This is a genomic window from Prosthecobacter sp. SYSU 5D2 (genome assembly GCF_039655865.1).
Lineage (GTDB): Bacteria > Verrucomicrobiota > Verrucomicrobiia > Verrucomicrobiales > Verrucomicrobiaceae > Prosthecobacter.
Window position 1 is genome coordinate 57,672 of sequence record NZ_JBBYXL010000012.1, and the last position, 57,671, is coordinate 115,342.

The following is a 57,671-nucleotide window of genomic DNA, read 5'->3' on the forward strand; positions in this document are numbered from 1 at the left end:
ATGGATCAAATTATCACACTCCCGTCAGACGCCAACTGTGAAAAAGCCGGAGTTCAGTTTCCCAAAGGCTCCGATGGAGGCGGAAGACCGCCGAGAGGCGGCGAAAGTCCGGAAGGTATCTGGAGTTGGGGGGCCGGGTCGTATTGCCAGGTCCAGTCGCCCTGAGGAAGACCGCCGAGAGGCGGCGAAAGTCTGGAAGGTGTCGGGAGGTGGGGGACCGGGTCGTATTGCCAGGTCCAGTCGCCCTGATAGTGTGGTTTGCTCAAAATGGATTCCGGATTATCGCCAGGCCCAAGGTTTACCTGCCCGTCGTTATCTACACCATCCATGCCCACACACCAGATGCGATAGCGACCAGAGTCTCCCTGACGGTAACGAAGGGGAAGCTGATCCACCGGATCCAGTGGGACGGATGCCAAAAATTGCGGAACCAGCTCATCTAGGTGTTCCGGGTAACGCCCATTTGCAATCAAGAAACGCTCAAGAGCGCATGCGACAATCGCCTGCTGTCGCATCGCCTCCACATGAAGGGTACGTTCTGCGGCCGTTATAAAAAGAGGAAGGAACAGACGAGCAAGAAAGCGCTCAAAAGGCGGGTCATACAGCCCGCCTCTGCCAAGCGCTTCGAAGAGTGTATCTTTTTGTCGAACGACATCCCAGGTCCCTCCTCTTTTCATTGGGAGCATGAAGTGATCCATGTGTAGTTCTACAAAAGCCGCGCGACTTTCAGTAAAAAAGCTGTCTGGCACTGCGCGTCCAATCCAGGAGCGTATGTCCCCATTTTTTACATTCATTCCGGCTAAAGCATAGAGCCCATTCCCATCCGGATCAGTCGCCAGCGCGTCCAAATTATTGACTCCAGTAATCAACTCCCCCCGCAAACCGAGCTGGAAAGATTGCTCAGGCCGAAATGTGGAAAGCACAGCATGCAGATCAGCCAAGCCGGATTCTTGGAGCCTCCGCTGCTTCAATAGACACCAAACAATTTCCAATCCATTCCGATTGTTCAATAGTGATAGCAAATGTCCTGTCATCAAAGGCTCGCGGACCAAGGCCTTGGACAGCAATGAAATCGTCCGATAATCGTCAAGAGCTGCACTGGCTTTCCCTGATTCTGCAGCGGCTATGGCATGCAAATTCAAAGCCTGACATGTCATCTTGATTGCATTATAATGAGGCACGTGGAGCGCCGCCAGATGCTTGGGCAGTATTTGATCCCTCATGGCCGGCACCCACTCGGCATCCTGATAGGAGCTGGATGCCTCCGAAAGCACTTTGAGCAATGGATTTCTTGTCTCGATAGCAAACTTGAAGGCCTCCGTTTCTTTCCCCATCGGAGGCAGATCGGTGATAAAGCTGGCTGTTTTCAACTCTGCCATGATTTCCGACCAGTCGGGTGATCTCCCCAAAGTAATTCCTTGGTACATTCTGGGAGTGATCTTTTCCAGGCCACTCATTAGGTCGAGCAAGGCCTGCCGTTTGGCTCCTGAGGCTCCCTTTTTATCATCACCCTCCTCGATGATATTGATGCCACGCAATTCGGGCAAGGCGGCGAAGTTCTCGGACTCGGGTAACCTTGGCGGCATCAAATCCATCAGCGAGAGGGTCTCCCCTTCCCGTTTTAGCATCGCAACACTTTCAGACCAGCGCTTCTCCGCACGCCAGTCCAGATATAGATAAAGAGCGGCCACCGGTGTAACGGTAATCATGACCGTCCAGGCCGCATAACGGCATGAACGGACGCAGGCCCGGCGGAATCGAGTCGAGTTCATTCATGACTATCTCGCATCAAAGCCAGGGCTTTGTCGAGAATGCTTTCAGCGTTATCCCGGCCCATCCGTCTCGCCTGCCGCCTGTTCCCAGGCCTCCAGTTCGCGCAGGCGGGAGGCGGCGGTGTCGCGGACTTTTTTCACGGCATACTTGCCTAGCGGGAGGCGCAGCGGGGACTGGCCGTCGTGGACCATTTTAACGATGAGGGCGGCGGCGCGTTCGGGGTCGCCGGGTTGCTTGCCATCCACTTTTTCCAGGTAGGTGGCAAACTTGCCAGCGCTGCCTGCATAGGCCTCGGAGGCCGGGGCACGGTCCATGCCTTTCCCGATGAAGCGGGTGCGAAACGGGCCCGGCTGGACCAGGGTCACCTTGATGCCGTGGGCGGCGGTTTCCAACCGCAAGCTTTCGCTTAGGGTTTCCAGGGCGCCCTTGGCAGCACCATAGATGCCGAAGCCGGGATAATTGGCGATGGCAGCGGCAGCGCTGATGTTGATGATGTGACCACGCTTTTGGTTACGCAGATACGGCAGGGCCGCCCGGATGACATTGAGGGGACCAAAGAAATTGGTTTCAAAATTGCAGCGGATCTGGTCTTCCTCGCAGTCTTCGATGGCACCCAGCAGACCGTATCCGGCATTGTTGACGATGACATCCAGGCTGCCCCAATGTGCGTGGGCCTCGGCCAGGGTGGCGGTGACTTTTGCGGCATCGGTGACATCCAGCGGCAGAATGAGGCAGCGGCCTGCACCGATGTGCTCCAGCATCTCAAGATCCGCCACCTTGCGGGCGGTAGCAATGACCTGATCTCCGGCGAGGAGAGCGGCCTCGGCGATGGCCTGGCCGAAGCCTGATGAACAACCGGTAATGAACCAGACGCGGGGAGCTGTGGACATAAGTGGTATCATTTACGCCAGGCTGGCGCGGATGGACTGGGCCTGTTCCTGGATCTCCCACTTTTGGTCATCACCCAGCCGGGAGAGGTTGCGCACCTGCAGGGACATGCGCTGATTCATCTTGAGACGCGGCTCATGGCGGATCAGGAAATCCCAATACAGGGTGGTGAAGGGGCAGGCATTCTCCCCTGTGGACTGGCCGGGATCATATCGACATCCGGCACAATAATTGGACATGCGCTGGATGTATTTGCCGGAGGCGATGTAGGGCTTGCTGGCCATGAGGCCGCCGTCTCCGTGCTGGGACATGCCGAGCGTGTTCGGCAGCTCCACCCACTCCACCGCATCCACATACACAGCCAGGTACCATTCATGCACCTCCTGAGGCCTCACACCTAACAACAAGGAAAACAAACCCGTCACCATCAGCCGCTGGATGTGATGCGCATAGCCATAGCGCAGCGTCTGTCCAAGGGCATCGCGCAGGCAGTTCATGTCCGTCTCGCCGGTCCAGTAAAACTTCGGCAGAGGCTGCTGCGCCTGGAGTTCGTTCATCTCCACATAGCCGGGCATGTACCGCCAGTAGATGGCCCGCACATACTCCCGCCAGCCGAGGATTTGGCGGATAAAACCCTCCACCGCAGCCAGGGGTGCGTGGCCGTTGTGAAACGCTTTTTCAGCGGCGGCAATAACCTCACGCGGATCCAGCAGCTTCAGGTTCATCGCCGCACTGAGGCGGCTGTGAAAAAGCCACGGCTCCTGCGTCCACATCGCATCCTGATACTCGCCAAATTCCGCCAGCCGGTGGGCGATAAAATCCTCCAGCGCCTGCTGCGCACCTTCAGCCGTGACCGGCCAGTCAAAGTCCGCCAGACTGCCGGGGTGATCTGGAAACGTGGCCTCCACGATCTGGATAACCTCTTGCGTGATGGCATCCTGCGGAAATGCGTGCGGAGTCGCATGCTCAGGCGGGCCGCCTTTGGGAAAACTTTTGCGGTTTTCACTGTCGAAATTCCAGTCTCCGCCAACTGGTTTGCCCCCTTCCATCAGGATGCCGTGGTTTACGCGCATCTCCCGGTAAAAGTATTCCATGCGGAGCTGCTTGCGGCCCTTGGCATGCTTTTCAAAATCGGCGTGGGTGGCCAGGAAATGCCTGTCTTCGCGCTCATCCAGCTCCAGCTTCAACCGCCTGGCCGCATCGCGAAAATCCTCCCGCACCTGCCATTCTCCGGCTTCCACCATGATGAGTTTTTCCGGCTTCAGCCTCTTCACGGCAGCCTCCAGTTCCACGATGAAATCCCCCTGGTTTTGCGGATCCTCCAGCCGCCGGTAGTCCACCGGCAGGCCCGCCTTTTTCAGATCCTCTGCAAAGTGCCGCATGGCCGCCAGGAAGGTGACGATGCGTGCTTTGTGCACCCAGACCTTGGTAGATTCACGCGCCACTTCCGCCATCCACACACAGTCCTGCTGCGGATCAAACCCATCCAGGGCGGCCGATTTAGAGTCGAGCTGATCTCCCAGAATGATGACAAGGTTGCGCATGGCAATCCTCTACGCCTGCCGCCGCTGACCGGGGCGAATCTTGACCGGAAATTGTATTCCCCTGCCCCGAGACATTCGCTAAGCTCCGTTCCGATTATGAAATCCGATGCCAGCATTCTCCCGAAGCTGTGGACCCTGCCCGAATCCATCCGTAGCCGCCTGGGCCGTGAACCGGGACCTCAACGGGCGATGCTAGAGGACGGCCACCTGCTCATCATCCTGCACCAGTTGCCGGGGCCGGACGACCATCAGCGCAAGCCCGCCCTCTTCTGGCGCAGCCCGGAAGGCGAGTGGAAGACCAATCTCCAAGGCAACGGCCTGACCGGACTCAGTGATCACCTGCGCCTCTTTGACACCACGCTAACGGCGTTGGAAGAAGAGGAAAACCGGGCACGCCTGGCCACCGAGTACCATGATGTTTTGGAAAAATTAGGCCCGGTTTTAAGAACCAGCCGTGGCCTGCACCGGGCCCTGCAACAGGCCCGTGAGCTGGTGAAAACCGAGCGCGAACTCATCAACATGCGCGACCAGGCGGCGGGGATCGAACGTAATGCAGAGTTGCTCCTGCAGGACGCCCAGTTTGGCCTGAATTTCACCGTGGCCCGCCAGGCGGAAGCCCAGGCCGTGAGCGCCCGCCAGATGGCCGCCACAGCCCACCGGCTGAACCTTCTGGCAGCGATGTTCCTACCCCTGACGGCGCTGGCCAGCGTCTTCGGTATGAACCTGCACCACGGCATGGCTGATACGACCATCAATTTCTGGCTGGTTTGTTCCAGCGGCCTGCTGCTGGGGATGGTGGTGATGGGGATACTGGGAAAACGCAGCGGCTAAAGCCGCACCCTTCACTACTTCTCCACCGGCTTACCCGCCTCGATCCAGCCGGCCATGCCGCTTTTCAGGTGGTAGATTTCGGTGAATCCGGCCTGCTCCAGCTTGGGCAGGGAGCGGGTGCTGCGGCCACCGGCCTGGCAATGGACGAGGACAGGTTTCGTCTTGTCAATGGACTCCAGCTTTTTGGCAAAGTCATTCTCCAGGACATCTGCGTTGGTCGCGCCTTTGATGTGACCTTCTTTAAATTCATCCTCGCTGCGAACATCCAGGACGGTGACCTTGCCATCAGCGATGAGTTTGGCGGCCTTTTCGGCATCCACGTCTTTGACTTTATCTGCGGCAAAAGCCAGGACGGGCAGGGTGCAGAGGGCGATGAGGAAAGAGAGACGTTTCATGATGAACAGACTATTGGAGGTTGGTTTAAAATTCAATGGCTTAAGCTGAGCAGCGGACTTCCACGCTCATGCGGCTGAGTCTTTGATAAAGGCGACGCCTGGAAAGCAGCGGCCACCAGCGGTAGAGATAAATTTCAATGGGCCGCCACATGGCCACCCAGCCGGCGATGGTGAGGCCTTCGGTGAAAAAGGAGCTGGCATGACGCCAGGAAGAAAGGGGCAGGACCTCCTGCGCGGATGACCCGCCACCGCGCACATGCGGATCTACCAGCCAGATGCCAAGCTGACAGAGAAGCAAAAATCCGATACCCACGGCCAGAGAGACCCGGCCCTCTCTCATGAGCTGCCTGAACTCCCGCCAGTGTATCTCGGCGCGATAAGCGAAGTAATGCCTGACGGAATCCTGAACCGAGAGGGGCGAAGCATCCTGCCCGGCCAGAGCCTGCGGCAGATGGACGACGAGCAGCAGATCTTCATGCCGGGGGTGCTCCTGTGCCCAGCTGACAATGAACTCTTCCGCATCGTGATCGAGATCACGCTCATGAAACGGCGAGGGGTCCATGGAATTGAACAACTGCGCCAGCTCCAGGAGCTTGACCTCGATCAACGCGGCAGCCATACGGATCAGGCCTTGGCTGCTTCGTAACCTTTGGCCACGGCATCCCAGTTCACCACATTCCACCAGGCGGTGATGTAGTCAGGGCGCTTGTTCTGATATTTGAGGTAGTAGGCATGCTCCCAGACATCCAGGCCGAGGATGGGCTTGCCCATTTCGGCATCGGGCACCACACCTTTCATGAGCGGATTGTCCTGGTTGGGGGTGGAGGTCACGGCCAGCTTGCCGTCCGCCTTGACAATGAGCCACGCCCAGCCGGAGCCGAAGCGCTTGGTGCCGGCTTCGCCAAAGAGCTTCTTGAAGTCATCCACGCTGCCGAACGTGCTCTGGATGGCATCTCCCAGCTTGCCTTCGGGGCCTTTGGCACCGCTGCCAGCAGGGGCCATCCACTGCCAGAACCAGGTGTGGTTCACGTGACCACCGCCGTTGTTGCGCACGGCCATGCGGGCTTCTTCCGGCACCTTGGAAAGGTCGGAAATCAGCTTCACCACATCGTCACCCTTCAGCTTGGTGCCTTCCAGGGCCTTGGTCAGGTTGGTGATGTAGGCCACATGGTGCTTGCCAAAATGGATGTCCATGGTGGCGGAGTCAATGTGCGGCTCCAGCGCAGCGGAGGGATACGGCAGCGGGGCTTGCTCCAGAGAGATGACGCTGGCGGCCTGGGCTCCGGTGGTGATGAGCGAGCCCGCAAAAGCAGCCCCGGTGGTGGTGATAAAATGGCGGCGGTTCATGGTAATGGGATGGATCTCAGGTTCTCTGAAACGGTGACAAATGCCACCATTGTACGGATTACGTTGCGCGACGGTCAAAGTCACTGCTGAATTAACATCGTAATGTCCCTCTTTATCCCGCCTGATTATTTTCGAGAATTGCAATCCAAAGAGATTTTTGGTGACCCCGCCCGCCCCCTGGAGGTGGAGCTGGGCTGCGGAGACGGCACGTTTTTGGTGGGCATGGCGGGGGAGAATCCTGACCGGGACTTCCTGGGCATCGAACGGATGCTGGGCCGTGTTTCGAAGACCAGCCGCAAGATTGACCGTGCCGGCCTGACCAACGCGAAAGTGATGCGGCTGGAAAGCGCCTACACCGTGGCCTGGCTGCTACCCACCTCTTCAGTGACGCGCCTCCACCTGCTCTGCCCGGACCCCTGGCCGAAGAAAAAACACGCCGCCCGCCGCCTGGTGAACCAGAAAGATTTCCTGGACGGTCTGGCGCGCATCCTGATGCCCGGAGGAGAGTTTCTGCTCAAGACCGATGACCGCGTGTATTACGAAGACGCGCTGGCCAGTTTTGCGACCCGCTCCGAGTTTGTCCAGCAGGAGTGGCCTGAGGCGGCCTTCTTCTATCCCGTGACAGACTTTGAAAGCCACTGGCTGGAACATGGGCGCACTATTCACCGCGCGCGCTGGCAGTTGATCAAGGCCTAAAAAAAGCCCCTCTCCGCATCATGCAGAGAAGGGCTTTTCAAAAGTCACGGGGAATTAATCTTCCACGCCCTTCCAGCTGCCAAAGGAGGCACCGGACTCGATCCATTTTTTGATCAGAGCCTGGTTTTCGGCGCTCACGCGATCGCCTTTGCCTTCAGGGGGCATGGCATACTCGTCCGTGTCTGGCAGGGCCATGGTCTTCAGCAGCCAGCTTGCGTCGGGCTTTCCGGCCACGACGTTCTCCTCGGGATACTCCTTGCCGCCCTTCATGATGTGGGCAGCACCGTCCAGACGGAGGCCGCCTTTGGGTTTCTTCATGCGGCCATCCACTTCCTTTTCCTTTTCATGGCAGCTAAAGCACTGCTCCTTGAGGACGGGCAGGATCTGCTTTTCAAAGTCCACGGCACCTTCCTGGGCGGAGGCGGTGGATACGGCAAAGACGGCTGCGATGGCAGCGAGGGTTAGCTTGGTATTCATGGGGTGGTAATGACAATGTTGTTCTCTGAGCCTTTATTGGTCAAGCACAAGGAAGCTCAATCGAGACAATCAATCCATGCGGTGCCCGGTTCTGGGCGCTGACGCTGCCACCGCAGCCTTCCACACAGGTTTTCACAATGGAAAGCCCCAGACCCGTGCCGCCGGTCTCGCGGGCCCGCGCCACATCCACCCGGTAAAAGGGCTCAAAAAGACGCGGCAGACTCTCCGCAGGTACGCCGGGGCCACTGTCCGCCAGCGTCACGATGACCACCCCCTTGGACTGCGTCGCCCGGATTTCAATCGCTGAACCTGGGGCGTGAAGTTGGGCATTTCGCAGGATGTTGCCCACGGCCCTGCGGAGGAGGTCCGTCACCGCCTTCACCTGCATCCCGGAAGGCACTTGCATCTGGCATTGGCCCTCCGGCACGCCTTCCAGATGCACCGCACCCTCCAGGATAGGTAAAAGGTTCACGGCTTCCGGTTTCTTGCCGTTCTGGCCCAGGGCGGCTTTGGAAAAGGAGAGCAGCTCATCCACCAGCGCGGATATCTGGCGCAGTTCATCACGCACATCCGCCAGGCGAAAGGCCTCCCCCCCGTCCAGGCGCGGCTCCAGGATGCCCAGGCTCATTTCCATGCGGGAAATGGGGCCGCAAAGCTCATGGGCCACATCTCCCAGAAATCGCTTTTGCCCGCGCACCAGGCCATCCAGTTGCACAGCCATCTGGTTCACCGCATTCCCCAGCCGTCCCAGCTCATCCCCCCGGTCATCCGGCACGCGCACCTCAAACCGGCCCTTGGAGATCTGCTCCGTGGCCTCCATGTTCGCCCGGATGCTGCCGGTGATGTTTTTCACAAAGGGCAGCCACAGCAGAGCGGAGATGGCCATCGCGCCGAAGATGCTCCACAGCCACGGGCCTGTATCAAAAAACAACCCGCCGCCGGTTATTGAATCCGTGGCAATGATCAGCGTCATGGGCCCCTCCCGCCGGCTCTGGCTGGTGGGCGGTGGCAGGCGCACCCCGGCATAATAAAGCGGCGGCTCCCCGGCCCGCAGCAAAAACGTGCCAAAACGGGAAGGACCTCTGCGGCCTTCCCGCTCCGCTGACGGGCGGGCTGGGCGATCATCGTCCGCCAGCAGATCTTCACCCAAAATATAAGCCTCAACCTCTTCCCACGGGGGCGGCGAAGGCCGTTCCCCATCGCGGAGCGGAGGCGGCACCCCCGCCGGTGGCGGAGGCCTTCGCTGCCCTTCTGGGTTCATGCCACGGAGCTGCTTTTGCAGTTCTTCAGGCAGCACCATTGCATCCCCCGCCACGATGCGGTCGGGCGGGGACACCAGCGCCACCTGGGCATCATACTCGGCTGCCAGGGACCGGATGACATCCGTCCATTCCTCCTCCGGGGTCGCGCTTAAGGTGTTGTTCAGATCCTGGCCGATCACCTGCAGCCGGTCACCGGCGATGCCCCCCAGAGCACCCTGCAATCCTTCACGAAACTGCCAGTTCAGCACCAGGATAAAAACCACCCCCAGAACCGCCACGTTCACCAGCAACCATAGAAGGATGCGGGTGTAGAGGTTCAGCGAACGGAGCTTGAGGGCAGACAGGTGCAAAGCGGTGAGAAGTGGGATTTAGGAAGGGGTCTTGGCCAAAGGGTGGACAAATACATAACCCGCACTGCGCACCGTGCGGATGAACCGCGGTTCATGGGCATCGTCGCCCAGTTTTCTTCTCAGTGCGGCGATGTGGACATCAATGCTGCGGTCATAAACATCATACTGCCGGTCACGCAGGGATTCGATCAGCTCCTCCCGGCTGCGGATCCGCCCCCGTGACTTCATCAGGGCCGCCAGGATGTCAAATTCCACCGGCGTCAGGCTCAGCGGACGGTCGTTTAAAGAGGCCTCCCTCACATCCAGGTTCAGCTTCACAGTGCCCGCAACGAGTTCGCTGACCAGCTGTTCCTGCGGCACTTTGACCGCTTGATTCAAGGTCGCCCGCCGCGTCACGGCCCGCAGCCGGGCCAGGAGTTCCCGGGCAGAAAACGTTTTTGGCAGATAGTCATCCGCACCGGTCTCAAGACCCACAATGCGGTCAGTCTCATCTCCACGTGCTGTCAGCATCAGAATGGGTACCTGGGATTTTACCCTGACCCGTCGGAGCACTTCGAACCCATCACAGCCTGGAAGCATCAGGTCCAGGATCACCGCATGCCACGGCTCCGCCATCGCCCGCTCCGCGCCCTCCGGCCCCCGGTGCTCCATCGCCACCGTATAGCCCAGCGGCTCCAGATAGTCGCGGATCAGCCCGCAGAGCTTGCGGTCATCATCAATCACCAGGATGCGGGTCAGGGCATCTGAAGGGGCTGGCGGTTCTGCTGGCATCTCCCCAATTGTAAAGGCGCAATCCGTTAAGCGAGAAGGGATTTACAAAGCCTTAACAATTTTATTCCAGCCTTTTCCGCACGAAAGGATGGCTCCGAGCCGCTTCCGTATCGTGACCCTCGCTTGCCATCGGCCCAATCCGGCTCTAAGAAAGCGGTCCGTTTAACTGAAAGTCCTTATATACAACCATGATCAAACTTACCGGCATTGCAGATGAAGCAGGCGCGTCCCTGGACGTGCAGATCCAGGCCCATCAGGAACTCGGCTGGGACAGCATTGAGTGCCGCGGCGTGGAATTTGACGGCGTGAAAGGCAACCTTCATGAAATCCCGGACGCCGTGTTCGAAAAAGTCGTCGCTCACCTCGCCGAAAAGAACATGAAGATCAGCGGCTTCGGCTCGCTCATCGGCAACTGGGCCAAAAAGATCACCGACGATTTCAGCGTCACCGAAGCTGAGATCAACCGTGCCATCCCGCGTATGCAGACCCTGGGCGCCAAGCTCATCCGAGTCATGTCCTATGCCGTCTGCAAGGATGATTCCGGCAAGGACCTGGAAGAGCAGTTCGCCCCGGAGCGCATCAAGCGCATGAAGGATATCAACCAGCGTTTTGCCGATGCCGGCCTGACTGTCGTCCACGAAAACTGCATGAACTGGGGAGGCATGAGCCCCACCTATGTGCAGCGCATGGCCGAGGCCGTGCCCGGAATGAAATGGGTCTTCGACACCGGCAACCCGGTCTTCATTGACGACCGTGACCGCCCCGGCCACAAGCAGGACGCCTGGGAAATGTACCAGGCCATCAAGCCCTTCATGGCTCATGTGCACGTCAAAGACGGCATCTGGGACAAGGTCAAGAATGACGCCGTTTACACCTTCCCCGGCGAAGGTGAAGGCCAGACCGAGCGCATCATGAAGGACCTGGTGGAGACCGGTTACGAAGGCTACATCAGCATCGAGCCCCATGTTGCCGTCGTCTTCCACGGTGCCGGAGCTGCCGATGACCTCTCCCCTGAGCAGAAGGCCAAGGAGCAGTATGACAGCTACGTGAAGTATGGCCGCATGCTGGAGTCCATGCTGACCAAGCTGGGTGCCAAGCTCGGCTGAATCATCTGACATTTAGCGCCCTCTTTCCCCCGTGGAGAGAGGGCGTTTTTGTTTAAAACTAAGCAGTCGCGGCAAACCCCAAAACAAATCGAGCTGTTTTCATTTCCATGCGCGTAAAGTCGCCATGCAAAAAATTGCCATCATCGGTGCCGGGTTGGCGGGCATCGCCAGCGCCAGAAACCTGAGCCAGCAAGGAAACCAGGTCACGGTTTTCGAAAAGTCCCGGGGATTTGGCGGACGCTGCGCGACCAAGCGATGGATGGGCTGCCGGGTGGATCATGGTGCACAATATTTTACGATGCGTGATGCGGCATTCCGTCAAACAGTCACCGAAGGCTGTGGCGATGCTCTGCGAACCATCCCTGCACCGGTGCATCATCTGGAAAACGGACAGACTTCAACGACAGAGCGCTTTTACCATTTGCAGGGCAACAGCCATCTCTGCCGCGATCTGGCAACCGGGCTGGACATCCGCTTTGAACAGACCGTGGAAGCGGTCCTGCCAGCCGAAAGGGGCTGGCAGGTCCAAGGAGAACTTTTCAACCAAGTGGTCAGCACCGCCCCCCTGCCGCAGACGATGCGGATATTTGGGCAGCCAGCCGTTCCAGACAGCTACATTCCCTGCCTGGCCATGGTGGCCCTGTATCGGGGGGATCACCTTGGAATGACGGGTGAATATTATGACATCACCGGCAGGCCCGCAGATGACCTCGCCTGGTCAGCCTGCGAAAACCACAAGGAAGGCCGCATCATTGAAGGCTGTACCGTAATGGTGGCCCATGCCTCCGAAGCTTTCAGCCGCGAGCACCTGGAGCAACCTCCTGAAACGTGGTCAGAATGGTTAAAGGGCCAATTGGAGGCCCTGTGGGAGCTGCCCAAAAATCAGTTCGAAGCCCATGTCACCCACCGCTGGCGGTATGCCCGTGTGGCCGAAGCTGTAAAAATACCGTCGTTGCCGCGTGGACTCCATTTCTGTGGCGATGCGCTTGAGGCATCGCGGGTGGAAGCCGCCTGGTTGCAAGGGGCCAGGCTGGCGCAGAATTTTCCTCCAGCACCCTGATGCTTCATCGTCCATCACGCGGATGCACAGAATTCCCCTCGATCCACTGGGGTGGAATGAGGATCTGCCTGGGCACTTCGGGAATGCCGCTTTCGTTTTGCAAAAGCTGCGTGGCCACCAGGTCCACCCCGGCGGCCGCCACATGGTCACGCCGCTGATAAAGGCCCGCATAACCCTTCATGGCCGGCGTCCAGTCATGCACCACCAGGCCGATGTCCTCGGGGATGCGAAGGTTCATCTGTTGCAGCCAGTCGGGCACATGCTGGTCAAAGGTGATGAGGGCATCCGGCCGGTGCTTTTTCATCCACCCGGCGAAGTCGGCCCGGCAGCGGCTGAAGTCATTGTGAGGAAAAAGCAGCACTGGCACCCGTTGGTCATCCGGCATCGTCTGCTGCACATGCAGCATGGCCCCGCTGTAAGAGCCCTCCGCGCGATGGTCCACCCACTGCGTGACCGCCAAGCCGATGCGCTGATAACCACGAGCCAGCAGTTCCTTCACCGCAATCTGGATGCCGAGGTTCATGTTCCCTGCTGCGCGATGTAGCGACGGGCTGGTCAGTCCAAACCCAAACGTGGCGGCGGCGAACGATGTGTAGTCAAGCTGCGCACAAAGCATCTGAGAAGCCTGCGGGGAAACGATGATACCCTCAATGCCACGCGCCTGTAGGATGCTGACCAGGCGCGTGGGATCCAGCCTGTCCTTGCCTAACCAAAATTCCTCCGCGTGGTAACCATGCTGGCTGGCCCGGCGGCGGATATCCTCGATGGGCACGTATTGATACGCCGTATTGTGCAGCGCATCTCTTGGAGCCACCTCGCGGATCACCGCAATCACCGCCCGCACGCGGGACTTCTTGCGCCCGCGCACCATGGTCATCATGCGGGCCAGATGCGGATCCGGCTGATAGCCCAGCTTTTCAATGGCCTGCTGCACCCGCTCGCGTGTCTCCACAGACACGCGCGGCGACTGGTGCATCACCCGCGATACGGTCATGGCGGAGACGCCCGCCGCCTGGGCGATTTGCTGGAGGGTGACCGACATGCGCCACGCGATAACCGAGATGGCCTACTTCTGCAAAAGCTTCATCGCTTCCGCATACCTTTCACCGAAGGTCCGCAACGAAGGTGTATCGAAGTGGACCTTGTCCCCTTTGTCCGTCAGACCCGTGGATTCCACCACCGCCGTCTTCGGCACCCGTGCGGGAATGGAGGCGATCTGCTCATTCACCAGCGGCCAGTAAACGGGCGTCTTAGCCTTGCTTTCCAGCGCCAGAAATTCGCCCAGCTTGCCTGCCACAAAAGGCACCTCACTGGCAGCGAGATCCGCACGCAGATCCACAATCATTTTGGAAAGCCGGTCTGCATAGCTTTTGGATTTCGCCTCATTGCCAGAGTCCCCTTCGCCCTGGTGCCAAAGGATGCCTTTCAGCGTGCCATCCTTCATGGCCAGCCGCGCGCGTTCCAACGCCTGGAGGTAAAGATCGCCACCTTTTTCCCAGCGCTCCAGCGGCGTGCCGCCGACGGCACAAGGGATGAGGCCGATGGTGGCCTCCGGGCTGGCATCGACCATCTCCCGGGCGAAGCTCATGCCGATCCCGGCACCCACTGAGGCAGGCTTGTCATGATGAAGCGGCTCCACCCCATAGGCCCACTTGTTGTTAGGCGAGAACTTCAGCACCCGCGTCCTGGATATCCGCTTCTCCATGTCCAGCACACCGCGACCGGCCATGTTAGACTGGCCGATGAGCAGATACAGATGCAGCTTTTCCTTGGGCGGAAGTTTTTTTGCCAGATCGGCCTCCGTTCTTTTGTCCGAATGGTTGCCATAACCCAGGGCTCGGTTCACCAGCAGCCTCTGCGCTGAATCTTTAGAAACAAACTTGCCCGCACGGATGTCCTCCTCACGGATGATGGCCACGAGCACCTCCTTTTCACCGGCATTGTAGCGGCCATGATCATAGGTGATGTAGATGCGGCCATCAGGTGCCTGGATGGCATCCGGATAGGAGACACTGCTGCGCTCATCCACCATCAGCTTGTGGCTCCATGTGCGGCCTTCATCCTCGGAAAGCCAGGCCATGAGACGGGTGCGCGGATAAGCGCCGTTCTCGTTCTTTTTGGCATCGTGATAGATGAGCATGAAAGCGCCGGAGGCCAGCTTCATCATGCAGGCACGGGTGGAGGGGCCTTCAAACTGCGGTATTGCCACGGCTTCTGACCAAGTTTTGCCATCGTCTGTGGAAGTGCTTTCGTACAGCCCTTTCGTGGTGCGGATGACCGTCCAGATGCTGCCGTCCTTGCGCTGGGCCAGGGTGGCCTCGCTAAAATTACGCAGGTCTTCCGGGATGCTGGTGCCGCCGTGCATGGCCCAGGATTCGCCTTCATCCGTGCTGAGCAGCGTGCAGGTTTCCGGACGGCCTTCCGCATTGCCCATCAGGAAAAACGGGGCCAGCCAGCCGCCGCTGGCAAGGATGATGGGCTTGCCAAAAAGGATGCCGTCTTTGGCCACAAGAAAGGGCTTCGACCATGTGGGCGTGGCTTTGTCCGGATCATCACAACGAATGGCGCAGGTGCCACGAATTGTGGGAGCGGTTTCCGTTTTGGCCGTAAGCTGGTTATAAAACACCCACAGGCGTCCCTTCGGATCCACCCAGGGGATTGGATCGCCAATCTTGGTGCCCTTGGGTCCTTCAATGACCACCGCCGGTTTGGACCAGCGTTTGCCATCATCCCCGCTGGTGGCCACCAGCGCGTAATTGCCGATGGCTCCTTCCCCTTCATCGCCGCTGTACCACGTCACCCAGAGGCGGCCCTTGGGCGCACGTTCAATGCCCGGTATCCCCTGCCACACACGGGCCGCGTCGTCGTATTCCTTGCCCGGATTCAGGATGACATTCGCCTGCGGAAAAGCAGGCACCTGGGCGGAGACGGTGCAGATGCCGGAAATGAAAAGGGCAGCGGTCAGAAGGTAGCGACGAAACATGGAAACAGGAAACGGCCTGCACCTCAAATTTCAAACAGGTATCTTCAGAGAATCCCTAGCCGCTCTTTGACAATTCCGGCCCTGCCGCCACTCTAAAACCCACGATGTCTGACGCTCCCCTTCTCCGCACGCCCCTCTATGACAGCCACATCGCCCTGGGTGGCAAAGTGATCCCCTTCGCCGGATGGGAGATGCCGGTGCAATACACGGGCATCGTCCAGGAGCATCACGCCGTGCGCAAAGCCGTCGGCGTATTTGACATCTCCCACATGGGCCAGTTCATCGTCAGCGGCAGCGATGCCCTGGCTTTTTTAAACCGGGCGCTGACCAATGATGTGACAAAACTGGAGATCGGCCAGGGTCAATATTCATTGCTGCTCAACGAGCAGGGTGGCGTCATAGATGACCTTATTCTTTACCGTACCACGGCCAAGGAATTTTTCCTCGTCGTCAATGCCAGCAAGATTGCCGAAGACTGGGCGCAGTTGCAAAGCCTGCTCAATAGCGATGAGGATGTCCAGATGGCCAACCTCAGCGACTCCACCGCCGGTCTCGCGATCCAGGGTCCAAAAAGCCGCGCCGTGTTTGAAAAAGTCTTCGGCCAGGAAGCCCCCTTCCCTCCGCACAACAGCATCTTCGTCGCAGCGGGCGAGGCCGGTTTCATGTGGCTCTGCGGCACAGGTTACACCGGGGAAGAGGGTTTTGAATTCTTCATGCCCGCCGCTACCGCCCCAGAATGGTTTGACCGCCTCGTCGCTGCCGCCCGTGAGGAAGGCGGCCTGCCCTGCGGCCTCGGTGCACGCGACACCCTGCGCCTGGAAATGGGCTATCCCCTGAACGGCAACGACCTCTTCCCTGACAAGACCCCGCTACAGGCCGGACTCGGTTTTTTCGTCGCCATGGACAAGAAAGACTTCGTCGGCAAAGCCGCGCTGGCAGCCCAAAAAGCCACCGGCCTGCCCAGCCGACTCGCCGCCTTCAAGATGACCGGCACCGCCCCCCCGCCGCGCCCCCATTATCCGGTCCTGTTTAACGGCACCGTCGTCGGCGAAGTCGCCAGCGGCACCCAGTCCCCCAGCCTCAGCTCGGGCATCGGCATGGCCTACCTCCCTTTGGAAGCCGCCAAAGTCGGCACGTCCATTGAAATCGAAATCCGTGGCCGCATGTTCCCTGCCGAAGTGGTGAAGAAGCCCTTTTGGATGAAGGTGGGTGGACTATGAAGATTCCTGCCCATTTTGTTCGATTGAGGCGGTTGGCCATTTTAGCATGCCTGACCGTCCTGGCCGGATGCGGTTTTGTTCACGATGAAAAAGTTACTGGCCCCTACCGATTGATCGCCGTTGATCTCGATGCCGACATGAGTCTTTGCTATTCACTTGGCGGCAGCGCTGTTGGTCGAGTAAACCAAACCGTTTTTGCTGTGGGTTGGAATGACACGCATCTAGTCGCCAAACAACATCCCGATAATAATCGCACCATCACTCATTATTTCTTCATCGATCGGGCAAAGGATGGTCCTTATGTTGACCCTTCGGAATGTGTGACAGGTCCTCTGACTGAGGTGGAATTTCGTCGAAAGCGGCAAGAATTGAGTCTGCCTGATTTTTCACAAACCCTTTCGTCATTGGAATAAAACGCCCCTCCTCGAACCCATTGACGCCCGTGCATCCATGCAGCATCTTTCCCCATGCAACCGACGGTTAATCTGCCTGAGTCCTTGCCGACCGAAGGCCGGAGGCGTTCTCCGTTACCAGCTCCGGTAAGAGACCTCCGAGGCATTATGATTCCAGCACTCACCAACGCCGAAATCCAAGCGATCCTTGACGAAGAAGAGGTCCTCAAAATAGGTTGATCGGCCGAATCTTAATGTTTGGGTGAAAAAGGTGCAGCACAGCCTGACTTTTTTGCATTTGAAGCCGTAAAAAGTTTCCTTTGTCACGTCTAGGCTTAGCTTACAGGCTTCACATCTCGTCCATTTCATGTTAGACCCCATCTACGTCATCGGCCACCGCAACCCGGATACGGACGCCATTTGCGCGGCCATCGGTTATGCCGCCTACCTGCGCGAGGTGCGTGAGGACGAAGTCATCCCCGCCTGCTGCGGAGAGATCAATGCGCGGACGAGCTGGGTGCTGAAACTGGCAGGTGCGACCGCGCCGAAGCTGCTTCTCGACGTGCGCCCCACAGCCGCCATCGTCTGCCGCCGGGATGTGCTTACAGCCTCGGCCGATGAGACCTTTCTCTCCGTTTATCGGAAAATGCTGGAGCACAATTTCCGCTCCATCCCGGTGGTGAATGCCGAGCACAAGCTCATCGGCATGCCGACAATCCAGGAGATGGCGCAGCTTTTCCTGCCCAGCGAGTCCAACCACAAAGCGGCCAATCGCCAGGTGCGTACCAGTGTCAAAAACATGGTCATCGCCCTCGGCGGCCAGTTGGTCGGCAATACCGCCCAGGCTGAAGAGGTCGAAGACCTCATCCTGGTCGTAGCTGCCTCCAGCCTGGACACCTCGCGTGACCGCGCCAGCCATTTCCCTCCCCGGCAGCTCGTGCTGGTCAGCGGTGACCGGCCGGAGATCCACACCCTCGCGCTGGAGCTCGGCGTGCGCTGCCTGGTGGTGACCGGGGGTTTCATCCTTCAGGAAAGCTTTTTGGAAGAGGCCAAAGCGAAGGGCATCTGCGTCATCATGGCCCCGCAGGATACGGCCAGTGCCTCGCAGCTTATCCGCTTTTCCCGGCCCATCGGGGAGGCCGCCCATGAATACGAGTCCTTCACCTCCCGCACCCCGCTGCGGGAAATCATTCATGTGGTGCAAAATTCGCATCAACCGCTGTTTCCCGTCATTGATGAGGAGACCGGAAAACTCGAAGGCGTGTTCTCCAAATCCGACCTCGTGGAAGTGCCGCGCACCAAGCTGGTGCTGGTGGACCACAACGAATTCAGCCAGGCCGTAGCCGGTGCGGACGAAGCAGAGATCATTGAGGTCATTGACCATCATCGCCTCAGCGGAAACTTGCGCACCAAGGAACCCGTGCGTTTCATCAATGAACCCGTCGGCAGCACCAGCACCATCGTTGGCATCATGTACAAGATGCGCGGCCTGACGCCGGATAAGTCCACTGCCATCTGCCTGTGCGCAGGCCTCATCTCAGACACGCTGAATCTCACCAGTCCCACGACCACCAACACAGATCGTGAGATCCTCGCCTGGCTGGCCGGTGTGGGCGGCATTGATGCAGCACAGTTTGTGAAGGACTTCTTCGCCGCCGGCTCCCTGCTTCGCGAGGCCACCCCGGCGCGTGCCATCGAGGGCGACCGCAAGGTCTTCGAGGAAAACGGCTGGCGCATCAGCATCAGCCAGATCGAAGAAATGGGCCTGGATGAATTCTGGAGAAAACAGGCCGAGCTCCATGGCGCCCTCGTCGCTCTTTGCGAAGCGCACAGCCTCCACTTCGCCTGCCTCATGGTCACCGATATCACCGCGCATCACAGCGTGCTGCTGGTGGCCGGTGACAAGCGCGTGGAGACGGCCATTGATGTGGATTACGTCGAGCGCAGTCCGCAGATCTATGACCTGCCAGGCGTTGTCAGCCGCAAGAAGCAGCTCTTCCCCTACCTGAGCAACCTCGTGGGCAAGCTGACCCCTCCCTGAGGCAGGATTGCTTGAAAAGGAAGACAGAGGAGCCACAAAAAGACCTGCTACCGGCTTATTAGTACCGCTCGGTACTAATGATGCAATGCGGCATGACTTTTGCCCGTAACGGCAGGATGCCCGAAGCTCCCACGAAGGTCCGCCACTCTATCCTCGCCGTCACCACCCTGGCGGCGTTTTTGATGTATCTGGACCGGATGTGCATGTCAGAGATCGTCAAGACGGCGACCTTCCGCTCCGAGTTTGACCTCACTGATGAGCAGCTCTCCTGGGTGCTCAGCGCGTTCTTTTGGGCCTATGCATTGGGCCAGGTGCCCGCCGGCTGGTTGAGCGACCGCTTTGGCATCCGGCCGCTGATGACCATCTTCATCGTCCTGTGGTCCGCCTTCACCGCACTGACGGGTTTTGCCACAGGTCTTTGGTCCCTGCTGCTCACCCGCATGGGCTGCGGCCTGGCGGAGGCCGGGGCGTATCCCGCCAGCAGCAGCCTGCTGCGCAAATGGGCCACTTGGGGAAACCGGGGCGTGGCCAGCAGCATCGTCTCGCTCGGCGGCAGGCTGGGTGGAGCCGCGGCTCCGGTGCTAACCATGCTGGTCATCAGCCTCATGGGCGGCTGGCGCTGGGCGGGCTGGATCTATGGAGCCGTGGGGATTCTTTTCGCCTGGGCCTTCTGGCATATTTACCGTGAAAGCCCGGAGCAGCACCCGGATTGCAACGATGAGGAGCGCGCCCTGCTGGCACATGGGCGTCCGATAGACGCCGATGCAGGCAAGAAATACCGCTTCCCCTGGATGGCCATGCTGAAAAGCGGCAACCTGTGGTTCATGTGCGGCATGCAGTTCTGGACCAATGTCGGCTGGGCCTTCCTGGCCACCTGGATGCCACGCTATCTCAAGGAGACGCTCAAACTCAGCGACGAAGCCAGCGGCACCCTTTCCACCGTCTCTCTCGGCATTGGACTTGGCGGCATGATGTTTGGCGGTGTTTTTGCCGATGCTTGTGTGCGTTACATGGGGCTCAAACGCGGCCGCCTCATCCCGCTGGCGGGCACACGCTTCCTGGCCGCCGTCATGTTTGTCCTGGCCATCCAGACCACCAATCCTTGGCTGCTCGTTCCCGCCCTGGGCCTCGTCGCCTTCTTCACCGATGCCGGACTGCCCGCCGTCTGGGCCACCATGCAGGATGTCGGCGGGCGTTACACGGCCCCGGTTTTTGGCTGGGCCAACATGTGGGGAAATATTGGTGCCGCACTGTCCCCGGTCTTCATCGCGCTCATCAACAAACATCTGGATGCAAACCAGGACTGGCATGAGGCGTTGTACTTCTGCGCAGCGGCCTTTGTCATTTCCGGCCTCCTCGCCACCCGCATCCGGGCTGACCAACCCATCACCGGATGATGCCACCAACCGCCATGAAACCGCTTCTCTTCCTCGCCCTCTGCCTCCCCGCCCTTCTCACTGCGGCGGCTGCGCCCAAGCCTAACGTCATCTTTGTTTATGTGGACAACCTGGGCAATGGCGACGTCCGCTGTTTCAATCCCAAAACCCTGCACCGCACACCCCACCTGGACCGCATGGCTGCGGAGGGCACCCGCTTCACCAGCCATTACTCGGCCAGCGGCGTCTGCACCCCCAGCCGTGCTTCTTTGATGACCGGCTGCTATCCTCGCCGGGTGAACATGCACGTCAGCGCCACCGGCGGCATGGTCCTTCAACCCGTGGCCACCAAGGGCCTGCACCCTGATGAAACCACCGTGGCCGAAGTGATGAAATCCGCCGGCTACGCCACCCACATCATCGGCAAATGGCACCTGGGCGACCAGCCTGAATTTCTGCCAACCCGCCAGGGTTTTGACTCCTACTTTGGCATCCCCTACAGCGATGACATGACCAAGGACAAGCGCCCTGAAGAATGGCCGGAGCTGCCTCTGATGCGCGATGAAAAAGTCATCGAAGCCCCTGTGGACCGCGATCCCCTCACCAAGCGATATACCGAGGCCGCCATCGAGTACATTGAGGCCCATCAGGACAAACCCTTCTTTCTTTATCTGCCCCACGCCATGCCCGGCAGCACCAAGGATCCCTATGCCAGCCCCGCCTTCAAGGACAAGTCCGCCAACGGTCACTGGGGCGACAGCGTCGAGGAACTGGACTGGTCCATGGGGGAGATCCTGGCCGCGCTGAAAAGGCTGGGCCTGGATGAAAAGACACTGGTCATCTGGACCTCCGATAACGGCGCACCCAACCGCAATCCGCCCCAGGGCAGCAACCTGCCCTACACCGGCTGGGGCTACAACACCAGTGAGGGCGCCATGCGCATGCCCTTCATCGCCCGCTGGCCCGGCAAGATCCCTGCGGGCAAGGAATGCCAGGAGCTGACCTCCATGCTGGACATCTTGCCGACCCTGGCCGCACTCACCGTTGCCCCTTTGCCCGAGCGCAAAATTGACGGTCATAATATTCTACCCCTTTTGTTAGGCCAAGAGGGTGCCGTTTCTCCATCGGACAAAACCGGCTTCTTCTATTACCACGGTGCTCAGCTCCAGGCCGTACGCAGCGGCCCCTGGAAGCTGTATCTTCCCCTGGAAGCCAAGCGCATCAATGCCAAAAGCACACCGCCTGCCTCGCTCCAGCTTTTTAATGTCCGCGATGACGTCGCCGAAACCCAGGAAGTCTCCGCTGCGAATCCAGACATCGTCGCCCGCCTGCTGAAACTGGCCGATGCTGCCCGCGAAGAACTCGGCGACAACGACCGCCCCGGCAAGGGCCAGCGTGAAGCCGGCCATGTGGAGAAAGCGAAGGCACTGGTACTGAAGGCTGAATAGCTTCCATATGGGTCTGCGTAAATTGATATGCCTTGCCTTCAGGCACTTCATTTCACCTAATCAGGCTTCAATATGAAGACATTCATTCTCCCTTTTCTGCTGGTCTTTTGTAGCCTCCAGGCATTCAGCCAGACCGTTGATGAAATCGGCTATGACTTCCAGGCAAAGGCGGCCAAAGCCTGTGAAAAGATCCACACCACGCTCCAGAGTGAAGGCACGGCCATTGCAGCCAGGCTTGTTTCCGCTGGAGATACCCAGGGAGCAGCTACCGTCTCAGCCCAGATAAAAAACAAGGCCAATGGCGGCCAGGTGGCCTCTCCTCATGCGGCACTGGCCACCTTGTTCAGCCAGTATGACGCAGCGCTTCTGTCCGTCATCAAGCCTCTTCAAGACGCCAGCCTTCAACGCCTGGACACCCTGCTGAAATCATCCGCCGGCAAAGATCTTCAAACCGTGACGCAGGCTGCCAAGGTCCGGGAAGAAATCATGGCAGGCCCCAGGCTGCGGAGCCAGTTCGGCGATGAAAATCCGGTCAATCCCATGCTCCTCGAAACTCTCTTTGTGGACAAGTCCTGGTACAGCACGGCAGGCACCGAATACCATTTTGAAAAAGGCAACAAAGGCTACCGCAAGCTTGGTGGAGCCGTAACGCCGCTCACCTGGAGAGTCGCGAGTGATAACATCGTCGAAGTCAAAGGCCAGATGGCTCCGTCCGCACCGCCCGTGATGTTTTATTTCCGCTTCACCAATGACAAAGAGGCCACCTTCGGGCGTGGCAGCATCAGTTCCATCGGTGATCCTCTGACCTCCAAAAAACCGAGGTGATTTCGCCAGACCTCCGTTGGAGCTCAACGGATCTACTTGGCCCTCAACCACGCCCGCCAGTGCGGCAGCAGCCACAGGACGATCAGCAGGATCCACACCGTCCCCACGCAGCAGGCCAGCCCGAGGCTGGAGATGCCGCGGTTGCCGGCGAAAAACAGACTGGAGAAGCCAATGACCGTCGTCATGCCTGAAAAGAACACCGCCTTGCCCGTCGTGGCCTGGACATGACGGATGTCATTGCCCGTGCGCTTCAGCGCCAGAAGGATGTGAATGCCATAGTCAATGCCCGTGCCCAGCAGCAGCGGGATGGCCGCCAGACTGGCCAGGTTCCACCCCAGACCTAGCACGCTCATGCTTGCCGCCAGCGCACCGAGCCCGCCGCCCAACAGCAGCACGGAAAGAAGCAGATCCTTCACATTGCGAAAGGTGATGAGCAGGGTCAGGCAGATGATGCCGATGATGGGCAAAAGCTGCTGCTTGAGATCATGCTGCACCAGCGTGGACAGCGCCCCGCCCAGCGTCTCCCATCCGGCCACCCAGGCCCCCGTATCCGGGGTCAGCATCGCCTGCAGCGCGGCCAGTTTTTCCTTGTCCGGCAGTCCCGGTTTCCCCGCCACGCTCACGGAAGCCAGCGCCACGCCCTGCCCTGCTTCCATGTCCGCATTCATGGCCCGCGCTCCTGTGGCCAGCAGCCGACCCAAGACAGGAGCCGCCGCCGCTGTGGCCTCATCCTGCGGCCACGGGCCTTCCAGCGCCGGTTTCCACACATCACAAACGCCGCGTAGAAGAGCCACGGCAGCCTCGGCAAATCCGGCTGCATCCACCTCTTTTTCCAGGCGCGTCCTTTCCGCCAATAGCCATTCGATAAACTCCCGGTTGGCCACCTGCGCGGCTGGATCGCCGATTAATAAAGTCGGCATCGCCTGGCGGATCAGCAGACCGTCTTTGACCGCCACGTCCAGTTTCGCGGACAGACTTTCCACACGCGCCCGCAGCTCTTCCGTCGGACCTGTGATGAGGATGGGCAGGCTGGCTTCATTGAGCTGGCCCAGCCGGTCCTGCACCCACTGAAGCGCATCCATCGCCTCGCTGTTGGTCGGCCTTAGTGATTCCGCACCGGTCTGAAATTTCGGCAGGCCTGCCGTCGCAAAAACCGCCGCCATGCCGCCGAACAGGACCACCGTGGCCAGGATGGCCAGTCCATGCGTGGCGGGCTTGCCTGTTGTCACCACCTGGGTGTTCGGCGGCTGTTTGCCCGCTGAAAAACGCGGTGCAAAACACAGCATCACCCCCAGCCCCACCATGACGCCCAGTGCCACCAGCAGCCCCAGTTCCGCCAGTCCAGGAAGGCCGCTGAACAGCAGGGATAGAAACACCGTCGAGGTCGTGCAAGCTCCCGCGATGATGCCCGGTGCCGCCAGCCGGCGCAGCCCTCTGGCATCCAGGTCGGGATGCTGGCGCGCCTCCTGGATGATGAGCACCGCATAGTCCACGATGATGCCCAGCACGATGGCCGCAAACCCCAGGCTCATGATGGACAGGCTGCCCACCAGCAGACCGCCCGCCCCCAGCGCCAGCACCATGCTCAGCATTAGCAGCATCTGGATCCACAGCAGCGGTTTTAACCGGCGGAACATCACCCAGAACAGCAGCGTGATCAGCACCTCCGTGATGCCAATCGTGCTGGACATGTCCTTCTCAATGCCCGCCCCGATCTCCGCCTGGAAAGCCGGCTCGCCGGTGAAACGCATCGTCAGCTTTTGATCCCCGCGCCACTCCGCGATCTCCGCCTTGACCTTCGTCAGCCAGGCCTCCGCCGACTTGTAATTGCCCACGCCCGTGGCCGGTGTCACCAGCAGCAGGCGGAACCGGCCGTCCTCAGACACCAGGCCAAACATGGAGCCTTCCAGCGCGCTCATCGCCGAGGCATCCAGACTGTCCAGGAGGCCCAGCGGATCATACGACGCCCGCTGCACCTTCTCCGCATCCAGGGAACTGCCCACCGCTTGCAAAGACTGGCTGATCTTGACCTTCGCCCCCTCCCCTTCCAGCCGCGCTAGCACCGCTTTCAGCTCCGCCGGGTCCGTGTTCTGCAAAGCCCAGGCCATCAGCGCCGCACCCGACTGCGCCTGCTGCTCCATCGGCTGCGCCCAGCGGACTTCCTTCACCAGATCCGTGCGCTTTTGCAGCCGCTCCGCCAGCGTCGTCATCGCCTCCTCCGCCGTAAATTCATCCTCCGCCTCCAGCGCAATCAGCAAATCACTGCCTCCGGCAAACCCGTCACGCAGCAGCTTCAGCGCCTTCACCTCCGGCACCTCGCCAGGCAGCGTGGCCAAGATGTCCGTCTCCAGTTTCAGCCGGATCAGCCCCGCGATAAAAAGAGGCAGGATGAGAAGGCCGATGAGCCAGGGTTTGGAAAAAAGCGCGCGCATGGAAAGGGCCTCTATCAAAGGACGGCGGGAAGCATCTGGCAAGGCCCAAGGCGTGAAGCCATCACGGCCTCACGCCTTGTTCCCCCTTCACATCCACGGCTTCCACCCCACCGCCTCAAACCACGGCTGCGCAAAAAGCGCCCCCGGCTTGGCAGCCCAATCACGCAGACCAGATGCTTCGTCCGCATAACCCTGCGTCTCAAGCTGAGCCACCAGCTCCCCGGCCATGAGCGGTGCAGAGGCACCCACTTCATAGCTGGCGGAAGGCGTCACATGATGAAACCCGGCCGCACGCAACCACGTACCCAGCTTCCGCCCGGCATGAAGATCGCAGCCACGGCCGGTCTGCATCTCACGGCAGGCATCCAGCGCAGCGGCCACGCCGTCATCCCACGGCTCCAGCACATGGCCGCCCCAGTCCGTGCTCCGCAGGGCGATAAATGCCCCTGGCTTCATCACCCGCCGCAGCTCACGCAGGGCTTGCAAAGGATGGCTGAGATGCTCGAACAACGCATGGGCAAACACGCCGTCGAACTCCGCTGCACCGAAGGGCAGTTCATAGACCTGGGCTTGCAAAAACGCGGCATTCAAACCGCGCTCCGCCGCTTTTTCATTCGCCTGCACCAAAGGCGCGGCGTCCAGGTCAATGCCGATGGCACCGCCAGGGCGCACGCGCTCCGCCAGCCCCAGGGTGATGGAACCGGTGCCGCAGCCGCAGTCCAGCAGCCGCATGGCGGGGCGCATCAGCGGCAGGGCAAAGGCGGCATGAGTGCCCGCACTGCGCCGGGCGGCAAGGTCCGCCGCCGGAGTCGCGGCGGGGAGGTAATGATCACTGACATAAAAGGCATTCATTGGGGAGAACGGGAGGAACGGGTGATGAGGATCACGGAAAAAAGGATGAGAGCGCCCGCGATGATCACGCTCTGGGGGATGGCTTCATTGAGCACCCACCAGCCGAGCAGCACGGCCACAAACGGGTTCACATAAGCATGGGTGGAAACACGCGCCGGGGTGCTCACCTGGAGCAACCAGATGTAGGCCGTGTAGCCCACCAGCGACCCGATGAGCGTGAGGTAAACAAAGGCCCAAGCGGAGGTGGCGGTGATGGCGGAGAAATGAAAGTCCTGCGCCTCTCCAAGACACAGGCCTAACAAAAATTGCAACAAACCTCCACAGAACATCTGCATGGCCACGCTCAGCAGCGCCGACGCCGGTTTGCGTGCGTGGCGGATGTAGATGGAGCCGCAGGCCCAGGAGATGTTCCCCAGCACCAGCACCGTCGCCGCAAAAGGGTCAATCATCCGCTGTCCCAGAGCCCCACGCCCCATGACGATGACCGCAACGCCGGTCATGCCAATGATCAGCCCCAGAAGGATCCGCCGCGTGGGCCGTAGCCCGTCAGGCCGCAGCCAGTCCACCAGCATGATCCACAGCGGAACGGAAGCCACCACCAGCGCCACCACGCCACTGGGGACCGTCATCTGCGCCCACACCACCCCGCCATTGCCGCCCATCAGCAGCAGCGCTCCGGCGATGACCGAGCTTTTCCAGTGGCCAAAGTCCGGCCGGGCCTCTCCGCGCAGCCTCATCACCAGATACAGCACGGCCCCCGCGATCATAAAACGCGTGCCCGCCATCAGCAGGGGCGGGATGGAATCAATGGCCAGCCGCATCCCCAGATACGTGGATCCCCAGATCAGATACACCGCCGCAAACGCCGCGATCACCAGACCAAACGGCGGGCGCAAGGGACCGGACTCGCTAAGCGGGCCGGAAGATTCGACTGTGATGCTGCTGCTCATGAAAAGTGATTTCAGGAATCACAGCGGCAAGAAAAAACCCACCGCCTGTGTCCGGGGTGGGTTGGGAGATGGTTTCGTAAAAATCAGTTCAACGAGGATCTCAACCCACTTCGCGTGGCCAGGCCACAATGACAGCCCAACGCTTCGCTGGGGATCCAGCGACCGCATTCAGGCAGGCATGAGTGAGAGAGTTCATCGTATGACCCGGCTGATTAAACCTTCCGTTAGACCCTGTCAAATCCTTCCCTCCTCATCCCATCCGTCTTGGTTCAAAAAAGATGAAGCCACTTCGCCTGGCCTTTCCTTGTTGGTGGACAGAATGATGCCGGGTCAGGTTTCTGAGGGTGCCTTGGAATGGGAGGCGGATGGGTGCCATGGGTTTTGGGGAACGGGGAGGTTTATGCTGCTGAGGTTAGAAGACCGAAGAGATGATTTTTGGCAGAATGATGTCGGGCGGTTAGCGAGAGCACAGAGAAAGGGGGAGGAGGGGTGGGGGCCGCCACTGTAGCAAACGCCCTTGTACCCAAGGGATACCGCTGGAACCCATGATTTTACGTGCTTCATGTCACCTGACCTCATTTCCTCGTTTCCCAGGAGACCATAAAAAATCCATTCGGATAACAATTCGAAAGTTTTTATTGTCGTTGATGGGGAAGCGCATAATTATGCTTAATTTAAAGCAGGCATTTAGAAATGTTGACCGCAATGAGATTCCTCATGTGTTAGCCTCATATTAGAGCGCCCAAATAATAATCTATTAATACTGTGCCAAACCCGAATCATAAGGTCAAATTAGTTGACATTTACCAACCTAAAGAATGAAAACGTCCAATTTACGCTGGCTCCATGTTTCTGACCTTCACGTAGGCATGGATGATTATGCGCAACGTAGCATGTTTGAATACATTAAATCACATGTAAAAAAACGTAAAGAGGAAGGATTTATTCCAGACTTTCTATTCGTTACTGGAGACTTGGCTAATAAAGGACTGTCGTCAGAGTATGAAACCTTTTGGTTAGAATTTATTGCGCCACTTCAAGAAGTCATTGGCAACGGCATTGAGCATCGAACTTTTGTTGTTCCCGGCAATCATGACGTGAATAGAAAAGTTAACCCTCATTTTGATCGAGCAGAAATGGCCGACCCAAAAAGCCACTGTTTCGATGCGAATGACGAAGGCCTAGATCTAAGAACGATTTTACTACCCCGATTCAAAGCATTCATCGACAGCGACTCAACAGTCGCGGAGGGTATGTTTGGAAAGCCTGAGGGTTCATTTACGAACCTCAGCGAGATCAACAATTTGAAGGTTGGCATCGCAGGAATTAACACGGCGTGGCTTTGTAAAGATGATCAGGACGAGCGGAAGCTCACACCTGGCAAAACCCTTCTTGAACACTCGCTCATTCAGCTCGGTGATATTGATTTAACAATAGTTCTTGGTCATCACCCGTTGGAATGGCTCGCTCCTGGCGAGCAAAAGGCAATCAAAAGCATTTTAGCTAGGCACCACGCATTATACCTGCACGGTCATCTCCATAACGTATGGGCAGAACCCAGTTATGGTAGTGGACATAAATTTTTAACCGTTCAAGCTGGTGCTGCATTTCAAGCAAGAGAGGGGGAGAAATGGCGTAATGGCATTGTTTGGGGAGAAGTGGACTTCACAACAGGCATACTTAATCTTCAAGCTCGGCACTGGTCTTATGATAATCAAGATTGGCCGCTTGTTAGCGACGCATTTCCGGATTATAATAGAACTGGCGACTGGTGGGCTTATCCTCTACCCGGAACTGAAACAAAAGGGCTCTCGAAACATGTCACAATTTCCGAGCCTTTACTCCCTAGCGGATGGATCACAGTTAAGCCCGATGATCTCCAGCAATATTACGTTACCCTACAAGAAGAGGTCGCAATTCAATTTTTCAATGGAGCTGTTCCTGGTTGGAGCGCTGCATTGTCTACATCAATACCACGTAGGAAAATTGTAGAAAAGCTAATCGCATCATTCCAAAATGCAGAGACATTCGGACGCTCTATCGTTACTCTCTTGCTCGCTTCAGGTTGTGAAGGAAAGACGACTGCATTATTGCAAACTGCTGGTGAATTTGTAAAGTGCAAAAGCAATTGGCGTATATTACGTCGAGTTGACGATGCGGAACCACTAAAACCCACCGAAATTCTGCCAATTTTATCGGGCGATTTTTATTGGCTGGTGGTTATAGACGAAGCTGATCGCACTGCAGAAACAATTATTTCTCTACTAAGGCAGATTCCAACCTATCTTCATGGCCGAGTGCATTTTCTTTTAGCCTGCCGCGATTCAGATTGGATTGCATCAAAAGCTAATGATTTGCCGTGGGCGAGTAACTGTTCGTTTTCCCAGCATAGATTAGAAGGTCTAAGTGCCGAAGAAGCGACTTTAATTGTTAGTGCCTGGACTTCATATGGCGAAAAAGGGCTTGGCGATTTAACCAAGACTCCAGTTGAGGATCGAGCAACTGTCCTCGAGAAGCAAGTGTATCAAGAGGCCAAAACATCTGAAGGTGCGTTCTTTGGGGCGCTACTTGCCGTTCGTCATGGCAGCGACCTCCCGAACCACGCACGGCTTATGTTAGAAAGATTGGAACAAAGAAAAATTCCCAGTGGAGGGACTGTAAGAGATGCTTTAACTATTATTGCAGCAATGCATTCGGAAGGACTTGAATTTTTATCCCGCCCGGTGCTCGCGCATGTGTTGTCCTGCCCTCTCGCGAAATTGCATCGTGATGTTCTTTTGCCATTGGGCCAAGAGGCGGCTGCAACTACAACTTCATCTTATATATTCACCAGACACAAAAAAATTGCAGATGCCATTGTCTCAATACTTGAAAAGGATTTTGGCGAAGACATGGCCGATCTTTTTGTTTCTCTTGGTAAATCAGCAATCGAATCTTATAAAGGTGGTCAGACAGTTCCCGAACTTGCTAAATGGAGATTTGAACTGGCTGAACATTTTTGTCTGTCTGGAAGGACTCACGCTGGTTTAGAAATTGCCATAGGTGTTTATTCCTCAGAACAGGATAACTATAAAACGTTAGTCAACACGGCAAATTTATTTCGAAAGGCCGAAATGCCTGACAAAGCCTTAGACCTCTTTCGAAAGTTTCCGCCTTTCGCTCACAAAGGAAGAGCATTTTATTTTGAGTGGTCCAGGTCCGAAGCCGAAATGGACAACTTGGCTGATGCCGCGATTCTTGCAGCTTTTTCTGTTAGTGATGATTGCGTTGATATAAGGGTTCAAAGCGACCATGCTCTTAAAGCATTGAATGGCTTATGCGTAAGTTTTTCTTCTTTGTTCTTAGCTTATCGCGATGCGGTCTTTCTGAGAGCTAAAATAGGAGTAGCAATTATTGGCCATCACCTTTCTTTGAGTGACCAAGATATTGAAAAGTTTGATAAACACATGAAAGGGACTGGCACCTTGAATATCTCCATTGATTCAGTCGATCATGCATTCCTTGCTCTTATAGATGGAATAAATGCGGCCAATTTTTCGGGTATTTCCCAAAAAATTGCCACCGAGATACCCAACATAAAAAATTTATGTTTCGAAGGTTTAGAGAGACTTGTTGAAGCTTCTAATAAGTAGTAGCAGTTAGGCTATTACACAAACTATATACTGTGGCATTTCTGATTGAAGCTTGAGCCCAGACGATCAATAAAATGTCCGGAAAAAGGGGGGAATGTTGTCTGGCTACGACTTTTGACAGTTTCATGATCGCTGTTCGCTCATTCCGTCGCATGATGGGGGGCCGCGCCTTGAGAGGCGCGGCAAGAGAAAATCAGTGCCTGGTTGTCAGGAATGGATCAAAAGATTTGCGGGTAGGAGGATTTTTTTTGGATTTTTAAACCAGCGACGCAGTCGCGGGACGAGCTCATGCTCGTGGGGTTCCAAGGGTGTGCTCTCCCGCTTCGCGGGATCGCTGTGCCCCTGGCTACCGGCTAGGATGCCTCAGGCATCCGGGGAGGCCTATGGAGAATGCAGGAACGCAGCGTTGGGGGGGGGGGGGACGTATGTGGTTTATCGTGGACCAGGGTTGCGTTCGTCATCCAGGGTTACGCTCGTGAGACTCGCGTTAACCCTTCGCTATGGTGTTTAACCCCGTTGGGGTTAGGCGGTAGGTGGCTGGTTTGGTTTTCGAGGACCAGGGTTTCGCTCGTGAGACTCGCATTAACCCTTCGCTATGGTGTTTAACCCCGTTGGGGTTAGGCGGTAGGTGGCTGGTTTGGTTTTCGAGGACCAGGGTTTCGCTCGTGAGACTCGCATTAACCCTTCGCTATGGTGTTTAACCCCGTTGGGGTTAGGAATTTGCGCTTTGGAACAGGACAAGGATGAAGATTGTTTAAACCTACCTCCCCTTCCTCTCCCGCTTCGCTTCCTGCTTCACAAACAGCGGCTCCAGATTCTCGCGGATCCAGGCGAACGCCGCCTCCAGCCCTTCTTTCTGATAAATCACCCCGATGTCCGCCTCCACCTTGGTGGGATTGCCGACGCAGTTGAGGAACTGGTTGCAGGTGAAGCGGGTCTTCATCTCGGCATCCACCCGGCCGTGCTTCTTCAGGATGAGGCTGCGCACATACAGCTCCAGCACCGCATCCCCCACCCAGGCATCCTGGCGCAGTTGATCGAGAAGTTCGGATTGGGTAAGATTCGCCATAAATGGGACGCCCGATTCTGCCGAATTTCACGTTCCAGGCAACAGCGGACCGTGGGCGGCGTTGGGATAGTTTGAGCAGGTTGGCAGAAGCGCTTGTCTTTGATGCGCCGCCCTTCGTATGTTTGGCTGTTATTGTTCTTCTCATGAAAATGCGTTTCCCCTTTCCCATCCTCGCCGCTTTGGCATTCACGGCCCCCGTTTTTGCCCAGGACCAGGTGCCGGATGCCGTCCCGGCGGCATCCCCGCCTCCTGAAGAGGCCCCGCTCATTGATGAATGGGAAGGCATCGTCAACATTGACGTCTCCGTCCTCGTCCCCGACTACCGCGAGCCCTGGAACTCCGGCCAGCCCTCCGGCGGCTCCGGCACCGGCTTCCTCATTGGCAAAAACCGCTTTCTGACCAACGCCCACGTCGTCAGCAACGCCACCAAGCTCGTCATCCGCACCACCAACGACCCCGAGCCCCACCCCGCCCGCGTCGTCCACGTCGCCCATGACTGCGACCTCGCCATCATCGAGGCCGAGGACGGCTCCCACTTTGACCACTTGAAGCCCCTCACTTTCGGCGGCATCCCCAAGCTCAACACCGAGGTCATCGCCGTCGGTTACCCCATCGGCGGAGACCGCATCTCCGTGACGCGCGGCGTCGTCTCCCGCATTGACTTCCGCCCCTTCAGCCACACCCAGGTGGATTCCCACCTCGCCATCCAGGTGGATGCCGCCATCAATCCCGGCAACTCCGGCGGCCCCGTCATCCAGAGCGGCAAGGTCGTCGGCGTCGCCTTCCAGGGCTTCAGCGGCCGCGTCGCCCAGAACGTCGGTTACATCATTCCTGTGCCCGTTGTGGAGCGTTTTCTCAAAGACGTCGAAGACGGTAAATACGACCACTATGTGGACCTGGCCGTCAGCGACTTCCCCATTGAAAACAGCGCCCAGCGAAAAGCCCTCGGTCTCAATGGCGGCGGCATCGGTGTCATGATTGCCGATGTGGAGCCCGCCGGCAGCGCAGGGGACATCCTCAAGCGCGGCGATGTCCTCCTCGCCATGGATGACAATCCGGTTTTTAACAACGGCCTCATCCGCTTCGAGGGCGAGCTCATGGACATGAACGAAGTCGTGGAGCGCAAGTTCGCCGGGGACAAGCTCAAGCTTTCCTACCAGCGCGACGGCAAGAAGACCGAAACGGAAGTGACCCTCAAGCGCTTCGACCCCTATGTGAAACTGGGTGAGCAATACGACCAGCGCCCCCGCTACGTCGTTTATGCCGGCCTCGTCTTCCAGCCCATGGACAAAAACCTCATGGACTCCCACCAGATCTCCGACCGAGCGGCTAACTACATGTTCGACAATTTTCTCACCGAAAAACTTTACGTCGAGCGGCCCGAGCCTGTCCTCCTCACCACCATCCTGGCCGATGAAGTGAACACCTACATCACCCCCTATGCCCAGAGCGTGGTGGATGAGATCAACGGCGTGAAAATCAAGAGCCTCAAGGATGTCAAAAAGGCCCTTGCGCAAAAAGGCGACAAACCCGGCTTCGTCATCATCAAGCTCCTGGAGAAAGGCCGCCCATTGGTCCTCAAGCGTGACTTTGCTGATGCCGCCCACCCGCGCATCATGAAGACCTATAACATCCCGGAAGACGCCTACCTGGGTGCAGAGTGATTCCCTTCTGCCCGCCACATCCATCCCCTTCCCCTTCGCGTTTTTTCTCATGAAGCCTTTCCTTTTCCTTTCCGCCCTGCTGGCCCTCACCAGCCTTCAAGCCCAGCAGTTCCCGCCGAACGTGCCCGGCTCCGGCAAACCTGGCCCCATCGGCACCATCATTCCCCCGTCGGAGCGCCCTGCCGCCCCCATGGCCCGTCCGGCCACGCTGCAGCCCGTCATCCAGACCAGCTCCCTGCTGAAGGTCAATGTCACCTACCAGAGCCATAACCTCCGCATCCCCTGGCAGAAAGAAGGCGCAGGCGGCCGACGCGGTCTCGGCGTCGTCCTGGAGGGCAACCGCATCCTCGTCACCGGCCAGATGGTCAGCGACGCCACCTACATCGAGCTCGAACTTCCTGAAAGCGGCCAGAAGATCCCCGCAACCGTCGTCGCCGTGGATTATGAGGCGAATCTTGCCCTCCTCGCCCCGGCTGCAGGGGATCGCTCTGCGGCCTTCTTCTCCGGCCTCCGCCCCATGGAGGTGGATACCTCCGCCCGCATCGGAGATACTCTTGTCGTCTGGCAGACCGGCCGCGTCGGCGAGCTCATCGTCACCCCCATGCGGATCAGCAAGGTCATGAACCAGGGCTACGTCGTGGAGAACGCCAGCTTCATTGTTTATGAAGCCCAGGGCATCATCCGCAGCGAGGCCAACAGCTTCACCCTCCCCGTCGCCAAAGGCGGAAAACTCGCCGCCCTGCTGCTGCGTTACGATTCCAAAAACCAGCTCGCCACCCTCCTCCCCGCGCCCATCATTGAGCACTTCCTCAAAGATGTCGCCGATGGCAAATACGACGGTTTTCCTTCCCTCGGCATTGAGTTCCAAATCACCCTCGACGAGCAGTTTCGGGACTACCTCGGCATGCAGCCCAACCAGCCCGGCGTTTACATCAGCAGCGTCACCAAAGGTGCCTCTGCGGACAAAGCCGGCGTCAAAAAAGGCGACATCATGCTCTCTATTAACGGTGCCAGCATAGACTCCCGTGGCGATTACCAGGATCCCCAATACGGCCCCCTCAGCATCAGCCACATCGTCCGCGGCAAAGCCTTCGTCGGTGACGAAGTGGAGATGAAAGTCCTCCGTGACGGCAAAGAGCTCACCCTCAAGGGCAAGCTCACCCGCAAAGACCCCGAGGACTACCTTGTCCTCCCCTACCAGTTTGACAAAGGCCCCAAATACATTCTCAACGGCGGCCTCCTCTTCCAGGAGCTCACCCGTCCCTATTTGAATTCCTTTGGCAACGAGCAGCAGGGCGGCCCCATCCTCCGCCTCGCCCGCATCGCTGGCAGCCCCGAAGAGTATGAAAAGAAAGGCCGCAAAAAAGTCGTCTTTCTCAGCGCCGTCCTCCCCACCGCCAGCACCCAGGGTTATGAACGCCTCAGCGGCCAGATCGTGGATGAAATCAATGGCACTCCCATCAGCCAGATCGAGGACATCGCCGAAGCCTTCAAAAAGCCCAAAGACGGCATCCACACCGTCAAGCTCGACCAATACCCCTTCGTCATCTACCTCGACGCAGAAAAGGTTGAAAAAGACAACCTCCAGCTCATGAACGGCATGTTCCGCATCGGCACCCTCTCCCGGCTGGAGTAGTCGTTCAGTTGGGCCCCAACTGATTCCCCTTCCCGCCTCCCCGCTCCCATGAAATACACCTACGCCGAGCTTGCCAGCATGATTGACCACTCCCTGCTCCAGCCCGGTCTCACCGATGCTGAAGCCGAGGCTGGCTGCATCCTCGCCGCCGAGTACGGCGTCGCCTCCGTCTGCGTCAAACCGTATTTCGTCCCCCGCGCCGTGGACCTCCTCACCGGCACCAGCGTCATCGTCGGCTGTGTCATCGGCTTCCCCGCCGGCAACAGCAGCACCGAGGTCAAGCGCTACGAAACCCAGCTCGCCTGCCAGGATGGTGCTCAGGAAATCGACATGGTCATCAACATCGGCAAAGCCCTCGCTGGCGACTGGGACTACGTCCAGCGCGAGATCCAGGTCATCGCCGACGAAACCCACAAGCACGGAGCCAAACTCAAGGTCATCTTCGAAAACGACTACCTCCCCGAAGACTCCTTCAAGATCAAACTCTGCGAAATCGCCGCCCTCGCCGGAGCCGACTGGGTCAAGACCTCCACCGGCTACGGCTTCAGCAAGCAGCCCGATGGCAGCTACAATTACCAAGGCGCCACCGAGCACGACCTCCGCCTCATGCGCCAGCACACTCCCGCCCACGTCCAGGTCAAGGCCGCCGGCGGCGTCCGCGACCTCGACGGCCTCATCCTCGTCCGTGACCTCGGCTGCACCCGCCTCGGTGCCAGCGCCACCAAGGCCATTCTCGATGAATACCGCCGCCGTGAAGCCTCCGGCGAAAAAGAATCTCCTTCCGCCAGCATTGGGTCGGGAGGGTATTGAATGCAGCCTTTATTTTGCAGGCTGTTCATGAGTGGCTACCCCTCAAGGACTCGAACCTTGAACAACAGAGTCAGAATCTGTTATGTTACCATTACACCAAGGGGTAGTGAATATGGGACACGCAGTCTGGCATGAATTTTAAAGTGCGCAAGCACTGGTTCATCATCTGGATGAATCTCTTGGCAGAGCCCGCACTCTGACCCAAGATGATCCAATGCTCAGCCGCCTCCTCATTGCCATCCTCTGCCTCGCCTCAGCCGCCTGGTTGCTGGACTACGCACAGCGGACGGGCCGGTTTCAAAAAGTGGACGAAGGGTTTCTCAGTTTCATGGTCTCCCAGGCCCAGGGCTGCTTTGAAAAAACCACCCCGCATGCCCAAGTGGCCCTGGTAGAGATGCGCACGGAGGACCGCGCCGAATATGCCACCTGGCCCCCGCCGCCCCTGGACTGGCAGATGATCATCAAGGAGCTGCAAAATTATCAGCCCGAGATCCTCGTCATCGCCAGCCCCCTCAACTGGGGACTGCCCACGCCCGACTTCGCCCCGGCGGTGGCGGAGGCCTTGCTCAAATTTCCCAGTGTAATCCTGGGCGTGGAAGCTCCCCTGGCAGCCGGGGACGCACCCGATGCCCTCTTCCCCGATGGCCTGGAGGCCCTCCTGCCCCGTTTTCAAGAGGTCACTGGCGATACCGCCTCCGTCCCCCGGCTGTCTTTTCCCATTGTGGCCCCGGATGCCGTCATCCGCCCTGCCGGTGAAGGGGGCCTCCTTTGCATGCGCCAGGTGGATGGCGAATGGCGCCTGCCCTACGCCGTCCGCGACCGCGACTCCCTGCTTCCGACCCTGCTGGCCCAAACACTCGCCCGCCACACGCGCACCCCGTATAGCGGCAGCCACACTCTGCATCTGAACGCCGGATCTGGAGCCTACCTTCAGGACGGCTGGTTTGTCCCCCTCCGCCGCACGGGCGAATACATCGTCCGCCCGGGTCACGCGGCCCCTGCTGTCAACGCCCTGGACATGATGACTGGAGTCCTTGTGGACGGCCTCTCCGAAACCGATAAGGCCCATCTGGAAAACGCCTCCATTATTGTCATCGGCACCACCTCCGCAGACACTCCTGGAGCCACGCCTTCCCTGCCAAGGCTGTATGCAAACGCGCTTAATCATCTTCTGGCACTGCCCCGACTTCAAAAATTGAGCCTCATGGAGCAATGGGCCGTCAGCGGCATCGCCATGATCGCCGCTTTGTGGATCATCCTCCTTGTCCCCCGCCAGCATGCCGTCCTCGCCGGGCTCAGTCTCATGCTGGTCGCCCTCGTCTTCAACTTCCTCGTCTTCAAATCCCACCTCATCTGGTGCCCCCCCACCGCCCCCTTCAGCCTCATTCTCCTCGGCATGTTGCTGGCCCAATGGCCCAAAAAAGCCAAGTCCTCCCTTCCTGCACCCGCCGCCCCGTACGCCGCCGAAGTGTTGTCCGCCCCTGAAAAGACACCCTCCCCCGAGGCACCTCCGGCATGTGGCGAACTCCCGCCCGCAGAAGCGCCAGCACCTGCCAAAGCCCTAACAGAACCCGACGCTACAGCGGCAAAGTCTCCACCCGAAGCGCCGCCAGCTGCTGAAGCAAATCCCCCTACACCCGCCGAAGCGCCGCCACCATCCGCTGAAGGGAAACCGGCTCAAGTCATAAGCCCGCCAGCCACCCCAGACAACCCCGCCCCCAAACCCCGCGCCAAACGCAAGCGTCCGGGCTGAGCAAAATGCCGTAAAGGGTCTCAGGGCTTGCAGTTTCCTCGATTAGCCTTACCTTACGTGCTCCCTTTGCCTCTTTTTCAACGAACACATGCGATTCCGTAACCTAACCCGCCGCCGTGAGATCGGGGCAAATTGCTACCTACTCGAGTCGGACAAAAATCGCATCGTTCTGGATGCCGGCATGCACCCCAAAGAGGTCGGATACGATGCCCTGCCAGACTTCGGCCCCCTGCCCCAGGACTCCGCCGACGCCCTCTTCATCACTCACGCTCATCATGACCACATCGGTGCCCTGCCAGTGCTCATGCGCAAGCAGCCGAACACCCCTGTGTTCATGACCGAGCCCACTGGCGAGATCACCAGTGCCATGCTGCACAATTCGGTCAATGTGATGAGCTCCCAGCGCGAGGAAAAAAGCATCACCGAGTATCCCCTTTTTACCCATCGTGAGCTTGATGAAAACCGTGCCCAGTATGTTTACCGGGACCTGAACAAACCTTTTGAAATTCCCAATGGCGACCTCACCGCCACCTTTCACGATGCCGGCCACATCATGGGCTCCGCAGGCATTATGATCCGCCAAAATGGCAGCAGCCTCTTCTATACCGGCGACGTCAATTTCGAAAATCAGACCATCACTCGCGCCGCCGATTTCCCCACCGAAGGCATTGATGTGCTCGTCGTCGAGACCACCCGCGGCACCTATGAGCGCCCGGAAGACTATACCCGCAAGGGCGAAAAAGAGCGCCTCGCGGCCCTCATTCGCGAAACTTTTGACGCCAACGGCTCCGTGCTCATCCCTGTCTTCGCCCTTGGCAAGACCCAGGAAGTCATGCTGATGCTCCATGAGCTGCATGAAGAAGGTCTCATCCCCGAGATGCCCCTGCGCATCGGCGGCCTCGGCACGAAAGTGACCGTTCTATACGATCACTACGCCGACCGCACCCGCCGTAACTACCCCGGTTTCCGCCTTTTGGAAGATGTTCGGATGCTTGTCGCCCCACGCCGCAAACGCGGTCCCGGTCGTCCGCAGATTGATTACCAGCCGCGCACCATCTATGCCCTCTCCAGCGGCATGATGACCGAGGGCACCACGTCCAACGCCTTCGCCGCCAAGTTCATTGACAACCCGCGCAATGCCGTCGCCTTCGTCGGTTATACCGATCCCCTCACCCCGGGCTTCCGCCTGCGCAACGCCAAGGCCGGTGAAAAGATCAAGCTCTCCCCCGATCTCCCCGCCGTGGAACTGCGCGCCCGTATCGAAAGCTTCGACCTCAGCGCCCATTCCACCCGTGAGCAGATCGCCGAATACGTCGAGAAAGTGAAGCCCAAAAAGCTCATCATGGTCCATGGCGAAGAACCCTCCCAAGCCTGGTTCAGCGCCCGCTTCGCCGAGACGCTCAGCAACGATACTGAGATCATCCGCCCTGACACCCACGCTCCGATTGATCTCTGGTAGTAGCTCAGTTGGGCTCCAACTGATCCCCCGCTCCCGGCCGCAGCTTCCGCTAACCGGTGGTCCGCAGTCCTGAAGCAAGAGCATTGACTGAGATCAGCAGATCCGGCAGCATGGCTTCAGCGCCTTCCGTTTCCCCAGCGGCCAGGCAGGCACGCCATTCGCGGAGAAGATTTACCTGCTGATGGTGCAGCACCCGCAGCGGCTCCTCCCGGATGTCCAGGGTATAGGCCAGGCGCGGACGGCGGTCCGCAAAGGTGCCCTGGAAGATGTCCTCCAGCAGTTCCCGTGTGCGGGAGTATTCCGCCAGGATGCTGCCCAGGAAGGCCTCGCGCACCATGTCATCCGGAACCAGGCCCGCATACAGGCGCATGAGGTCCGGGTTGGCACTGACCAGGGAGCTTTCGATGTTGGTCAGCACGTATCGCAGGAAGGGCGAGCCTCGAAGCTGGGTGCGCAGTTCCTCAAAGGCGGCATTGTCCTCGGCACGAAGCTTCTCCAGAGCCGAACCCGCCCCAAACCAGCCTGGCAGGTAAAAGCGGGACTGCGTCCAGGAAAAGACCCAGGGAATAGCGCGGAGATCATCCAGCGTGGCCTGGCCGGTGCGGCGGCTGGGGCGGGAGCCGATGCGGGCATGCTCCAGGGCATCAATCGGGGTGGCTGCACGATAGAATCGCATGAAATCCGGTGCGTGCAGCAGACCGCGATAAGCATCGCGGCTCCAGTCCGCCAGCCGGTCCATGGTGGAGTGGATGGCCAGAGGCTCACTTTTGACATGCCGATGGCGGGCCGTCGCAGCTGCCGTGGAGGCCATCAGCAGCTCAATATTATAAACGGCAGAACCCAAATGCGCATACTTCTGGGCGATGGTCTCCCCCTGCTCCGTCATGCGCAGCCAGCCGCCTAATGAGCCTTGTGGCAGGGCCTCCATGAACCAATGAGTGGGTCCCGCCCCACGGCCTACGGTGCCACCCCGGCCATGGAAAAACACCGGATTCACGCCATGCCGGGCACAGGTGGCAGCGAGGGCAGTCTGCGCACGGTGCAGCGCCCACTGGCTGGCCAGGATGCCGCAATCTTTGTTAGAATCCGAATAGCCCACCATGATCTGCATCGTGGTCTTCTCCTTTTTCAGGCTGCGTTTGGTGACGGGATGGGAGAGGAACTCCTCCACAATGCCAGGCCCTGCCTCAAGGTCGTCCATGGTTTCAAACAGGGGCGTGACGGGCAGCGGACAGCGCAGGCCATCATCCGTCCATTCGGTCAGGCCGGCCTCACGGGCGAGGATGTAAACGGTGAGAAGGTCCTCGACATTTTTGGTCATGGAAACAATGAGGGCGCCCAGGCCCTCCGGTCCGTCTTTGGCCAGGTGGGAGGCGACGACACGGTAGCAGGCAAGAACAGTATCCGCTTCCGGTCCGGCCTTCATGCCGGGGGCCAGGAAGGGACGCGGGGAAAGCAGCTCTTTTTCCAGGAAGGCGCGTTTCTCAGTGAGCGGCCACTCGCTCAATGGCCGGTCATCCATGAGGCCGGCGGTGCGCATAAGCTGGCCGAGCGCTTTCTGATGGAATTCAGAATTCTGGCGGATGTCCAGGATGGCGGAATGGAAGCCGAAGGCCTGCAACTGGCGGCGAAAGGGAACGATGAACTCATGAACGAGCGTACTGGCACCCACGGCCTCCAGGGACTGCGCATAGGCAGTGAGGTCCGTATCCAACTGCGAAGCCAGGGTATAGGCGGCGGGGGAAGCAGGCTTCTCCATGGCCAGCACGACCTTGGCCCGCATGAGGTAGATGGCGGCGCGCCAGGGCTCCTCCTTGTTGCGCTCCAGGATGTAGGCATGATCCACACTCGGCTCGGCCTGGATGTCCGCAGTGAGACGTGCGACCAGTTTTTCCAGAACCTCCGGTGTTTTTTGGAAGAGGGAGCTGAGAGGAGACTGGAAGCCCAGGGCCTCCAGGGAGCGGCGCTGGATGCGGAGGGCATTGGCACGAAGGGAGCACAGCGAGCGCTCGGTGACCTCTGCGGTGACGAAGGGGTGGCCGTCGCGGTCGCCGCCGATCCAGGTGCCAAAGCGCAGCAGCGGCGGCAGGGCATCCACCTCTGCCGGATCATATCCCGCAGTCACCCAGGCCTCGCGCAGATGGACGTGGGCGCGGGAGAGGGCCTCCGGGAAGACCTCACGCAGGTAATGCATGGCGTTTTGAAGCTCCGCATCAATGGTAGGGCGGGTGACGTGGATCTCCCCGGTGCGCCAGAGGTTTTCCAGGCGGTTTTCCAGGTGGCTATGCAGCCGGGCCTGCTCACGCGGCGTGTAGGCCGGGTTCTCGTGGCGGTTCATCAGGCTGTAGATTTCCAGGTGCAGCTCGCGCACGGTTTCCCGCTTGGCCTCAGTAGGGTGAGCGGTCAGAACGGGCTCCACCAACACCTGACGGAGAACTTCCAGCAGCTCTTCCTGGCCGAGACCGAGAGCCTGCATCTCCCGAAGATTGTCCGGCCAGAGACCTTTTTCCGCCTCGGGGCCGCGATCTTTTTCACGCAGGCGGCGCACCTGGGCGGCAGCGCGCTCCTCCACGATATTGAGCATCTGGAAGGCGATGGAGTATGCCTGGCCGAGAGCACGGTCCGGGGAGTCTCCCACATCTTCGCATTTTCCAGCCCAAGGCAGCTTTTCCGCCAAAGCGGGCTCGCCCAGACGGCGGAGCACGTTGGCAAAAGCATCCATCAAAAATTTCAGTTCCTCTTCAAGGAGGCGGAAGCCAAGCTCCCGCAGCGGGTTGGTCGGTGTCATTCGATGGAACCATTAGCAGGAAGGATGCCGGGGGGAAATGACGAATGCAGATTGTCTGGTGACGAAACGGAGATTTCCGCCCGGGCCATGACTCTGGCCCTTGCTCCCGTGCGTGTGCGCTTCATATCTGTCCGGATCATGTCCCGCCAACCCCACTACGATATTCTCTCCCTCGGTGAAGTTTTGCTGCGTCTTGACCCAGGTGAAGGCCGGGTGCGCACGTCCCGCCAGTTCACCACCTGGGAAGGCGGAGGCGAATACAATGTGGCGCGGGGCGGCAGGCGCTGCTTCGGCCTGCGCACGGGCATTCTGACGGCCTTTGCGGACAATGAAATCGGCCGCTTGATTGAAGACCTGATCCTCCAGGGCGGGGTGGACACCAGCCTGGTCAAATGGGTCCCGTATGACGGTATGGGCAAGCGTGTTCGCAATCCCATCAATTTCACCGAGCGCGGGTTTGGTGTGCGCGGTGCCAAGGGCAGCGTGGACCGCGGGCACAGTGCGGCCTCCCAGTTGAAGCCGGGCGACTTTGATTTCGACCATCTTTTCGGCACCCTGGGCTGCCGCTGGCTGCACACGGGCGGTATTTTTGCCGGCCTGTCTGAGTCCACTGCCGAGCTGACCATCCAGGCCTGCGAGGCCGCCAAGCGCCATGGCGTGACCGTGAGCTATGACCTGAACTACCGCCCGTCGCTCTGGCAGGAGCGCGGCGGTTTTGCCGGTGCCCAGGCACTGAACCGGAAGCTGGCACCGTATATTGATGTGATGATTGGCGTGCTGAGTGATGAGCCACCCGTGGCCAGTTCCGTGGCGAGTGATCCGAACGACATCTTTGCAATCGAAGACTCCAAGCTCCGCCCGGCGATCGAGCGGCTGGTGGGTGAATACCCGAACCTCAAAACCGTGGCTGCCACCCTGCGCCGGGTGCATACCGCCAGTGTCAATGACTGGGGCTCCCTGTGCTACCACGAAGGGAAGTTTTACCGCAGCCGTAACTACCCGCGCTTTGACATCCTGGACCGGATCGGTGCCGGGGACAGCTTTGTGGCCGGACTTGTGGCAGGACTGCTTTTGGAAAACGACCCGCAGAAGGCGGTGGACTACGGTGCTGCCCACGGAGCCCTGGCCATGACCACCCCTGGAGACACCAGCATGGCGACTCTGATTGAAGTGCAAAAGCTAGCTGAAGGTGGAGACTCCAAGGTGCAGCGGTAATCGTCATTGATTCGCCAACTCAAGGTTCGCGATACCCCGGCACGGCGGCGGGAGTGACCAGGAACCAGGCGCGGCTGGCTTCAAAGAGAGGCTGGATGCTGATGTCCGTGCCATCGGCTTCATCCAGCCAGAGGGAGTCAGGGTTGTGCAGATAGAGGCTGCGGTAGCTGTTATCTCCCGGAGTGACATCGCCCTTCCACAGGCGCAGACGGGTGGACTGCTCCGGCGTGCCGGAGGCTGTGAATCCGGCCTCAGCAGTCAGGCCCAGGGATTGCACGGTATGAGTGACAGGAAAACCGCTGCCGACAAGCTGCATTCCTGCCGTGACAGGACGGGCAAACGGGGTGCTGCGCACGGCTCCTGTGAAGGTGACCGGGACGCTGCCGTTGCGGATATGGACAAACAGACCTTCACCGGGGGCGATGGTGCGTGCAGCACCACCCTCACCCTGCCAGCCATCGCCCGACATCCAGTGGGAGGCAAAGCTGCCCGTGGCAGGATCAAAGAACAGCAGGCGGTCAGCCGTGGATTCATCCGTCCCTGACTGCAACGCGTCCGCCGGGAACAGGCTGCCCACCGTCCAGTGTGGCCGCACGGCGATCCGTGCTCCGGCGAGATCAGGGATTGCGGTTTCAAAGGCCAGGGCACTGTCCGTAGTGGCCTCTTCATCCAGTTCAAACCGGCGCCCCGTGTGCTCACCACTGAGGACTTCAAGATAATAGGTATGGCCGGCTTTCAGCAGAGATTTCACACCCTGCGGGTCGGTGCCGCAGAAGACATCCGGGGCCAGCAGCGGCATGGAGAAGCTCTGCTGTGCAGTGAAGTCACGGCGCAGCCAGGCCTGGGCGGTTGAGGTCACTGCCGCTTCAGGCACTCCGTTGAGATCAGCGTCCAGGCTCACTTTCAAACGCATGAAACCAAGCTCTCCCAGGCTGCCCACGTCCGTGAACCGCAGGGTTTCCGTCCCGTCATTATTCTGGCTGATGACAGGGATTTGAGTGAGCGGCGCCCAGCTCCCGCTGCGCAGGTCTGCACGGGTTTCCATCTGCTGGACAATGTCCGGCCGGCCGCCGCTGGGGCGGATGACCACGGCATCCACCCGACCGGTGGCCGCATCTGTTTGCAGGAAGAAATGCCGCGTCTGCAATCCCGATGCCGGGTTCGTGCCGAGCGCGTATTCCAGCAGGTTGGCCGCGCCATCCGCATCCAGGTCTCCTTCCGGCGGACCGATGTCACGGGAAGCGGACTGCCAGGTATCCGATGTGGAAGGCACATGCATGGAAGACTCTTCATTAGACCCCATGGCCATTGTCATGGCTGGAGGCTCATCACCGCCGACGGGAACAAAGCCAAGGTCCACTGTCAGGTCGGTATCGAATTCATAGAGTTCATCGTCGAAGAAGAGGAACCCTGTCTCACCATTGTCATCACCCGGGGCCTGGTCTGCCAGAACGGTGAAGATGGCGGTGCGTGCACCATCCGTTTCCACAGTGCCTTCGGTATAGGCGTCCTGGCCGGCATCATCATCCACAAAGCTGACATCGCTGTTCGGCGTGGCCACAGATGATGGGACATGGCCTTCCAATGGGCCGCCACCGGTGAACTGGCTGGCGTCCACACGGATATGATAGGAGCCTGGAGGCATGCTGAAGTTGTAAAGCCCGCCATTATTTGTCACCGCAGTGGCCAGCGGCTCCGTGGCTTCTGGAGCATTGGACCAGAGTTCAACCGTCACCCCATCAATGCCCAGTTCTGTATCTGGATCGTAGATGCCGTCATCGTTGTCATCACTGAAGACCAGGTTGCCAACATCCACCTGGGGGACGAATCCAAAGTCACGGGTCAGGTCCGTGGAGGCATCTTCTCCAACAGTGGCATCATCAGCGTCACCGCCCAGGCCATTTTCCGCCTCGCCCGCTGGCGAGGCCGTGGCACTCAGGTCAAAGACCGCCGTGCTGATGCCATTGGAGGCAGGGGCAAAGTCATCCAGGCCGTCCTCCCCGGTATAATCATCACCCACGGAAGCACCCACCATGCTGACCTTCCGGTGCAGCGGATTTCCCGACAGGAAATGGTAGAAGGGCACATGCAGGAAGTATCGGCCAGGGGCCACATCGGTGATGAGGTAGAAGCCGTCCCCATCTGTGATGGCAGAGCCAGCAGGGAAATCAAACCCAGGATACTGGCCCTCTTCATACAGTTCCACGGTTACATTGGCTACGCCTTCTCCCTCATCCGCCTGGCCGTTGGCATTGCTGTCAATGAAAACCAGGTTGCCTACCGAAACGAGCCTGGAGAAACCGAAGTCCACCGTCAGATCCACATTGGCATCATTGGAATCATCCATGAAGGCATCACGGCCGAACTCTCCAGAGCCGTTCACAGGCTCCTCTCCGGGAGTCAGATTGATGACGGTGGATGAGACGCCGAACAGCGTGGGTTCGTCATCGCTGCCATTTTCATCCACATTGTCATCCAGACCGTTGTCACCGCCCTGTCCGGGGATGGACTTCCAGGCGTGCAGCGGCTTGCCTTCAGCAAACTCGCTGACGGGGATGTGTACAAAGTAGTCTCCAGGGGCGAGGCTGCCAAAAAAGTAGATGCCCTCATTGGCTGTCACCGTGGTGGCCACGGGTGTGGCGGTCAGCGGATCTGCGTCTTCAGTGAAAAGCTCCACGGTCACATCATCCACGCCTTCACCCGCATCATAGACGCCGTTGGCATTGCCATCCAGGAACACCAGGTTGCCCAGGCCCATGGCATCGGGGTTGGTCTGGATGAATCCGAAGTCAATGGTGAGATCGAAATTGTCGTCATCTAAATCATCCATGTCATTGTAGAGACCTGTCTCCGTATCCTCATCGGTGGGGGATCCGTCCACAGCCAGGGTAATGACCCGGCTGCTGATGCCGTTGACCATGGGGTTGGGGTCATCAATGCCATCTTCTCCCTCGTCGTCATCACCAGGCCCCACCTGGGCGCCTGCCACAGAGACGGTCTGATAAAGCGGCCGTCCGATGCCAAACTCTGACGCAGGAATATGCACGATGTAGCTGCCAGAGCCCAGATAGTCGAAGAAGTACCGTCCCCCGTCAGCGGTCGTCGTTGAGTAAACCGGGGCTGTGGCACCGGGTGTCTGCCCTTCCAGATAGAGCTCCACCCTCACGTCATCCACGCCTTCATCGGCATCGGCCACGCCGTTGTTATTGCTGTCCAGGAAAACAAGATTTCCCAGACCCACAGGGCTTTGGAAACCAAAGTCCACAGTCAGGTCCACCGCAGCATCATTTTCATTGTCGCTGTTTGCATTCACACCCGTTTCACCGGTGGAATCCGTGGGTGCGCTGCCAGGGAAAAGACTCAGGATGGATGTGCTGACACCCTCCACGGACGGTATCCCTTCATTGAGGCCGTCCTCACCCACGTCATCATCACCTGCCAGGCCTTCATTGATGCTGCTGCGCTGATAAAGCGGTGCGCCTTCTGCAAACATGCTTTTCGGCACATGCACGATGTAACTGCCCGGACGGATGAAGTCGAACAGATACAGGCCGCCATTGGCCGTCACGGTAGTGGCCGTGGGTGTATCCATCCCAGGCTGCTGCTCAGAGTTGTAAAGCTCCAGGCTGATGCCGTCCAGCCCCTCACCTGGATCATAGCGTCCATTGCTGTTGGCATCGAAGAACACCAGGTTGCCCACAGCCACAGGACGGAAGAGGCCAAAGTCAATGGTCAGGTCCGTGTTGGCATCATCCTCATCATCATCCGTGGAGCCAAAGCCGGTCTCGGTCGTATCATTGGTCGGCATGCTGTCACGGGTCAGAACGACCCTGCCGGTGCTGATGCCTTCAGTCGTCGGATTGGAGCCGTCCAAAGAATCCTCCCCCTGGTCATCATCCCCGCTCTGCACACCTTCGAGGCTGAAAAGCCCCCGGAGCACGCCTGAAGCCAGGAACTGGCCGGCAGGCAGGTGGACGAAATACTGGCCCTGCCAGAGCTGGTCGAAAAGATACTTGCCGCCGCCCGCAGTCATCGTCGAAGCCAGCGGCTGGTCCACACCCGGCTTCTGGCCCCAATAATAGAGTTCCACGGTCACACCGTCCACGCCTTCACCATTGTCAAAACGACGGTTGCCGTTCTGATCATTAAAGACCAGGTTGCCAATGCCCATGTAGCCCGGCTCCACAAAGCCAAAATCCACGGTCATGTCGCCATTGGAGTCACCGATGTAGTCATCCAGGTCTCCGCCGCTGCCCATCTCTGCTCCGGTGATGCCATTGCCCACGGGCTCCGCACCCGGTGCCAGGGTGATAATGGGGCTGACGGTTTCTGAATATGCCTCCGCCTGAATGCCATTGTCATCGTTATCCACCTGGTTGTCCTCCTCCGAGGTGATCGGGGTGCTGAAGCCGGACCCGGCCAGTGGCAGACCCTCAGAGAAATTGATGGCCGGAATTTTCACCTGATAGCGGCCGGGTGCCTGGCCGGAGAAATAATAGGCCCCGCGCTGGTCCGTATAGGTCCAGCCCAGGCGCACTTCAGCACCGTTGTTCAGGTTGTCGTCGGCATCGTGCCACAGCTCCACCCGGACACCCGGGATACCCCGTTCACCGGGATCGAACTGGCCGTTGGCATTGGCATCATTCCAGACCAGGCTGCCGATGGAGACTGACTCAGGAAGGCTGACAAAAGGCCGTCCAAAGGCCAATGAACGCGGGCCGGACCAGATCTCGTTGTTAGGCCCGGGTGGCGTCGGGATGGGTGCCTCGAAGATTCTCACCGTGCCGTTGGGAGCATCTGCCAGGTCCACTTCCACCAGGGCCCCTGTGGCGTAGCTGCCGCCAACGACCGGCTTGCTCCAGTTATAGCCGGCCACGTAAAGCCGCCCGTTGCCAGGATTTATTTCAATGTCACGCGCCTCCACCGCGCCCATGCCGGCGGAATCAATCGTGGCGACAAGCTCAGGCAGACCAGGTGATGCAGGCTGGGTGAGATTGACCCTGAAGATCTCCCCGTCCAGACGGTTGACGCCGTAGAGAGTGCTGCCGTGGATATCAATGCCGGAAATGATGGAGACCGGCTCACCGCCAGGAACCATGTTCACCAACTGGGCGTCAGTGACGATCACGTTCAGCAGTGCGCCGGTGGTGGCACTGTAGCGGCGCACCTCACGTGCCCCTCCATTTTGGATGACTGCATACAGGTTTCCATCAGGCCCGAAGTTAAGATCCTGGATGCCAGCCTGGCTGAAGAACGTATGCGGAGCTGTGCCCATGGGCTGGCCAGGGGTGCTGCTCAGCGGACCATGGAACCGGACCACACGCTGGCCATTGAGATCCACCACATAGAAGTTGCCGTCAGGCCCGATGGCAAAGGATTCGATGAGACTTACATTGGCGGTGTCATTGACCAGCACCACGCCCTGGTCCGCCCCGGCGGGATTGATCTTGCGCAGGTTGTTGCCTCCAAAGGCAGCCACATAGAAGTTGCCGTCTGGTCCAAGCTCAATGTCATAGGGGACGTCAAAAGGATTTCCATCTCCCTGGTTATGCCCGGTTCCAAACGGATGATGGAAGACTCCCTTGAACTGACGGCTCACGGGATCATAAACCTGGATGCTGTCATCGTGGGTCGTTGAGACATAGGCCGTGGGAAGCACGTTGCACAGACCAAAGTCCACGGTGGTGTCCGTATAACCCTCGTTGGAATTTTCCTCCCCAGGCTGGAGAGTGATGACCGGGCTGTAAATCGAGCCACCGGCGATCTGATGTCCGTTGTCATCGTTATCAACGCCGTTGTCTGTCATCACCGTTGAGCTGCTGGAAAGCGGGTGTGACTGGGGCGGCACCGGGATGCAAACATAGTACTGGCCAGGCTGCAGAGCCATGAACCCATACTGGCCGCCTGCCGTGGTGGTTGTGCTGCGGAGCCGCACATCGTCGGTCCCGCCGATCAGGCCATCGGCACCTGGAGACCAAAGCTCGATGGCAACGTTATCAATGCCCGGCTCTCCGTCATCACGCTGGCCGTTGTCATTGCTGTCCTGGAAGACCAGGCTGCCCATGCCCATGCCGCGGAAGAGTCCAAAATCAATGGTGAAGTCCGTGTCCGGATCTTCGTCCTCGACGACAGGTTCTGTCCCGATGGCCAGTTCAAACACAGGACTGAAGATCACCGTGCCAGCCCCGTCTGGCTGGGAGGCGGCGTTATTGTCATTGTCCACACCATTGTCCAGATTGACAGGACTACCGCCAGGCAGCGGGTAGAGAGCGGGAGGAAGAAGCCGCACATAATAATGACCGGGAGCCAGGCCGGCGAATGCGTATGAGCCATTGTCACCGGTCGTCTGCGCACTGCCCACCTGGGTATCCGCATTCTGGCCGCTGCCGCCGATGGCCATATCCGCACCCGTCCTCCAGAGCTGCACCGTCGCACCTTCCACGCCTGGCTCACCGACATCGCGCAGGCCATTGAGGTTGACGTCATTGTAAACCAGGTTGCCCACTGAAAGCCCCCGTACGGACAGGCTGAATTCCCAAAGGGTGGAACATCCGTAGGCATCGGTCACATTGATGGTGAAGGAGGCCGTGGTGGTCGCGCTGGCCTGGCCGGTGATGATACCACCCGCCGTCAGGCTCATGCCGGATGGCAGCGATCCGGATTCGATCACCCAAAGGTAAGGGCCGGTGCCGCCGTCTGCCGTCAGTTGCTGGCTGTAGGCCGTGTTCACGTAAGCCACTGGCAGTTCCTCAGGCGTCACGTCAATCAAGGGACATGTGCTCATGAGAGTAAACTCACGGGTGGTGGAGCAGCCGCAGGCATCCGTCACACGAACCGTGATGGTGCTTTCGACGGCCACAGTGGGCACGCCGGAAATGCCGCCTGTCGGGGCCAGGGAAAGGCCTGATGGCAGGGTTCCTGCAGCGAGAGTCCAGGTATAAGGAGCCAGTCCTTCAGAGGCCTCGAGAACCTGAAGATAAGTTTCTCCAACCACCGCTTCTTCAAGCTCCTCGGTCACCAGGTAAACCGGGGCGCAGGCAATTGGAATGGTGTATTCGGCAACCGCCGCACAATCATTGGCATCCGTCGCGCGGAGGGTGAAGCCAGTCGAGTCCGTACCGCACAGCGGTGTGCCGATGATCCGGGCGCTGGCACTGGTGGCTCCAACAGTGCTGTCCGTGATCTGGAGGTTGCGCACAGTGGCAAAGGTATTGGCCACCTGCATCGCGGCCTTGTTCAGGTTCGCTCCACCTTTGATCCGCAGTTTGACCGCACCAGGCGCGACCTCGTCAGGGGTATTAAAGGTCAGGTTGACGGTGCCGCTGGTGGCGCCACTGACCATTTGCTGGCGAAGGTTGATGACACTGCCGGCCGATTGTGAAGCCACAGGGTTTCCTGCTCCATCAAGCAGTTCAACCGTAAACACCGGGGAGATCTCCGAATCCGGTTCAAGCAGCCCGTTGCTGCCATCCACCAGGAAGCTGACGGTGTAGCGTGTATCCGGCTGCAATTCAAAGAGGGCATCGTCTTCATCAAAGGTCGCCGTGGCCTCCCAGGTGCTGACGATGACGTCATCACTCTCAAGCTGGGCCAGCAGGCTGGAGGAATTGTTGCTGATCTGGAACCGCAATGCGGAACCGTCCAGCGCGGTGCGCGCACCGGATTCCTGATAAATCAATCCCGACAGGCCATGGCTGACGCTGACTCCGCCCGTGGCACGGAGGCTCCAATAACCCACCTGGGACGGACCAGCAGAACCGCCGTAACTTTCTGAAGATGGACTCGCCGTCGGTGGCACGACGGAGACCGACCCAGGAGGGGAGAAGATGCTGTCGTAAGCGGTGCCGGAACCGACAAGTTTGCTGTCGCCATGCACAAGCTGAAGACCGGGAGGGAGTGTGCCGCTGACGACACTCCACACATACGTGCCCGTGCCGCCTTGGGCATTCAACGTGGTATCGTATTCCACCCCCACACTGCCAGGTGGCAGCGATGAAGGGGTCATGGTGATCACCGGACAGCCCACTGCAAGCGTGAGGCTGGCATCCTGAACACAGCCGCGGGAATCCGTGATGCGGACGATAAAGGTGTAGCTGCCAAAGGCATTCGTCGCCGGTGTGCCCGAGAGGACACCACCCGTGGACAGGGTGATTCCATCGGGCAGATTTCCACTGACGGTTTCCCATTCATAAGGCCCGACGCCACCGCTCGCTGTCATCGTTTGGGAATAGGGGCTGTCAGGAGTACCCGTGGCCAGGACCGCCGGGCCGACCGTAAAGACCGGGCATGCCACAGGCAGCACATAAGCCTTCGTGGCGGTGCAAGTGCTGCCGTCAGTCACCCTGACGGTGAAGTTATAACTTCCAGCCGGGGCAGTGACCGTTCCGGACAGCACCCCGCTGGAGGAAAGCGAGAGACCGGAAGGCAGAGAGCCGGCGGTGACCGCCCATGCATAGGAACCGTTGCCGTTTGTCGCCGTCAGCGTCTGCGTATAGGCCACATTCTGGCTGGCCACGGGCAGACTGGCCGGGGAGATGGCAATGGCAGGGCAGTTGACGGTGATGCTGTAAGACCTTGTCCCTGTGCAACCGACACTGTCAGCAGCGCGGATGATCACACCATAACTGCCTGGCGCGGCGGTGGGAGTGCCGCTGAGTACGCCACCAGAAGTCAGGGCCATGCCGGCAGGCAGGCTGCCACCGGAGATGGAATAGACATAGGGACCTGTGCCACCCGCAGCGGTGACCGTCTGGGACGCGTAGGGGGCAAATTGCTGCGCGGCAGGCAGGCTGCTCGGAGTGAGAGTTATGACGCCGCACTGCACCCGCAGGCTATACGCCCGGGAGGCTGTACAACCGTAACCATCCTCCGCTCTGACGGTGAAGTTATACGTCGCCGGGCTGGCTGTGGGAGTTCCGCTGATGACACCTGCGGAAGAAAGGCTGAGGCCGACGGGCAGACTGCCGGTGGTGACGCTCCAGGCATAAGGTGCTGTGCCTCCGGTGGCGGTCAGTTGCTGGTTATACAGCGCTAGCCGCGTGGCATCTGGAAGAGTCGCAGGAGTGATCACCGGCACCGGGCAGGCGACGGAGAAGGTATAAGCCCTACCACCCATGGTTCCATTGCTGTCCCCTGCCCTGACATGGAATGCATAGGTCCCAGGTGGGGATGTTGGCGTGCCACTGAGCTGACCGGTGGACGGGTTCAGGCTGAGGCCCTGAGGCATGCCCTGGTTGCCGGTCTGCGTCATCGCGTAACGCGTCTGGATTTCCGCCAGAGTCAGCGCGCGGTTATAGACGAGCAGCTCATCCACACCGCCCTTCCAGGGACCGTCGGCAATACCGCCACCGATCAGCACTGAAGTATTGCTGTGATTGATGCTACCCGTGAATGGATTGCTGGAAACCAGGGCACCATTGACATAAAGCCGCATCGTGCTGCCGTCATAGGTGGCCACCACATGCTGCCAAGTACCAGCAGTCAGCGTGGTCGTTACACGGTTACTGCCGCGGTCATTGATCCAGAAGCCGAAGGTATCCGTGCCAAGCAGGCCGAGGCCGTAGCCGTCATTCCCGAAGGAGGAAGTCGTTTTGGAAATGACGCTGCCGCCGGAGTTCATCGGCGAGCTAGGATTCACCCAGGCTTCCAGCGTCAGCAAAGCCGGACGCAATTCCGCCGAATCGGCCACGGCGACGTAATCATCCACGCCGTCGAAAACAAAAGCCTGACCAATGCGACCTGGTGCATAAGCCGTGCCTTCAAAGGCGGTGCCCGCATCCATGCCCACCACGGTCGCCGCGCTGTTTTCTCCAGGCCACCAGGCCACCGCACCGGAAGGGATGGCGGGTGCGACGCTCCAGGCATAGGGAGCAGTGCCGCCGGTGGCCGTCAGGGACTGGGTGTAAGGTGCATACTGGATACCGGCAGGCAGGGTTTCCGGACTGATGGCAATGACGCCCTGAATGACACGCAGAGTGTAGCTGCGGGCTCCGAAGCAGCCTGTGCTGTCAGCTGCACGAACGGTGAAATCATAGTCGCCCAGGAAAGCAGAAGGGGCAACGGTGCCGGACAGAACTCCAGCCTCTGAGAGAGCCAGGCCATCCGGCAGGCTGCCCGCACTGATGGAATAAAGATAAGGGCCGGTTCCGCCTGTGGCATTCAGATTGACCGTATAGACCAAGTTGCGCGTCGCCGCGCCGAGAACGGCAGGATTGATGATGATGGAGGGGCAGGCACGGAACCCAAAGTCAATGGTGTTTTCCGTATTGGTGCTGCCGCTGTTACCGGGTTCATTGCCTGCGGTTAGTGTAATGAAAGGGCTGTAAGCAGCCGTGCCGACTCCGCCGGGCTGCAGGGCGTTGCTGTCATTGTCCTCGCCGTTGTCATTGGGGTCCGCAACGGCACTGACGAGCGGGTAGGTGTTGCCGGGTTCGGGAATGCGGACACGGTAAACCCCAGGCGTAAAGACCAGCATGGAATACACGCCGTTGCTGTTGGTCGTTGTGGTGGCCACCACGGCATCGGCCTGGTTGAGCAGTTCCACAGCCAGACCGCCAATGCCCGCTTCAGAGGCACTGTCAAACACGCCGTTATTATTCGTGTCCGCCCAGACCAGGTTGCCGATGGAGATGCCGCTGAAGAGGCCAAAGTCCACACTCAGATCCGTGTTGGCATTGGTATCCCCGTCATTCACGGGCTCCTGGCCTGCATTCAGGCTGATGACGGGGCTGATCAGCGGAGTGCCGGGTCCGCCTGGCTGGCTGCCGTTGTTGTCATTGTTGATGCCATTGTCCAGGGTCACCGGAGTTCCTCCTGTGACAGGCAGGCTGGAGGGCGGTATGACCTGGACCACGTAACGACCCTCCGACAGGTCAGAGAACTGGTAGCTGCCGGTGGTGGAGGTGGTGGTGCTGCTGATGAGCACGTCATCCGAATTGCCTGCTGTGAGGTCGGTGCTGCGATAAAGCTGGACCGTGACGCCGCTGCGGCCCAGCTCGCTGCTGTCCTTGAGACCGTTGTTGTTAACGTCATTCCAGACCAGGTTGCCCAAGGCCAGCGTATTGACGGTGGAGATCTGGCAGAGGGAAACGTAATCTACCACCAGGGAGCCGCCGGAAAGCGCGCTGCCAAGGACAATGCTGGCGGTATCTATCTGGGCTGCGGTGGCCCCTGGGGCAATGCGGAAGCGCCAGGTGAGCTGCCGCCATTCGGGCTGGACGCCATTATTCACTGCCTCGGACCAGTTGTTATACTCGGAAGGACCGAAGCTGTTCAGGGAGCCTGAAGTGACGGGCAGGTCGCAGCATTGCTGCTCGCCCGGACCAGAGATGATCATCTCCGACTGGGGCACGGTGTATTGGGAAAAGGTGCCCTGGGAAGGGCCGCTGATGACCTGAAACACGGGTGCGTTTGCCCCCATGTCCCAGGAAACGGAGGCCGGGGCCGTGCTGGCATTGGCCGCCCATACGGAAAGCTGGTATTCCCGGCCTGCCACCAGGGCAGAACTCCAGGCGCCGCCGCCTGCGGCGCGGAGGCTGACACGGGCATTACTGCCCTGAAGCAGGAGATGACGGCGGCCATGGCGCGACTTGAGGCTTTCCAGCCACGAAACCTGCCCGCCGCTGCTGCCGGCGAGGACTTGTACCCGCTGGATAGGTTCACCCAAACCACTGGTGGCATTGCTGGCGGCAGACCACTGATAAGCATTGATCCCGCTGCCCAGCCCGGTGCCTGTGCCGTTGTAACCAAGCACGCTCGTGGCCGTGCCAGTGCTGTTGGGCAGTTGCTGGAACTCAAAGCTGGGGTTGTCAAAGAAGTTGGTGACGTAGCAGGCATCCAGGTTGGCAAAGCCTAAATCCACGGTGGAATCTGAATCCGTACTGTCACCGTCCACGGCTGCGGCCGGCTCCCCAGCCGGGCTGAGGACGATCACCGGACTGACGACCTGCGTGCCTCGGCCTCCGGGCTGGAGGGCATTGCTGTCATTGTCCACGCCATTGTCCAGATTCACCGCTGCGGTGCTGACGGATGGGTAGTGCAAAGGTGGCACCGGAACACGCACATAGTAGCTTCCTGGGACCAGATCCACAAACTGGTAGCGGCCAGTGGCATCGGTGATCACATCTTCCGCCGCTTTCTGGTCGTCTCCACCGCCGTTGTCACGGATGCCGTCTCCGCCCGGTGTCCAGAGTTCCACCCGCAGACCAGGGATGCCGCTTTCTCCAGACTGGCGCTGGCCGTCATTGTTCATGTCCACCCAGACCAGGTTGCCAAGGCTCAGGCTGCGTGTCCCCACGGTGTAACTTTGCGTCACCTCGCAGCCCTGGCTGTCGGTGACTTTGATGATGAAACTGGACGCACCGGTCGCAGAAGGCATGCCGGTAAGAGTTCCGCTGCTGCTGAGGGACAGACCGGCAGGCAGCGTCCCGGAGGCCAGACTCCAGGTCCGTGGAGCATTCCCCCCTGTGGCAGTAAGGGTGCGGTTATAGCTGACCCCCAGATACGCGTCCGGCAGGCTGGAGGGGGAGATGGTGATGGCCGGGCAGGCGGCGCCCAGGGTATAGCTGCGGGTTCCGGAGCAGCCGGTGGCATCCGTGGCACGCACAGTAAAGGAGGTGCCGATGCTGCTGCTGGGCGTCCCGCTGATGACCCCGGAATTGGGGTTCAAGCTAAGCCCGGCAGGCAGGCTGCCTGCTGCCAGGCTCCAAGTATAGCTCTGCCATTGAGTGATGGGCTGCGAGGTGGTGATGCCTGGTCCAGTCCAATAAAGCTGGGCAACAGCACCGCCGCCATTTTCATAGTATTCCACCTTCACTGGCACGGCGATCCCGGCGGTCAGGGAGACGGAGGCAGAGTTGTTCGTGGGCGACTGGTCCACCCAGCGGTTGATGACCAGTACATTGTTCACCCACAGACGGATGCCGTCATCCGTGGTGGTTCTGAAAGTATAAGAACCGGTGGCGGGAGGTACCAAATTGCCTGTCCAGCGAACGGAAAAGACATTGGCCGGGACTGCAGGATCAGGTGAGCCGTTCCCCCAATTGAAATCAATGGCAGGGTCCTTGCGGGTCAGCAGCAGCGTATTGAAATTCAGACCGGAATAGTATTCCCCCGTCAGGCCGATGACCGGCGAGGCCGCAAGCGGCTGGCTGTAAGGCACGCCGACGGAGGGCGCTGGCAGGCTTTCAGGAGTGACGGTCACGGCAGGGCAACCCGCCTCAATGGTATATTCACGTGTGCCTTCGCAGCCCTGCCAGTCACGGGCTCTGACCGTGAAAGTGGCCGAATCCGAATTGGCGAGCACACCGCTGATCACTCCGGTGACGGAATCCAGCACCAGCCCCTGAGGCAGGCTGCCGCTGACCACCGACCACTCATAGGCGGTCCACTCCGTAATGATTTTCTGAGCGAAGGACGGCCCGGTCCATTCCAGGGAGACCACAGCATCCCCGCCGTTTTCATAATACTCCAGGCGCACAGGCACCGGCACGCCGCCGGTCAGGCTGACGATGGCATTGTATGCGGTGGCTCCCTGGTCTTTCCACTGGTCAATGACAAGCACATCATTGACCCACAACCGCACTCCGTCATCCGCCCTGGCCCGGAAGTTATAGCTGCCGGTTGAAGGCGGCAAAACGGTCCCTGTCCAGCGGACTGAAAAGTTATCCTCGGGAATGGACGTATCCGGCGAACCGCCGCCCCAGGCAAAATTGATTTCCGTATCCTGACGGGTCAGGGCCAGGTTTTCAAAGTTGCGGCCGATGTAATACTGCCCCTGCAAACCGGCCGCGAAGTCGCCGGTAAGCTTTTGGGAATAAGAGGCACCGGCAATGGTGGAAGGCAGCGTGGCCGGAAAGATGTTTACCGGCGGACAGCCGGCGGAGAATGAATAGGCGCGCGTGCCGGTGCAGCCGTTGGCATCGGTGATTCTGACGATGAAACTGGTGGTGGCAGCGGTAGTGGCTCTGCCGCTGATAACACCGGCGGAACTCAAAGTCAGGCCGGCAGGTAGGCTGCCGGTGGTGATGGCATAAGTATAGGGAGCGGTGCCGCCTGAGCCGCTGAGCGTCTGCGAATAAGCGGTGCCCACATTGGCTGAAGGCAGGGAGGAAGGTGAGATGGTGAGGACAGGGCAGACTTTGAAGGAGACGGTGACCGAGCCCTGGCAGCCGCCTGCATCTGTGGCCCGGAAGGTGATGGATGCCCCCGCGCCATTGGCGGTGGTGGCTTTGCCGGTGATGGCTCCGGTGCTTGCATTCAGGGTGAGACCTGCAGGAAGGGTGCCGCTGCTGACCGTCCAGGAATAAGGAGCGGTGCCGCCCGTCGCCGCCAGGGTCTGGTTATACGTGACGCCCACAGAAGCCGCAGGCAGGGTAACCGGTGTCAAAGAAAGGGCGGGACAGGTCGGAGTGAGGGTATAATCTCGCTCCCCCTGGCAGCCATTGGCATCCGTGGCACGGACGGTGAAAGAGGCCGCCGTCTGGCTGGTGGCCGCACCGGTGATGGCTCCGGTGCCTGTGTTAAAGCTGAGCCCCGATGGCAGGCTGCCGCTGCTGATGGCATACACGTATGGAGCCACGCCGCCCGTGGCAGTGACACTTTGACTGTAGGTCGTGCCCACTGCCGG

At 59.3% G+C, this 57,671-nt stretch carries 34 protein-coding genes and 1 tRNA gene (1 of these 35 only partly in view); 17 read left to right on the forward strand and 18 right to left on the reverse strand.

All coding sequences use genetic code 11. The features are described 5' to 3' along the window. Positions 1-53: 53 nt before the first annotated feature. The 3 genes from WJU23_RS19520 to WJU23_RS19530 form a co-directional block, all read right to left on the reverse strand. Positions 54-1,709 (reverse strand): hypothetical protein, encoded by a 1,656-nt coding sequence (locus WJU23_RS19520; protein WP_346334299.1) that lies wholly within the window; start codon positions 1,707-1,709, stop codon positions 54-56. Positions 1,710-1,823: 114 nt separating this feature from the next. Beyond that, the gene (locus WJU23_RS19525; protein WP_346334300.1) at positions 1,824-2,663 is read right to left on the reverse strand and encodes an SDR family NAD(P)-dependent oxidoreductase; all 840 of its coding nucleotides are present in this window, start codon (positions 2,661-2,663) and stop codon (positions 1,824-1,826) included. Positions 2,664-2,675: 12 nt separating this feature from the next. Next, the gene (locus WJU23_RS19530; RefSeq protein WP_346334301.1) at positions 2,676-4,205 is read right to left on the reverse strand and encodes a cryptochrome/photolyase family protein; all 1,530 of its coding nucleotides are present in this window, start codon (positions 4,203-4,205) and stop codon (positions 2,676-2,678) included. Positions 4,206-4,301: 96 nt separating this feature from the next. On the opposite strand from WJU23_RS19530, the gene WJU23_RS19535 reads away from it, so the two are divergent. After that, positions 4,302-5,036, forward strand: coding sequence for a CorA family divalent cation transporter (locus WJU23_RS19535; protein ID WP_346334302.1), 735 nt, complete (start codon positions 4,302-4,304; stop codon positions 5,034-5,036). Positions 5,037-5,050: 14 nt separating this feature from the next. On the opposite strand, the gene WJU23_RS19540 is transcribed toward WJU23_RS19535, so the two are convergent. Genes WJU23_RS19540 through WJU23_RS19550 form a run of 3 tightly spaced genes read right to left on the reverse strand, consistent with a single transcriptional unit; the run spans position 5,051 to position 6,778 of the window. Next, positions 5,051-5,431: a rhodanese-like domain-containing protein gene (locus WJU23_RS19540; RefSeq protein ID WP_346334303.1), complete on the reverse strand. Its 381-nt coding sequence runs from the start codon at positions 5,429-5,431 to the stop codon at positions 5,051-5,053. 40 nt (positions 5,432-5,471) lie between these two features. Then, the gene (locus WJU23_RS19545) at positions 5,472-6,050 is read right to left on the reverse strand and encodes a hypothetical protein (RefSeq protein ID WP_346334304.1); all 579 of its coding nucleotides are present in this window, start codon (positions 6,048-6,050) and stop codon (positions 5,472-5,474) included. A 5-nt stretch (positions 6,051-6,055) separates the two neighbouring features. Further along, positions 6,056-6,778 (reverse strand): superoxide dismutase, encoded by a 723-nt coding sequence (locus WJU23_RS19550; protein ID WP_346334305.1) that lies wholly within the window; start codon positions 6,776-6,778, stop codon positions 6,056-6,058. A gap of 102 nt (positions 6,779-6,880) precedes the next feature. On the opposite strand from WJU23_RS19550, the gene trmB reads away from it, so the two are divergent. Further along, on the forward strand, positions 6,881-7,474 hold the full coding sequence (gene trmB, locus WJU23_RS19555) for a tRNA (guanosine(46)-N7)-methyltransferase TrmB (protein WP_346334306.1): 594 nt from the start codon (positions 6,881-6,883) through the stop codon (positions 7,472-7,474). A 54-nt stretch (positions 7,475-7,528) separates the two neighbouring features. On the opposite strand, the gene WJU23_RS19560 is transcribed toward trmB, so the two are convergent. From WJU23_RS19560 to WJU23_RS19570, 3 genes are read right to left on the reverse strand one after another with little or no spacing between them, the layout of a single operon-like run. Then, positions 7,529-7,951, reverse strand: coding sequence for a c-type cytochrome domain-containing protein (locus tag WJU23_RS19560; RefSeq protein WP_346334307.1), 423 nt, complete (start codon positions 7,949-7,951; stop codon positions 7,529-7,531). Positions 7,952-7,991: 40 nt separating this feature from the next. After that, complete coding sequence (locus tag WJU23_RS19565) at positions 7,992-9,563, reverse strand: HAMP domain-containing sensor histidine kinase (RefSeq protein ID WP_346334308.1); 1,572 nt, start codon at positions 9,561-9,563, stop codon at positions 7,992-7,994. Positions 9,564-9,581: 18 nt separating this feature from the next. Beyond that, the gene (locus tag WJU23_RS19570; RefSeq protein ID WP_346334309.1) at positions 9,582-10,334 is read right to left on the reverse strand and encodes a response regulator transcription factor; all 753 of its coding nucleotides are present in this window, start codon (positions 10,332-10,334) and stop codon (positions 9,582-9,584) included. A gap of 188 nt (positions 10,335-10,522) precedes the next feature. Between WJU23_RS19570 and WJU23_RS19575 the strand changes: the two genes are divergently transcribed. Together WJU23_RS19575 and WJU23_RS19580 are read left to right on the forward strand one after the other, a co-directional pair. Continuing rightward, entirely contained in the window at positions 10,523-11,440 is a 918-nt protein-coding gene (locus tag WJU23_RS19575; RefSeq protein WP_346334310.1) for a TIM barrel protein, read from the forward strand. A gap of 124 nt (positions 11,441-11,564) precedes the next feature. Then, positions 11,565-12,500 (forward strand): FAD-dependent oxidoreductase, encoded by a 936-nt coding sequence (locus WJU23_RS19580; protein WP_346334311.1) that lies wholly within the window; start codon positions 11,565-11,567, stop codon positions 12,498-12,500. A 4-nt stretch (positions 12,501-12,504) separates the two neighbouring features. Here WJU23_RS19580 and WJU23_RS19585 read toward each other — a convergent pair whose 3' ends face one another. Together WJU23_RS19585 and WJU23_RS19590 are read right to left on the reverse strand one after the other, a co-directional pair. Continuing rightward, positions 12,505-13,542, reverse strand: a complete 1,038-nt coding sequence (locus tag WJU23_RS19585; protein WP_346334312.1) for a LacI family DNA-binding transcriptional regulator — start codon at positions 13,540-13,542, stop codon at positions 12,505-12,507. Between the two features lie 24 nt (positions 13,543-13,566). Then, positions 13,567-15,483 carry a sialate O-acetylesterase gene (locus WJU23_RS19590; protein ID WP_346334313.1) on the reverse strand — a complete coding sequence of 639 codons (1,917 nt, stop codon included), beginning with the start codon at positions 15,481-15,483 and terminating at the stop codon, positions 13,567-13,569. A 104-nt stretch (positions 15,484-15,587) separates the two neighbouring features. Here WJU23_RS19590 and gcvT point away from each other — a divergent pair, with 104 nt between their 5' ends. From gcvT to WJU23_RS19620, 6 genes are all read left to right on the forward strand, one after another. Continuing rightward, positions 15,588-16,703: a glycine cleavage system aminomethyltransferase GcvT gene (gcvT, locus tag WJU23_RS19595; protein ID WP_346334314.1), complete on the forward strand. Its 1,116-nt coding sequence runs from the start codon at positions 15,588-15,590 to the stop codon at positions 16,701-16,703. Further along, complete coding sequence (locus WJU23_RS19600; RefSeq protein WP_346334315.1) at positions 16,700-17,116, forward strand: hypothetical protein; 417 nt, start codon at positions 16,700-16,702, stop codon at positions 17,114-17,116. Before gcvT ends, WJU23_RS19600 begins: the two co-directional genes overlap by 4 nt. 346 nt (positions 17,117-17,462) lie before the next feature. Beyond that, on the forward strand, positions 17,463-19,136 hold the full coding sequence (locus tag WJU23_RS19605) for a putative manganese-dependent inorganic diphosphatase (RefSeq protein ID WP_346334316.1): 1,674 nt from the start codon (positions 17,463-17,465) through the stop codon (positions 19,134-19,136). Between the two features lie 92 nt (positions 19,137-19,228). Then, on the forward strand, positions 19,229-20,533 hold the full coding sequence (locus tag WJU23_RS19610) for an MFS transporter (RefSeq protein WP_346334317.1): 1,305 nt from the start codon (positions 19,229-19,231) through the stop codon (positions 20,531-20,533). Between the two features lie 14 nt (positions 20,534-20,547). Further along, positions 20,548-21,960 (forward strand): sulfatase, encoded by a 1,413-nt coding sequence (locus tag WJU23_RS19615; RefSeq protein WP_346334318.1) that lies wholly within the window; start codon positions 20,548-20,550, stop codon positions 21,958-21,960. Between the two features lie 72 nt (positions 21,961-22,032). After that, the gene (locus WJU23_RS19620) at positions 22,033-22,785 is read left to right on the forward strand and encodes a hypothetical protein (protein ID WP_346334319.1); all 753 of its coding nucleotides are present in this window, start codon (positions 22,033-22,035) and stop codon (positions 22,783-22,785) included. Between the two features lie 32 nt (positions 22,786-22,817). Here WJU23_RS19620 and WJU23_RS19625 read toward each other — a convergent pair whose 3' ends face one another. The 3 genes from WJU23_RS19625 to WJU23_RS19635 form a co-directional block, all read right to left on the reverse strand. Then, positions 22,818-25,217, reverse strand: coding sequence for an MMPL family transporter (locus tag WJU23_RS19625; RefSeq protein WP_346334320.1), 2,400 nt, complete (start codon positions 25,215-25,217; stop codon positions 22,818-22,820). Positions 25,218-25,304: 87 nt separating this feature from the next. Further along, positions 25,305-26,069, reverse strand: coding sequence for a methyltransferase domain-containing protein (locus WJU23_RS19630; protein WP_346334321.1), 765 nt, complete (start codon positions 26,067-26,069; stop codon positions 25,305-25,307). Continuing rightward, positions 26,066-27,019 carry an EamA family transporter gene (locus tag WJU23_RS19635; protein ID WP_346334322.1) on the reverse strand — a complete coding sequence of 318 codons (954 nt, stop codon included), beginning with the start codon at positions 27,017-27,019 and terminating at the stop codon, positions 26,066-26,068. The genes WJU23_RS19630 and WJU23_RS19635 overlap by 4 nt, the downstream gene beginning before the upstream one ends. Before the next feature lie 818 nt (positions 27,020-27,837). Here WJU23_RS19635 and WJU23_RS19640 point away from each other — a divergent pair. Next, on the forward strand, positions 27,838-30,651 hold the full coding sequence (locus tag WJU23_RS19640) for a metallophosphoesterase (RefSeq protein WP_346334323.1): 2,814 nt from the start codon (positions 27,838-27,840) through the stop codon (positions 30,649-30,651). Between the two features lie 760 nt (positions 30,652-31,411). Here WJU23_RS19640 and WJU23_RS19645 read toward each other — a convergent pair. Then, entirely contained in the window at positions 31,412-31,720 is a 309-nt protein-coding gene (locus tag WJU23_RS19645; protein ID WP_346334324.1) for a hypothetical protein, read from the reverse strand. 143 nt (positions 31,721-31,863) lie between these two features. Here WJU23_RS19645 and WJU23_RS19650 point away from each other — a divergent pair, with 143 nt between their 5' ends. The 3 genes from WJU23_RS19650 to deoC are packed head-to-tail and all read left to right on the forward strand — an operon-like array spanning position 31,864 to position 35,830. Further along, positions 31,864-33,384: a trypsin-like peptidase domain-containing protein gene (locus tag WJU23_RS19650; RefSeq protein WP_346334325.1), complete on the forward strand. Its 1,521-nt coding sequence runs from the start codon at positions 31,864-31,866 to the stop codon at positions 33,382-33,384. A 49-nt stretch (positions 33,385-33,433) separates the two neighbouring features. Then, positions 33,434-35,020 (forward strand): PDZ domain-containing protein, encoded by a 1,587-nt coding sequence (locus tag WJU23_RS19655; RefSeq protein WP_346334326.1) that lies wholly within the window; start codon positions 33,434-33,436, stop codon positions 35,018-35,020. A 48-nt stretch (positions 35,021-35,068) separates the two neighbouring features. Then, positions 35,069-35,830, forward strand: coding sequence for a deoxyribose-phosphate aldolase (gene deoC, locus WJU23_RS19660; protein ID WP_346334327.1), 762 nt, complete (start codon positions 35,069-35,071; stop codon positions 35,828-35,830). 32 nt (positions 35,831-35,862) lie between these two features. On the opposite strand, the gene WJU23_RS19665 is transcribed toward deoC, so the two are convergent. Then, a tRNA-Gln gene (locus WJU23_RS19665) sits at positions 35,863-35,936 on the reverse strand. A gap of 108 nt (positions 35,937-36,044) precedes the next feature. Between WJU23_RS19665 and WJU23_RS19670 the strand changes: the two genes are divergently transcribed. After that, positions 36,045-37,583, forward strand: a complete 1,539-nt coding sequence (locus tag WJU23_RS19670) for a hypothetical protein (RefSeq protein ID WP_346334328.1) — start codon at positions 36,045-36,047, stop codon at positions 37,581-37,583. 88 nt (positions 37,584-37,671) lie between these two features. Continuing rightward, entirely contained in the window at positions 37,672-39,042 is a 1,371-nt protein-coding gene (locus tag WJU23_RS19675) for an MBL fold metallo-hydrolase (protein WP_346334329.1), read from the forward strand. 49 nt (positions 39,043-39,091) lie between these two features. On the opposite strand, the gene WJU23_RS19680 is transcribed toward WJU23_RS19675, so the two are convergent. Beyond that, positions 39,092-41,830 carry a phosphoenolpyruvate carboxylase gene (locus WJU23_RS19680; protein ID WP_346334330.1) on the reverse strand — a complete coding sequence of 913 codons (2,739 nt, stop codon included), beginning with the start codon at positions 41,828-41,830 and terminating at the stop codon, positions 39,092-39,094. Between the two features lie 138 nt (positions 41,831-41,968). On the opposite strand from WJU23_RS19680, the gene WJU23_RS19685 reads away from it, so the two are divergent. Continuing rightward, positions 41,969-43,045: a sugar kinase gene (locus WJU23_RS19685; protein ID WP_346334331.1), complete on the forward strand. Its 1,077-nt coding sequence runs from the start codon at positions 41,969-41,971 to the stop codon at positions 43,043-43,045. A 19-nt stretch (positions 43,046-43,064) separates the two neighbouring features. Here WJU23_RS19685 and WJU23_RS19690 read toward each other — a convergent pair whose 3' ends face one another. After that, positions 43,065-57,671 carry the 3' portion of a putative Ig domain-containing protein gene (locus WJU23_RS19690; RefSeq protein ID WP_346334332.1) on the reverse strand. Its footprint extends 4,707 nt past the window's final position, so the window shows 14,607 of its 19,314 coding nt (coding positions 4,708-19,314); its start codon lies off the right edge, out of view; its stop codon occupies positions 43,065-43,067.

Coding starts and splice junctions, on each gene's coding strand:
- WJU23_RS19655 (WP_346334326.1), top strand. CDS start 33,434: ATGAAGCCTTTCCTTTTCCTTTCCGCCCTGCTGGCCCTCACCAGCCTT.
- WJU23_RS19670 (WP_346334328.1), top strand. CDS start 36,045: ATGCTCAGCCGCCTCCTCATTGCCATCCTCTGCCTCGCCTCAGCCGCC.
- WJU23_RS19525 (WP_346334300.1), bottom strand. CDS start 2,663: ATGTCCACAGCTCCCCGCGTCTGGTTCATTACCGGTTGTTCATCAGGC.
- deoC (WP_346334327.1), top strand. CDS start 35,069: ATGAAATACACCTACGCCGAGCTTGCCAGCATGATTGACCACTCCCTG.
- WJU23_RS19540 (WP_346334303.1), bottom strand. CDS start 5,431: ATGAAACGTCTCTCTTTCCTCATCGCCCTCTGCACCCTGCCCGTCCTG.
- WJU23_RS19590 (WP_346334313.1), bottom strand. CDS start 15,483: ATGTTTCGTCGCTACCTTCTGACCGCTGCCCTTTTCATTTCCGGCATC.
- WJU23_RS19645 (WP_346334324.1), bottom strand. CDS start 31,720: ATGGCGAATCTTACCCAATCCGAACTTCTCGATCAACTGCGCCAGGAT.
- WJU23_RS19630 (WP_346334321.1), bottom strand. CDS start 26,069: ATGAATGCCTTTTATGTCAGTGATCATTACCTCCCCGCCGCGACTCCG.
- WJU23_RS19605 (WP_346334316.1), top strand. CDS start 17,463: ATGTTAGACCCCATCTACGTCATCGGCCACCGCAACCCGGATACGGAC.
- WJU23_RS19625 (WP_346334320.1), bottom strand. CDS start 25,217: ATGCGCGCGCTTTTTTCCAAACCCTGGCTCATCGGCCTTCTCATCCTG.
- WJU23_RS19620 (WP_346334319.1), top strand. CDS start 22,033: ATGAAGACATTCATTCTCCCTTTTCTGCTGGTCTTTTGTAGCCTCCAG.
- WJU23_RS19560 (WP_346334307.1), bottom strand. CDS start 7,951: ATGAATACCAAGCTAACCCTCGCTGCCATCGCAGCCGTCTTTGCCGTA.
- WJU23_RS19570 (WP_346334309.1), bottom strand. CDS start 10,334: ATGCCAGCAGAACCGCCAGCCCCTTCAGATGCCCTGACCCGCATCCTG.
- WJU23_RS19600 (WP_346334315.1), top strand. CDS start 16,700: ATGAAGATTCCTGCCCATTTTGTTCGATTGAGGCGGTTGGCCATTTTA.
- WJU23_RS19580 (WP_346334311.1), top strand. CDS start 11,565: ATGCAAAAAATTGCCATCATCGGTGCCGGGTTGGCGGGCATCGCCAGC.
- WJU23_RS19675 (WP_346334329.1), top strand. CDS start 37,672: ATGCGATTCCGTAACCTAACCCGCCGCCGTGAGATCGGGGCAAATTGC.
- WJU23_RS19635 (WP_346334322.1), bottom strand. CDS start 27,019: ATGAGCAGCAGCATCACAGTCGAATCTTCCGGCCCGCTTAGCGAGTCC.
- WJU23_RS19610 (WP_346334317.1), top strand. CDS start 19,229: ATGACTTTTGCCCGTAACGGCAGGATGCCCGAAGCTCCCACGAAGGTC.
- WJU23_RS19550 (WP_346334305.1), bottom strand. CDS start 6,778: ATGAACCGCCGCCATTTTATCACCACCACCGGGGCTGCTTTTGCGGGC.
- WJU23_RS19520 (WP_346334299.1), bottom strand. CDS start 1,709: ATGATTACCGTTACACCGGTGGCCGCTCTTTATCTATATCTGGACTGG.
- WJU23_RS19650 (WP_346334325.1), top strand. CDS start 31,864: ATGAAAATGCGTTTCCCCTTTCCCATCCTCGCCGCTTTGGCATTCACG.
- gcvT (WP_346334314.1), top strand. CDS start 15,588: ATGTCTGACGCTCCCCTTCTCCGCACGCCCCTCTATGACAGCCACATC.
- WJU23_RS19585 (WP_346334312.1), bottom strand. CDS start 13,542: ATGTCGGTCACCCTCCAGCAAATCGCCCAGGCGGCGGGCGTCTCCGCC.
- WJU23_RS19685 (WP_346334331.1), top strand. CDS start 41,969: ATGTCCCGCCAACCCCACTACGATATTCTCTCCCTCGGTGAAGTTTTG.
- WJU23_RS19530 (WP_346334301.1), bottom strand. CDS start 4,205: ATGCGCAACCTTGTCATCATTCTGGGAGATCAGCTCGACTCTAAATCG.
- trmB (WP_346334306.1), top strand. CDS start 6,881: ATGTCCCTCTTTATCCCGCCTGATTATTTTCGAGAATTGCAATCCAAA.
- WJU23_RS19575 (WP_346334310.1), top strand. CDS start 10,523: ATGATCAAACTTACCGGCATTGCAGATGAAGCAGGCGCGTCCCTGGAC.
- WJU23_RS19545 (WP_346334304.1), bottom strand. CDS start 6,050: ATGGCTGCCGCGTTGATCGAGGTCAAGCTCCTGGAGCTGGCGCAGTTG.
- WJU23_RS19640 (WP_346334323.1), top strand. CDS start 27,838: ATGAAAACGTCCAATTTACGCTGGCTCCATGTTTCTGACCTTCACGTA.
- WJU23_RS19680 (WP_346334330.1), bottom strand. CDS start 41,830: ATGACACCGACCAACCCGCTGCGGGAGCTTGGCTTCCGCCTCCTTGAA.
- WJU23_RS19535 (WP_346334302.1), top strand. CDS start 4,302: ATGAAATCCGATGCCAGCATTCTCCCGAAGCTGTGGACCCTGCCCGAA.
- WJU23_RS19615 (WP_346334318.1), top strand. CDS start 20,548: ATGAAACCGCTTCTCTTCCTCGCCCTCTGCCTCCCCGCCCTTCTCACT.